We start from the raw sequence: 57,671 nt of genomic DNA, 5'->3' as shown, positions 1-57,671 counted from the left end.
CATCCTGGAAGAATCTGCAAAGAAAAATATTGAGTCTATTAAAGAAAAATTAAGAGTTAAGTAAGGGCTTACTTCATAAATAAAAAAACCGTTGAAATAATCAGCGGTTTTTTTATTTAAATAATCTTCGAAATATTTTTAAGTTTCAGAAAAATATTTAACTTTGTATTTCAAAGTTCTTTATATGGATTCAAAAAACTACCACGAAGATCTATCCCACATCCGTTCTATGATGGAACGATCTTCCAGATTTATTTCATTGAGTGGATTGTCTGGTGTTTTTGCCGGACTTGCTGCCATTGCAGGTGCAGTGTATGTGTATTTTGTTTTTCAGAGAGAAGGAATCGATTATTTTGATGGAGATCGAAATATCTACAATCCTTCTTTAGTGAGAGAATTAGTGATTATAGGAACTTTGATCTTATTTGTTGCGGTACTGAGCGGATACTTTTTTACAGCGAATAAAAGCAGAAAGCAAGGATTGAAAATATGGGATGCTACGACAAAACGTCTGCTATTAACATTTTCTGTTCCATTAATAACAGGAGGCGTAGTATGTCTTGGTCTTTTATATCATCACCTTTTTCCATTGATTGCCCCAGCGACATTAATTTTTTACGGTTTAGCACTGGTGAATGCTGAGAGATATACTTTAACTGATGTTAAATATCTGGGCTATTGCCAGATTATACTAGGGTTGCTTTCCCTTTTCTTTCTAGGATGGGGATTAGTAGCATGGACGCTGGGATTTGGTTTTTTACATATAGTGTATGGCCTCATCATGCATAAAAAATATAAATAATGATTTAAATTTGCAGCTCTAAAAAAGTAATACTGTATACTATACCTACCACCAAAGATTATGATTAAAATAAATCAGCTCAACAAAGAATTTGAAAGTCGGGTGAGATTAGGCATTATGTCTGTTCTTATGGTTAACGATTGGGTTGATTTCTCGGAAATGAAAGGATTATTGGAGATTACTGATGGTAACTTGGCAAGTCATAGTAACGCTTTGGAAAAGGCTGGATACATAGAAATAAAGAAGGAATTTGTTGGGAAAAAACCTAAAACCTCTTATAGGGTTACCCAGAGTGGAAGAAAGGCTTTTTCTGATCATTTAGATGCTCTTGAAAAATTAATAGGCAGATAAAACTATATTTTTTTATCAATTTACTTTGTAATTCAAAGTTCTTTGTTTTAATTCAATATGTAAAAATAGTACATGACAAGAAAAACATTTTTAAAAAAGCTCTTTCAGCTCGCTGTAGTAGGATCCTTTCCTGCTCTATACTCATGGCAGGTAGAGCCTTTTTGGGTGGAGTTTGTTGAACGTAAGCTTCCCATTAGAAATTTACCGGTGAACCTTGAAGGTAAAATTTTGATGCAGATTTCCGATTTGCATGTAGGTAACCGATTTGACTGGAATTTCCTTATTGAATCTTTCCATAAGGCTGAAAAATTTAATCCGGATTTTGTAGTGTACACCGGTGATTTTGTAAATCACGGAACACTGGAAGAACAAAACGATTTAAAAATAGTAATGGAAGAAGCCGTATATGGAAACCTTGGAACATTTGGAATTTTGGGAAATCACGATTATGGACCAGGGTGGAAAGACATTGAGCTTTCCAGGAGTATTTGTCGGATTTTAAATAGCTATGGAATTGAAATGCTAAATAATGAGCAAAATAACCGGTATGGAATAAACTTTATTGGATTTGAGGATCTGTGCTCACCCAATTTTGATCCCTTGAAGGTTATGAAAGATTTAGATCAGTCTAAAGCGAATCTGGTTCTTTGCCACAATCCTGATGTTTGTGATAAAGATGTATGGAACGGATATCAGGGATGGATCCTAAGCGGGCATACCCATGGCGGACAATGCCGGATTCCCGGTGTGATCACTCCCATACTCCCTGTTAAAAACAAGAAATATGTTTCCGGAGAAATTGATTTGCAGGATGGCAGAATGCTTTACATCAACCGGGCAATCGGACATTCTTATCAAGTTCGGTTTATGGTTCGTCCGGAAATTACTGTTTTTACCTTAACAAAAGCTTAAAATAATATGGATAATAAAGAAATTGTGAATATGGGAAAATATGTTTTCTGGCTTTCATTTTTGCTTGGGAATATATGCCTTTTCGGATACCTTGTCAGCAGAATTGATGCATTTGCGATAGGAGGCTTCTTACTGCTCATTTTTGGATCTATCTTGAATTTATTGGTCGTCGCCGGACTTTTAATTTATGGGTCGATATATCATGCCAAGCTTCATGCTTGTTTACAATCAATCGGAATATTATTAATCAATATCCCTATCGCCTGTCTTTATACTGTTATTGGAGTTAATCTTAATTAAATAATCAACTATGAAAAAATTACGTGTTCAGTTTTTACTTTTTGTATATGATAAAACTCAAAAGTTTTACAGAAGATATTTTAAGAAAAAGAAAAGACAATGGCAGTTCAACGAAAAACAACTGCTTAGTTTCAATGAAGATACCTTAGGCCGTAAACTGGGAGAATTTTATAAGCGTCATGGATTTACCATGATTCCTAAAATGGAAAATCACGATGTCCATCATTTGATTACAGGTTGCGGAACTAATTTCGAAGATGAAATTGCCATGCAATATCTGCTGTTGGGAAATGGAAAACTTAATGCCCATCTTCTGGCAGCAATCATATTAGGAACTTTGATTTTACCGGAATATTCAAAAATGTACCTGCAGGCATTTCGGAAAGGTCAAAATATGAGGTCCTTTCATCATTGGGATTTTGAAGCTTTGCTATGGCAAAATTTTGAAAATCTGAAAGATTTTATTCAGCAAAAAAATACAATAACTTATTATTAAATATCATGAAAACACATCACTATATACTCCTTACAACCGTCTTATTTATTATTCTTTTTTATAACGAAAATGTAGGTTTAAATCTTGGACTGTTAGGTATTGCTTATGCGTTACTAACATGGTACAAAACACCAAAGTCAAACAAAACAAAAGTATTTTTCATGCTTTTTTTCACAAGTATTTTTTCTTCAGTAGCTTTTGCCTGGTATGGAGATTTTGCTTCTTTTGTGGCGGTTGTAAGTTCACTTCTGCTTTTATCTTACAGATCAGGAAATAAAAGACTAAAAATTCTCTTCTTGATTCCTGTTTTTATAGTGAACTGCTTTACTTTTTTATGTCGATTTTTTAATTTTGATAGTTGGCTTCCCAAAAAAAATATTTCGGGGTTAGGACAGAAAATATTTGCCTTTATCTTGATTCCATTGGTATTAGTTGCTGTTTTTTTTGGAATTTACTCTGTAGGAAGTGATCATTTTGCCAGCTTGTTTACGAATATCAAAATAGATATTAATATTTGGGAACTTTTCTGCATAACAGTATTGGGGATGTTTATCGCTTTCAATTATTGGAATTATGCTGTAGAAAAAATCATTTATAAACAAAATCATTTTTTAGATGATACTTTTCACACGAAAGATCGAATCGTACAATCAACATATTCTTTTCTTGATATTGATGCAGAAAGGATGAGCGGCATAATCTCGTTTTTAGCATTAAATGTATTATTGATCTTTTTTATCATCACTTATAATTACGAACTATTCTACGAAGCTTCAAAAACTCCCGGCCAGCTTTCAGAAGAAACCCACCAAAGAGTAAATGCTGTGATCATGTCTATTATTATGTCTATTCTGGTGATTATGTTTTATTTTAAATCCGGATTTAATTTTGATCCGAAAGCCGGGCTTATGAAAAACCTGGCTAAGATCTGGATTTTTTTAAATGCGGCACTGATTATTTCCACGATGATAAAGAACTCCGAATACATTATCAATTATGGTTTTACATATAAAAGGCTTGGAGTATATGCTTTCCTGACTCTTTCATTGATTGGTTTGACAATGACGTATATTAAAATTCAATACAGAAAAAGAAATGCTTTTCTGTTTAATACAATGACATGGTATTTTTATGGAACAATTTTGGCTTGTAGTTATATCAATTGGGGAGGATTAATTACTTCTCACAATATGAAGCGCAGTGATTTTAATGCAGGTTATCACTTCACAGAAATCAACTTTAGTGAGAAAAGTTTACTGAAGTTTGCTGCCGAAAAAAAAGATATTATACTAAAAAAACAAATTATAAGTAAAGTAAAACAAAAGAAATCATTTTCTTTCTTGTCAGAAGTGCTTTACTATGAAACACTAAAAGAATAACTATTATGAAAAAGTCCTTATTGCTGATCCCATTGATTATTGTTTCTTGTAAAAAAGAACCAAATGTAAACGAAACAGCCAACAAAGATTCGATCATGATTTCAGAACAGCCGGGTCCAGAACATTCAGTAGATTCAGCTGCTATAAGAAAAAAAGATTCTATCATTAATAATTCTCCCGTCACCAAACATGTCTTAAAAAAAGGTGTGATGAGAAGTGAGAAAGATGGGCAAATAATAAGAACTGCCGATGCATCACAGCTTCCATTTACAGTAGGAGAGCAATTTACAAAAGAAGGACAGGAGCTGATTCTCAAAATCACAAATTATAATAAAAGTGATATCAAGGCATCCATTTCTACAAAAGAAAAAGATTTTAATATTCGTTTCAATCAGATAAAATTGCCAAATGGAGAATACGATGGTCCTTTTGGAAGAGATATTTTTTATCAGATGGCGGGCAAAGGTGAAGTATGGTTAATTATAGGCAAAAGTAACATGGCTTCCGGAAACACAAAAGGAAGTTTTTCAGTAAGCGTCGAATAATAATTCTTTGGTATAGTTTCTGCAAGATAATTTTTGTATTAAGATTTACAATTATGAAAAATATATTTTTAACTGCAGTGGTAGCTTCTGTTGCCCTTGTTAGTTGTGGAACAGTACAGTCATTGGTTCAGAATACGTTTCCTTACACGGCTAATGTATTAGTATCCACAGGGGTGCCTGCTGATAAGGAGGTGTCTTCTACGGCTACTGCTTCTAATGTACAGACTTGGTTTGGTGGGAATAATAATGCTAAAATAAAAGATGTGAGATTGGCAGATGCAAAAATCTCTGTGGTTTCTCCTTCTGGTGGCAACTTAAGTGCTTTTAAAAACATTAAAGTTTATATTTCTTCAAATGGTACGGGTGAAAGACTTGTTGCATCAAGATCCAACATCTCTTCAAATAGTTCCAGCTTAAACCTCGATCTTAATAATAATGGATTTTTGGATGAGGTCGTAAAGAGCAACGGACTTACAGTAAGAACAGTTTATGAACTGAAAAATCAGACAAGTTCAGATATGAACTTAAAAGTAGCATTGAATTTCAGCAGTATACCTGCGAATTAGTTTTTATAAAAGTTTATTAGGAAAAAGGTCTTTCAAATTTTGAAGGACCTTTTTTATTTGGGATTAAATATAATTTAATGTATTGATATAAAGTGTCTTACATTTTTGTTTGGCTATCCATTACAATAGTGACAGGACCATCATTAACTAAAGAAACCTTCATGTCTGCACCAAAAATTCCGGATTCTGTTTTTAGTCCTGATTTTGCAATTTCTTCTTTGAAATAATCAAAAAGGGGAATTGCTTTATCGGGTTTTGCTGCCTTAATAAAGGATGGACGATTTCCCTTTTTATAATCAGCTATCAACGTAAACTGGCTGATACAAAGGATTTCTCCTGAAATATCTTTTAATGAAAGATTGAGCTTATCATCTTCATCAGCAAAAACTCTAAGGTTCAATATTTTTTGTACGAGCCAATCTGCATCTGCTTTCTCATCATTTTCATCAATTCCAATGAGTAGCATAAAGCCACTATTGATCTCGCCGACGATTTTCTCTTCTACTTTTACATGAGCTTCTGAAACTCTCTGTATTACAACTTTCATAAATTAATAATAAACATTTAATACTCTGGTATTGGGATTATAATTGTAAGGATAAGTTTTCGGAGGTACATTTGTTCCTGACGAAGGTTGGCCGGTAAGTAAAATCCATTTAGCGTTATCCTTTGGACAAATGATACTAATATTGTCTTTTACTTCAAGTGTAGTATCATTATCAGGGCATATATGAGGTGCATTTCTATCAAATACCATAAACTGATTATCTGATCTACGGACAATAATTAAACCCCGTGTTCCTGATTGTTGCTCATCCACATAGATCCATCCACCTACATAGTTCAAATTATTATATGCAGCTAAATTAAGGTTCAAGGTTACGTTAATTGGAGTATTGGGAAAGCAGCTTACCGTGTCTTCTCGACTTCCGCAAGAATTAACAGATATATTGCTGATTATCAGTAAGGTGGAAAAGAATAAGATTGAAAAAGTTTTTTTCATTTCAATTTAAATTTTTATATATTTGTAAAAATTAAACGATTACAACACGAAAACATTGTCCGGCAAATGTCGGATTATTTTTTTATACTAAAACTAAATTTTGAAAATTATGGCAAGCTATGTTACAAAGGAGGGGTTAGATAAAATGAAAGCCGAGCTTGAGCAGTTGGAAACTGTAGAAAGACCTAAAATTACTCAACAGATTGCAGAAGCTAGAGACAAAGGTGATTTGTCTGAAAATGCAGAATATGATGCGGCAAAAGAAGCTCAGGGGATGCTTGAAATGAGAATTTCTAAACTGAAAGATGTTATTTCAGGGTCTAAAATAATAGATGAAAGTCAGCTAGATACTTCAAAAGTTTCCATTTTAACAACTGTGAAACTAAAAAATAATGCAACGCAACAACAACAGATATTTACTTTAGTTCCTGATAATGAGAGCGACCTTAAAAGCGGCAAGATCTCTGTAAATACACCTATTGCAAAAGGTTTGCTAGGTAAAGTTGTGGGAGAGACCGCAGAGATTGTTTTACCGAACGGAAATAAATTATCTTTTGAAGTACTTGAAATTACCCTATAAGGATAAATTAATACATGTATAATTCTCTGAAGTAAATTTTTTGATGCATATGAGTACTATATTCACAAAAATCATTAATGGCGAAATTCCTTCCTACAAAATCGCAGAGGATGAAAATTTCGTTGCGTTTTTAGATGCAATGCCCTTAGTTAAAGGACATACATTAATAGTCCCTAAAAAAGAAGTGGATCTGATCTTTGATCTGGAAAGCGAGGAGTATAAAAACCTTTGGGGATTTTCACAAAAAGTTGCCAAGCAGATTAAAAAAGCAATTCCTTGTATTAGAGTAGGGATTGCAGTGGTAGGCCTGGAAGTTCCTCATGCACATATTCATTTAATACCACTCAATACAGTGGAAGATATGAATTTTAAAAATGAGAGACTGAAATTAACGGATGAAGAGTATACCGAAATTCAAAAATCAATTATTAATTCTTAAAAAATCAAGAAATCGTAAAAAAGAAATTTTTTACGATTTTCTTTAACATATATATTATATAAATAGTATGAATTCAAACCAATGTTCTTTTTGTGGCAGAAAAAGAAATGAAGTGCAGATGCTTATTTCTGGTCAGAATGGCTTTATCTGTGAAAACTGTATAGAACAAGCTCATGCGATTGTAAAAGACAGTGCTACTAAAACTGAATTTTCACCTGCGGAAAATATAGATACGCTAAAAAAACCAAAGGAGATTAAAGAGTTCCTTAACCAATATGTGATCGGACAGGATCAGGCAAAAAAACAACTTTCGATTGCTGTATACAATCATTATAAAAGATTGCTTCATGCACAGGATGAAAATAGAGAAGTAGAGCTTGAAAAGTCCAATATTATCATGATCGGTGAAACAGGAACCGGAAAAACTTTGCTGGCCAAGACTATAGCAAGAGAACTTAATGTTCCTTTTTGTATAGTAGATGCTACGATTTTAACCGAGGCCGGATATGTAGGAGAAGACGTTGAAAGTATTCTTTCAAGACTTCTTATGGTTGCAGATTATGATGTGGAAAAAGCTGAAAAAGGAATTGTATTTATTGACGAAATAGACAAGATTGCCAGAAAATCTGATAATCCAAGTATTACCAGAGATGTTTCTGGGGAAGGTGTTCAGCAGGGGCTTTTAAAATTGCTTGAGGGAAGTATTGTAAATGTTCCACCACAAGGAGGAAGAAAACATCCGGATCAGAAATATATCCAGGTTAATACCCAAAACATACTATTTATTGCTGGTGGTGCTTTTGATGGTATAAAGGAAATTATCGAGAGAAGAATGAACAAACAGGCAATAGGTTTCAGTGCTGAAAAGATAAATAATGTAGATGAAGATGAATATGTATTAACAAATATTAATGCAATAGATCTCCGTTCTTTCGGATTAATTCCCGAACTTTTGGGAAGATTTCCAATCATTACATACCTCGAAAAACTAACAAAAGAAACGATGGTACGTATCATGAAAGAGCCCAAAAATTCAATCGTCAATCAGTTTATTGAGCTTTTTAAAATGGATGGCACAGAATTGGTATTTACGGATGGTGCTATTGAAAAGATCGTGGAGGAAACCCTTGATAAAGGATTGGGAGCCAGAGGACTTAGGGGAACTACCGAAAAAGTCTTGGAAGACTACATGTTTGCAATAGGTGAGGAAAAGAAAATAGTATTAACTGAAGATAATATTATTGTTAATAAATAAAAATAATTTTTTTATTATGAAAAAAATCATACCTTTGCGGGTGAGATTGTATTATAACACACACAAATAATTTATACAATGAGAAAAAGTTTATTTGCTATAGGTCTTTTAGCAATTAGTTATTCTGTTCAGGCGCAGATATTATGTCACGTAGACGCTAATGCTAATATGTATGTAAGTAAAGGTACCCTAGTTTATAGCGGGGGAGGTTTACAAATGAAAGCTAATGGTACTATAGAAAACCATGGAAACTTTATGGTTTCTGGTACAGCAACTGATCTTGTCAAGACGATTGATGCGTCAAATGCTGATAAGACAGAAGCAAACGGCGGAGGTAATTTTATTAACAAACTTAATGAGCCTACGGCTTATGCATCTGTTAATACCAATAGCTCTACTGCTACTCCCGTTTATACTTACGGACAATTATTCATCACAGGTATTCCACAAGCAAACATTACTGGAATTGTAGATCAGGAATTCAGACAAGTTCGTCAGGGTGATTATCAACAAATTGGGATGCCGTTCTATTTTAAAACTCCAGCTACTTTAAATGCTGAATTTGGTAAAACATTCACAACAGTAAGAAAATCAAAGAATGATATCCTGTATTGGAATAACAATACGGTACAGTTTGTTCATTTATCACCGATCAATGGTATTTACAAGTTTGGTGATGCAGCACCTACCTATTCTTATTGGGCATTAGGTGGAGCCGGCTTAGATGTTAGTTCTATTACACGTACCGTAAAAGGGCGACCTGTGAGTGATATTGCAACAGGAGTTATTGGAACTAGTGTTACATTACAAAATGCTGGAGCTGGAATCAACTTTGGGGCAGGTGGAAATAATCTAAATTCATTTAGAGAAAAATACAATACCTATGCATATGACCCATTCGAAATTCCTTCAGGTGGAGCATTGTGGACAGGTAATTATGCTAGAAACATGTATCAATTTGGTAATCCATTCCTAACCAACCTTGACTTATCAAAAATTGCATATAACGAACCGGCTGCTAATGGTGACGGAGTAAACCTTAGTAATATATATGGTGTAGTACTTGATGTTTCCGGGGTTGTAAATAATCAAGGTGGAACAACTACCGGAGGTTATAAATCGGTTACGTTTAATGCTGGTGTTCCAACAGGGGATGTTGATTATTTGATGATCAGACCATTTGGAACTTTTACGATTAAGCTTAATAACAATAATAATACGGATGTTCTAAACTTTGGCAATCTTAGGAGGTTTAATTATTATAGCAGAGCAGCGAATACTGATTATAATGTTAATGCAAGCAGAAGTGCTGCAGGTAGCATGAGTCAAGGCACTGTAAAGCAATTAGGAATTATTGCTCTTGATGCTAATGGTGTAGAAATTGGTAAAACTTATTATGTGGTTTATCCAAATGCAACTACTGGACATTCAGCAGCTGCTAAAACACAGTATGCTGCATCAACAGCAGATGTTGTGGGTACTTTTGAAGAAAATAAGGCTGGAGGTTATGATAATGATTATACTTCAAAGTATTGGTTACGTATCAATGAAGCCAATGAAAATGATTTTAAAGGAAAAAATGTGATGTTAGCAACTTACAGTTCTAATATAAAATCTTTTAAATTTGAAATTAGAGAGAATGCTGAATTGGTAAGTAAGGGGACACACCAATTATCTTCAGGTACAGGTTTCTATTACAAAGCTCCAAACGGAGAAGTAACTGAAGCAAAACAAGGAGATATAATTCCTGCCAAAGGAACTGAGTACAGTTTATATTATGGTGCACCTGAGGCCTCAACAGCAAGAAATCTTGCAATGGATGGAGCAGCAGTGAAGCCTTCATCAAGAACTAAAGTAGTTTATAACCCGGATATTACAAATTATATTGTAAGATTTGATCCGGATTGGAAGAAAGCAGATATTGAAGTTTATGATATGAGTGGTAAACTGGTAATCTCTAAAAAAGCAGTAAATACTTCTGCAGATTTTGTAATTGAATTAAACAATTCTATTAAAAACTCTTATGTAGTAAAAATTGTTTCAGATAAGGGAGAAACTGTTAACACTAAAATCTTAAAATAAAATATATGAAAGCTTTAAATAAACTATTATATAGTCTTTTTATTTTTGTTTTTTGTGTATTGAATGCACAAGGAACGGGCCCTGGAGGACAACCTCCTGAGCCAGGTGGACCTCCTACTGGCCCCGGTGGAGATTCAGTGCCAATTGATATGTATATTTATTTACTATCAATAGTCGCAGTAGCATTTATTGTATTTTTTACAAGAAAATATAAGGGTCAAAAAATATAAAAATTTAATTAAAATATTGAAAACTCTCTGATTAATCAGAGAGTTTTTTTATTTTTACATTATGAAAAAGATATTTGTATTATCAGCAGTTTTATCTGCTTTTTCTTTACAGGCACAATTCACAATTACCGTTCAGGCACCGGCTGATTTTAAAGATCAAGATGCAATTCTATATACATTAAATGGTTCCAAAGATGTTATTTTTACAAAAGAGCAGAGTAAGAATAATGTATGGACTTTTAAATATCCGCAGAACTATGTTGGTATGATGAAAATGTATTTTCCTACTACCAATAATACATTCAATTTCATATCAGAAAATAAGAATGTAAACATTAAATTAGATACTCAGGGTAATAAGATTAAAGATGTTATTTACCAGGATGAGTCGAATAGTTTAATGAGTAAACAACAAGAAGGTTCTCAGAAAAAAGAGCTTATATTACCGGCATTAGCACAGATTAAAGAATACTATAAAGATAATACAGATTTTGGAAAAGCTCTGAAAGTAGAAATATCAAGATTATCAGGAGGCCTTGGAGAAGTGAACTCCACGGACCATCCGTTTATTTATTACTATAATACAAACTATAGTAAATTTTTAATTAATGACCCTAATAAAAAGGTATCACAGGAAGAAATAATCAATTTTATTGATAAGTCTAATGATATGCTTGAGACATCATCATTGTTGAGACCTGTATTGGTATCTTATCTTAATTCTGGTGGAAACAGCAATGTTGGAGCTTCTGTAGATAAATTACTTGATCGGTTAAAGGTGGAAACACCACGGGGTCAAACGGTATTATCCGAATTGATTGACATTTTTGATGTGTATGAAATGGCTGATTTAAAGAAAAAATATCTTGATCAGGCTAAAGATCTCAAATGTACGATTACAGACAGGTTAGCATCAACGCTTAAGGCAAATGCCAATGTACAGATTGGTGCAACTTTTCCTAATTATAAATTCCAGGCTCCGGTTAATACAAATGCCAAGTCTATTTATGATGTAAAAGCAGATAAGAAAATCATTGTTTTCTGGTCTTCCACATGCTCTCATTGTGAAACTGAATTGCCAAAACTTTTGGAGAAATATAATGATTTAAAAGCGAAGAATGTTCAGGTAATTGGGCTTTCTTTGGATGTAGATAAAGACTCTTACAATAAAAGAATTACCGCGTTTCCTTGGATTAATGATTCCGAGCTAAGAGGATGGAATAGTAGTTATAGTGAAACTTATAATATTCATGCAACTCCGACTTATTTTATTTTAGATGCTAACAATAAGATAATCAATAAACCAGACCATGTTGCCGATGTTTTGGAGTTTTTTAAGCTAAAATAATTTTGGAGGTTTAGAAATATTTTATATATTTGCACCACCAAAAAGGCGAGGTAGCTCAGTTGGTTAGAGCGCAGGATTCATAACCCTGAGGTCACGGGTTCAATTCCCGTCTTCGCTACTATAGAAAGGAAAAGTAAATTATTACTTTTCCTTTTTTGTTTTAAAAGATGATACCCATTAATATTTATTCTCATTCTTGGTTCCGAATCTCCGTAGTTTTCTTAGAATAAATCTCAATTAAGCCGTATAAAAAGAATTTTGTAAGCGTTTATATATAAAATGTTTTTATGAACTAGTTATGGCTAAATAACACAATTGACGTGCATATGATTATGTGATAAACATTACTATTGATATGTGATTACTATTGTAAGATTATATAAAAACCCACAACTATTAGTTGTGGGTTTTATATATTGTGATTTGGCTCTATTAGCTTTGATATCCCAATAGTTTTCTGATTTGATAGAAAAATCTTTCAATGAGTCTTAGATCCTGAGTAACAATATCAGCATTACCTCTAAGCTCTTTATCAAATGTGAGATTTCTGTTATATGATGTTTTTAAGCCTTTAGGAAGTAGAACATCTACGTAGTAATTTCCCTTTTCATCGGCAGAGAGAGAGATATTCTGTACTTTACCTTCTACAATACCATACTCCTGAAACCTGTAATTATCCAGTTTGATCAAAACCTTTTCTCCGGGAGCAATTTTTCCAGAGTTAGTAGGAGGGACATACATTCTTCCAACTAAATTCTCTTTATTCCGAGGTAATATAGATAAGATCGCATCCCCTGTTTTTACAAATTGGTTTTCTCCAAAGAATTGCTGAAAGCTGGCAATACCATCTGTAGAAGAAATAACAAGGAAGTTCTGCTCCCACTGTTTCATCGATTTTCTTAATTGCTCAAACAATTGCAGGCATTGTGAAGAGTAATTAATTTTATCCTTTTCCGTATTGATAGCAGTCCCGCTTTTAGTTTTGTTAAGGTTGGATATTGCTTCTTCCATTTGAGATAAAGAAATGGTAATATTTTCCAGATTTTGTTGAGCCTGGATGTATTTTATTTTTTCCCCTTCAAGTTCTACGGAAGCGATGACTCCCTGGTTAAAAAGTTCCTGTGATCTTTGATAGCTTTTTTTTGTAAGCTCATATTTAGCTTGTTCAAGTTTCTTTTGTTGTTTTGTCGTGGCAATCCTTACCCTGTATTCAGAAATACTTTGGTTAGCAGCAAGATTTTCAGGAGCGTAGGGCTGAAGTCTTGTAAATAATTCCTGATCCTGAAATGCTTTTGCAAAATTGTTATAATCTCCCTGAAGCTCTCCTAATTTATAATGAGACGTTTCATTTATAGGAAAGGAAGCTAAGTGAGTAGGAGAAAGAGAGTCGATGATTTTTTTCAGAGCAAGAACATCTTTATAATTGGCAGCAGACTGCATAACCATAAGGACATCATTTTTCTTAACCTCCTGATGGTCCTTGATAAAAATTTTTTCAATTTTAGAATTTGTTCTGGCCTCTAATTTTTCAGGTGGGTTTTGGGAAGTAACCACAATAGGAGCTGACACAAACTCAGGATATTTTATTATATAACTCATAATTAAAATGAGGATAAGGATAATAAATATGATGGTGTTTCCCCAGCGTATCATCCAATGGGGCGGTCTTGTAAGAATATCCTGAACACTTTCCGAACGAAGCTCTATATTATCTAAAATTTCTTTTTCCATATTAAAATAAACAATTGAAAATAAAAATCCTCAAATAGAGGATTTTGCTTTAATCTCTATAATGCTAAAAATTATAGGGGTAAATTATAATCACATTTGGGATCATTTCCCATTTCAACACCTGGAATTACTCCTCCCGGGCAATATCTGTTGCATGCATTCCACACTTTATCATTTCCTATAATGCAAAAACAATTGCATGGGTATGCAGGAATTGGGCCTGCACCATTTACTTCTTTTAAAACTTGTCTTTTGATTTTTTTTAAATTGTTCATAATTAATATTTTATGGGATTAGTATAGTGAAGTTAATAAAAAACACAGATTAATTTCCTAATTCAAGCTGATTTTTTACGAGTCTGTAATATTCCCCCTTCAGAGAAACAAGCTCAGTATGGCTTCCTTCTTCCACTACCTTTCCTTTATCTAAAACAATAATCTTATCTGCATGCTTTACGGTGGAGAGTCTATGAGCAATGACAATGGCTGTTTTACCTTTGAAAAACTGTTCAAGATTTTCCATAATTACTTTTTCATTGTTTGCATCCAATGCGGAAGTTGCTTCATCAAAGAAAATGTATTCCGGGGATTTATAAACTGCCCTTGCGATGAAGAGCCTTTGCTTTTGTCCACCACTTACGCCCACACCTTCATTTCCTATTTTGGTATTATAGCTTAGTGGAAGTTCTTCAATAAACTCTTTTATATTCGCTATTTCTACTGCTTTCCGTAGCTTCTTTTTATCAATATGATCTTCACCTATCGCGATATTATTAGCAATGGTATCATTGAAGATATAGCCTTCTTGCATAACAACACCACAATGATCCCTCCAGAATCTGGGTGAAACATTTGTTAGTTTTGTGTTACCAATTTTAATATCTCCCTGATTGGGTTCATAAAATTTCATTAACAGTTTGAGCAAAGTTGTTTTACCGCTTCCACTGGCTCCCACAATTGCTGTTGTTTTTTGATATGGAATACTCAGATTAAGATTTTCAAACACATAAGAATCCGAGCCTATATATCTGAATGAAAGATTTTCTATGTCAATATCCTTTTGAGGAAGGTCTGAAACATATTGTTCATCTTTATTCTCTTCGTCCTCTTTATCATGTATTTCTCCTAGTCTTTCAAGGGAAATTTTAGCATCCTGGGTTTGTTTGATAAAATCAATGAGCTGTAAAAGAGGACTGTTAAGCTGGCCTATGATATACTGTACAGAAAGCATCATCCCTAACGTGAGGTTTCCATCTAAAACCAGTTTAGCGGAAAGAAAGCTTACCAGAATATCCTTCATCTGATTAATAAAGTTACCTCCTACAGATTGCCATTGTTCTAAAGAAAGAGATTTGATCCTGATTTTAAACAGCTTAACCTGAAGAAATTCCCAATCCCAACGTTTCTGTTTCTCTGCATTATGCATTTTTATCTCCTGCATTCCATTGATCAGTTCGATAACTTTACTTTGTTCCTGAGAAACCTGGGAAAATCTTTTATAATCCAGCTCTTTTCTTTTGCCTAAAAAGAATGTGATCCATCCGATATATAAGATAGCTCCCACGAGGTAAACAATAAACAGTCTGTAATCATAAAGAAGTAATACTATACTGAAGATAATTAGGTTAACAAGTGAAAATAACGTGTTAAGTGATGAATTGGTCAGAAGCTGCTCAATTCGATGATGGTCATTAATTCTCTGCATAATATCTCCTGTCATTCTTGTATCAAAGAAACTGATAGGGAGTTTCATAAGTTTGATAAAGAAATCCGAAATAATAGAGATGTTGATTCTTGCAGAAAGGTGAAGTAAAATCCAGCTTCGAATAACTTCAATTCCCATCCTTCCTATAAAAAGCATGATTTGTGCAAGTAAGACCAGGTAAATAAAATGCAGATCCTGGTTTTGTATTCCCACATCTACGATACTCTGAGTAAGAAAAGGGAATAAAAGGGATAATAAACTTCCTGCCAATAATCCTACAGCAAGCTGAATAACCAAAGACTTATATTTAAATAAATATTTAGAAAGAAAGGAAAAACTAGCCTTACTTTCCTGATCATCAAATTCTGTTTGAAAGAAAGCTGGAGTTGTTTCCAGGATAAGAACAATTCCTTCCTCTGTATTTTCAGTGGCATTTTCACCAATCCATAATTTGATAAACTCGTCTTTATTGTAGGTGATGAGTCCATAACTTGGATCAGAAATATATACTTTATTATTTTTATCAACTTTATAGACTACGACGAAGTGATTCTTATTCCAATGTACTATACATGGAAAAGGAACTTCTTCAACAAAAGTATTAAAGTCCACCTGAACTCCTAATGAACGGAATCCTAAATCCTCAGCAGCATCACTCAGCCCTAATAAACTACTTCCTTCACGTGTAGTTTCAGAAAGGCTGCGGATTTGTTGTAACGATATACTTTTACCATAATGTTTGCTGACTATTCTAAGACATGTAGGACCACAGTCTTTAGCGTCAGGTTGCCTGTAAAAAGGAAATTTCTTCAAAATTCAAAATCATTTAAAAATGCCGTCATATTTTGACGACATTTTTTATTAATATTTTTTATACTAATTGTCATTATTTCTAGTAATTGCCGTCCATCAGTAAACATCTTTTGGACATTATTACCCTGCAAATTTCTGAAGGACAATAATCAGAATATAACACAAGTCTTCCGTTGGATAATGGTCTGCTGATTAAAGATTCTATTTGAATGCTTTTAGGATTCTGATGTGAAAAAAGTGGTATGTTTTTCATGCTATTAGTTTTCGATCAGTGTAAGCACTGTGATGACTTGTATAATGATGGTTATTTTTTTCCTAAATTAGTGAAATTTGTTAAATTATTGTAATTATTTTAAATTTCATCATCCTCAATTAATTCATCAATGAAATAATGAATATCCTCACGATCATATTTGTCAGGAAACTGAAATCCGTTAATAATTAAAATAGGAGTAAAGCTTAATCCCGCATTTAGATTTTCTTTTGACATCTCGTTTAATGAATTAAGATCCTCTAATTGGCCATTAGTACCTGCCAGATCTCTGATTTGTTTTTCATCTTTATTTTCAAACCAGGTTTCTACTATTTTTAAAAACTCACTTTCATGCTTGTTCTTATAGATACTCATAAAATCTGATAGGAGGCCTGTTGCTTTTTCGTTGGATTTTTCTGCAAAATAATTGAATCTTATCTGGGCAGAAATTTCATTCGGATATTTTTTTAAAAGACTTTCTAAAATTTCATGTGCACCCTTGCAAAAACCACAATAAGGATTTGAAACCACTAAAATATGGATTTTTGCATCTTTATTTCCCAGTGAAAAAGTTTCGTTATCACTGAAAGTAATTTTTTCCTTATCTAAAAGCTCTCTTTTAAACAGATCATAATTTCTTTTAAATCTTAAATTTTTTGCATTCGACTTTTGAAGAGATTCCTTATCTGTAAGCAAAGTATTGAAATAAGAAACCGCAAAAAAAGTAATTCCCCATAATAATATGCTTAAAATGGCAATATTTGCATTGAAATAAGAGTTTTCAAAAAAGAATAATGTTAAAATAAGTTGTGCTACAAGAACTGAAATGATTAATAGGCAAACTCTACAAAAAGTTTTTTCTACAAAAGCCTGAACATATAGTGAATAACCAATGGCAATAAGGGAAACAATGGTAAAGCCCTTTATTACATAACTTGTTGCAGGCAAAAATAATCCCAATACTGTAATTCCAACAAAATAGATTAAAGAGAAATCAGAAAATTTCAATCCCAGAATACTTGTTTTATCTTCATTAATAATTTTATTACAAGAATTCTTAATCTGATTTGCTGATGTATCACCACAAATGCTACCAATTACTGCTGATGTATTCCCAAATTTTTGATTAAAAATTTCCAGTGAAATATAGACTCCCACTAATGATAAGAAATTAAAGAGGATTTCAAACCATGAAAAATTCAGAATGGAATATAAAAGGATTACGGCAAGAATTGCATATATAAAAGGTTTGTAATTTGATATTTTTTGTTCTGCATTTTCTGTTTTCTCAAATAACAAAACAAAATTGGTCGCATTTTTGTGAAGTTCATCTTTATTTAATGTCTTTGATTTATCAGAATAAACGGAATATTGAGTTCCCGTTTTCTTAACCAAAGAGAAAGAATTATCTACAATTGCAATAAATTCTTCAGGAAGTTCATCCCAATATTCTTTATCCAATTCATAAGCATCATTTCTTACACCCAAAAAGTTGAGCGTATCACTAAAAGCAAGTGCTGAAGGATAATTGGGATGCGAATTAAACTGGAAAATGAACTCCTGCTTATCAAGTTTTAAGTAGTTGATTAGTTTATCTAAGGTCATGTTAATTTTTTTATCTAAAATACAAAGATGTTTTAATAAAACAAATATTTCTTCCTTTATAGGTGACTTAAGACTGATTTTTAAATTTCGTTGCTTGTTATGTGTTAATAGAGATTTAGTAAATTATTGTTAATCATTTATATATGCTAAAATTGAGATTTGCTGAATTTTTGCAAGGTGACATATTTTAAAGGGTATGTACAGCTGCGGATGTGTTTTTGATAAAAATAATGCCATCAAAGAAGTCACTAATATTAACGTCTTTAGTATAGGAGTCTTCCCTTTCAGGACCATAACCAATAAACTTCATTTTCAGCAGCTTCTTCAGATTAGAGTTTTGATGTAAATCGATGAAGAACATAGTGTCTTTGTTTTGGGAGAAATAATATTCCCATGATTTCTCTACCATAGGGTTAAGGGTATAGGATTTAAAACTATTGTTTTTTGTGTCAATTCTATCAAGTGTTGCACTATACGTTCCCTTAGCGGTTAAAGTTCCCAATGCATAATATTTATCACTGTAATGTTGCTTTAGGTATCCTCCCATAGCTAGATCTGTAACATTATAAGGAAATTGAAAAGAAATGTGCGCAGAATGTGCCCATATGATGACTTTCTTTTTTTCTTCCTGAATTTTTGAAATCATATTTGCCATTAATTCATCTCTTGATTTTTCCTCTGTCTTCTTCTTTGCTGCATAAAAAGTTGAAAAAGCGTAGGTACAATTGGCAAGGGCTAATTCTAATGAAGACTTAGAGGATTTCATTGTATTTTGCTTTGTAAATGCATCAATTTTTTGTGTAAGTTCATATCCTTCATTCCCATTTTCTATGAGAGTATTCATATCAATCTTAAAATTTTTGTCATTTTGTTTATTCCAGATAGAATCCTGGATATTTCCAATTTCTTTTAGCCTTAAAAGATCCTTATTTATATCTTCATTATTTGATCCAAGTTGTTGCTGCAGAATTTTAATTGCATTAGATACATAATTAAAATCAGCTCCATACAAAGTAATTTTATCTGAATGTTTTTGATTGTAAAGTCTAATCCATGTAAGGAAATTTTTAACTTCGTCTGTTTGCCATATGGATAAAAGATTATTCTGCATCACAGTAGACAAAGGAACTTCAGAATTTAATTCCTGATTAAGGAAATAAGTATCGCCGAATGCATTTTCAAAAATTATTGTTTTATAACCTTTATTGACAAGTTCCTTTATTAATGCTATTCTAACATCATTAAATTCTTTAGTGCCATGTGTTCCTTCCCCTAAGCCAATAATACTTTTTGTATCAAAGGCATTTATTACTTGTTTCAGGTTTTTCCCTGTTTCCATATTTATAGAAGTATGTTTGTATTCCTGTGATTTTATAGTGGAATTATTAATCCATATAAATAGGAGGATATAAACCACTTTAAGTCTACTTAGCATAATATTTTTGTTTATTTCCATTTCAAAAGTATTTGTATAAATAAAGATAATTTCATCATTCATTCTTCTAAGCTGTATTACCAGAAGAGACGTAATTCCCTTTAAAAACCTTATTTTGCTAAAATCTCAACCGGCTTTTTTACTTTATTCTGATTGATCTTTTGATTATAATATCTTTTAAGGATATGGTATAATGAAAACTCGTATAGTCTTTGTTTATTAGTAAAAAGCCTATTGACACTCATATGTATAATACTTTCTACTAATTTATCATGAGAAAGCTGATGCAGGATTATTTCTTCTCTTATTAAGCTAAAGTAATGATCTATAATTTGAAACAATATTTCTCCTTCTTCTATATCTTCTACTTTCTTTTCATCTATAAGATTCTTATAATAGATTCTCTTTTGATTATAATCCTTATCTAGCTGGACGATTGTTTCCCTGCTGAACGAAAATTCGTTAGTAAAGTAATCACAAACATTGCTTGTATATTGACAAGCGTCTTCCAAAGAAATATTAAATGCTTCTATATATTTGTGTACAATATAAATTCCCGCTTTCCATTTAATCTCTTCAGGATTTTGATAATTATGAGTGATTACTGTTAACAATTCTGTCAACATCATGCTGTCGTGAAAGAATATACTTTCAACAGGCTCGATAGTTTTCGCCCCATACCTTTCTAATTCTCTTTTATAAGTATTTTGAGAAATATCTATGATTCGTTTATCTTCATATAAGGTATTGAATACTTTATTTAAAGCTAAATGAGCTATTGTTGATTGTTTATTGCTGAAAACCCTTAATCTTATATGATAGTCTGGATCGTTATATCTAATAAAAAACCACTTGTCAATACTTTTGTTCTCTACTAATACATCAAGTTCTTCCTTTAGATCAGTTAAAACTTTATCAGATTGATTAGATCCCATATAGATATTATAATATGTCCAATCACTTCCAATTATATAATTTCTTTGAGTACTGAATTCTTTTTCAGAACAATAAATATCATTAGAACTTATCTTAGCCGGAATTTGTTTTTTGAAAAAGTAAAGCATTTCGTTATGATACTCATTTCCGTCAGTATCTTTGATCGCTTTATATTCTTCCAATATAGACTCCTGGATATTAATTACGGAATGTTTTTTAGCTTCTTCAATAAATATTTTCAAAGATGTAGCATGATGTGAATTAATCATCATTTCATTATCAAACATACTGATACTAAAGAAGGCTGGAATTCCTTTTTCTTTTGTATACTTTTCCCATGTTTCCAACAATTCGTGATCTGAAGAAGTATTTTCCAGGGCCTCAATAACTGACTTTGGTATTTTCCAGGATGCTTTTCTTAAAATGATGTTTTTATAATTTATTCTTGGGATTCTTTCGAAGAAGTCGGGTAAAAAACCTAAATCCAATGCATAGCTTCCAGTCCCCTGAAGTTCCTGAAGTTCGGCTAAAAAGGTGAAAATTGGTAATCCTTTTGCTTTGTAATTTAAAGCACAACTTAAATAAGGTAAGACTTCTTTTTTCTTTTGTTTTGACCTTAATATAAATTCATCATTAACAAGTTTTATTTCCAAATCTGAAATTGGGATCTGATATTCTTGATCTACACTTGAATTTACTAAATAAGGTATTTCATATTTTCTTGAATTTGCCCTGTGCATAACATTTCCTAATCGATCCTGAGGAAGGTGGTTGAGCTCAGCAACAATTTTATCATGATGAATTTTTTCCTCGGCGTCCACAATGTCATGATAAAGATCTTTGATTTGATCATCTATTGTTGAAAATCTTCCAATAAGGAAGTTGGCTGTAGGTCCCCCAGCGTATTTTAAGAATATTTTTTTATTGTTTTCCTCATTGCTAACAAGAGATGTTGATACACAAAACGTTGCATTAAGTGATTTTTCATCTTTAGGAAATTTTTTAAGTTCAGATTCTGTGATCTCTATATCGCTGGAATGATTAGATAAGCCAGCTAGTATTTTGTCTTTCCAAAAATCGTGTAAACTATTGTCCCATGTAATTTTTGTTAGAGGTGATCTATTTCTAGCTGTGTATTGGAAATCATCAACCAAATAATTTTTATGGGTACCACTTTTGTCTCCATATCCAATACCATATTCCATATCAACAGCATCTGCTACAGGGACCCATTGGTTTTCATATCTCTTAGCAAAACTCTTTTTAAAGGCTTTTAGTTCAGAATTTTCTCTGCCTTTTAAACTGAGTCTGGTTAAAGCGTCCATTGCCTCGTATATAATCTTAATGTTTTCAGAATCAAAAGATGAGTTATTAGGCTCTTTTATTAAATCAGCTTGTAATAATTTACTTTTTGTAAAATATAAATTCCCAATACTTCTTATAGATTGGTATAGCTCTTCCAGTTCTTGGGTGTGATTTTCAAAATTTTGATTATCTAAGGTAGCTACCTTATTCAAAATATCTTCTATTTTTTTCTTTAGCTTCTGAATTTCAGTATTTTTTCCTTGACATTCACTATCAATTCTCATTAACGTGGAAATAATAATATTTTCATGGCTTTCCCCAGTCGTAGAAGGTTTTAATTCAGACATGAAGATTTGAGCGTTAATTAATTCTTTTATAAAGGATGATCTTTCTTCATAGGAATAGTCTTTAATTAAATCAAAATCGATCATCTCATGAATGTAGCGTCCTTCTCTGGAAAACTTTAAAAGCTCCTCGATAATTTCAGAATACTCTACAGATGATAAATCATAACTTTTCCCTCCCTGTTCTAAGCTAACCTCTACATATCTGTATTTATTACCAAGTTTGTATAATGAGTTATTGGGCTTATATTTTAAATATGGAAAAACATATTCCTGCTTTTCAACATAGTCAGATAATTGATATAAGAATTCCATATCAAATTTAACTTTGACATGATTATAATCTGAGTTTGCATTGGGAATGCATAGCTGGGTATTTTGTTGATGAGATTCTTCAACTACAGAAATTCCCGAAAAGGTACCGAAAGGGGTAGATCTGGTAGACATTCTTGATAAATATTTCAATACTGACTTTTCCAGTTTTTCTTTCTTTTTAGAATCTGCAATTTTATTGTTCAGGTAAAGATTTATTTGTTCTGATAACTCTGGCGAAGCATAATGAATTGCTATTCTAATTTGATCATTTTGTCTTATGACTTCCCAGATATCCGTAGTAGGCTCAAAAATTTTTTTAAAAAATGATAATGGCAATGCCGGAGTCCTGATGATGGCTTTATTAAAATGTGTATAAATCATATCCTTAGTTTAATAATAAAATATTATCCCAATCTGAATCTAGATTACTGTTTTCTCGCATTAATAGCATAATTGCTATTCCAATTTTTCCATTGAGTAATGATATAGTACTTGTATATTCATTTTCTCCAACATAAGTTCTGTAACTATGAGACTTTTCGTCTACTGAGTAAAAATCGAGAGTAGTTTCAAACCATTTTTGAGATGATTCCTTTAATTTTTCATTCGAGGTAATTTTATACAATTTTTCGTAGATGTACGAAACACCTGCAGTACCGTGGCAGATCATGGCATCTTTAACAACGAATCGTTCATGGTCTCTCTTCAATGCATTAATTGCAACTTGCTCTGCTATAGAATAGAGATAGGAGTCTTCCAGAAAGACAGCACTTTTTAATAATCCCAATGCAATAATATTGTCTCCATAACACCATCCTAATGGAGCGTTATATGTACTTTCCCTGTTTGTATAGATAATACTTGGAAATTGACAAGAGTTTTCTTTTTTATAAAATTCCAATATCTTATCTGAAATGGCCTTAATTATGGATCTTACATCATGAGATATCTGGTTTGAATATTTTATAAGGAGACATAAGTTTGAAATGAGTCCATGAGCCATTCCCAAATTATATTTAGCTGTATAATCTCCTGATTCATCAAAGAATTCCAAACTATTATCTTTTTTTATTTGCTCTTCTACAATGAAAATATATTTTGAAAAAAAACTATCAATTTTTTCTTGTAATAAGACATTTTCACTTGCCCTCTCTAACAGGCAAAGTGATATTCCCAATCCGCCATGTAAGAAATCAAACTTTTTATTGTGAAGGCAGACATCAATTTCCTGCAATAAAATGGTGTCAAAATCTTTTAAAACGACTTCAAATTCTTCTGAAATTATTTTTTTCTTTTTTAAAAGATTCAGGGCATATCCTATTCCTGCCAAACCATTGCAAAATGAATTGCCACCAGAATAATTATCTTCATTGATATCTTGAAAAATTTGGGTAATTACATCTCCAATTTTATCAATGTATTGAGAATCTTGGGTGTTCTCATATAATAAATAATATAAAATCAATACACCGGCTCTACCATTGAATAGAGAGTTATCATTAGTATTAAATACATTCTCTGTTATATCTTGTTCCAGCTCGTGTATAATATTGCTGATATTTATATGTTTTGTTTTCATAGTTAATTATGATAAAGTGGTGAGTAATAGTTTTATTAATAAGAGAGCAACAAACAGCATATTTGAACTTAATTAGAGTAATTCGGTGTTGTGACGTATTGAGTTGTTAAAAATCAGTATAACAGATATAATCTATGAGCGATTAATATTATTATATTAAGGAATTAACCCCGTATACACGGGGCTAGTTCCAAAATATAATCTTTTATAATTTTATTAATCTTAACCTTGAGGCTCTAATCCTTCTTCTTGATCTTTTGGTCCTAGAGGTTTTGTTGTAGAAGAATCCATTGTAGAAGTACACCATCCACAAGTGAACCCAGCACATGTGCTACCTCCAAAATTTCCTCCTTTTACATTTGACATTCCCTCTGCACTTAGTTGAGCGATTTTTTCCTTGTTTAAGCTTAATTTGCCTAATGATACTTGTTTTTTCATTGTTTTAATTTTGATTTTTAATAATAATTTATTCTGTCATATAATCCCTGACATCCGGGAGTGTTTGCTATTAGCGTAATATTCTTGTCTTTGTGCGCACAATTAAAAAATATTATTTGTTAATCAATTTTTGTTTTTGATTACAGAGCAAACTTACAGAACATTACATCTCAAAAAAAAGGAATAGGATGTGTATTTATAAATGTATAGGCATTGATTTATAAATATATTTTATTTAAGTGTCTGTTAATTAGGCTTTTGTTAAGGATTTTGAAGTTTAATTCTGATTATGGGATTTTTCTACCTCTTTAATGTAAATGGAAAGTGTAGTTCCTGTTTTTTTCTTAAAAGCAATGGAAAATGCTTGTTCATTATTGTATCCCAACTCCTCTGAAATGACAGAAAGCTTGTAAGATCTAAACTTTTTATCATGAACTAATCTTGTTAACGCATAATTAATACGAAGATCATTAAGGTATGATGCGAAATTTTTTTCCTTATATGTATTAATAACATCCGATAAATAGGCAGAATTTGTTTTTAAAGTTTTTGCCAGACTACTAAGTGTAATTCCCTTTTTCAAAAATTGTTGCTTGGTCTCGAAATTTTCTAATCCCTTTAAAATAAACTGTACAACATCTTCAGGAATTGATTTAGATTTAGATTCAATTTGATTAAATGGTATCTTTTTATCAGAGATCTCAGTAATTACGACATTAGGCTCTGGTTCTGTAAACGCATTATTCTTTTCTTCTATGGAATGAATTAATTTCTGAGCAATTTCTCTATGCCGTTTTTCCGAGTTTTTAGATTTTTTATAAAGATATAAGAGGACTAAAAGACCAATAAATAATATACTTATTGAGATGTAGAGAATTTTTTTTCTGTTTTGTAGGTCATTAATTATATTCTCTTTTTCTTTTAATAATTGAGGAGTATCATATCTTCTAGGTAATTCTCGCGAAATATATTTAAATTGCGAATCTAATAATTTATCAACCTTTAAGAATCGCTCGATATAGTAAAGTTGTTTTTCTTTATTATTTTTTTCTTTATAATAATCAATCAAGTAAGTATATATATCACGAAGTTCAGGAAAAGTATTGTTGCTTTTTTGTTCTATAGAGTCAATTGCAATAAAGTTTTCTGCTGCTTTATCCTTATTTTTCAATCCATCATAGGCTTTTCCCAGATTTAATAATGTATAGCTTATATTTAGATCATTTTCATTTTTGGCAAAAAATTCTTTACATTTTAATAACTTTTCAATGGCAATATCATATTTGTTTAATTTCAAATTATAAAAACCATCTAAAAATAAATATTGGTTATATTTGTAACTATTCTTATTTTTTAGTGCTGCTTGAACACCTTCTTGTATTAATGTTTTAGCAGAATCCATTTTATTAATCTCAATATAGGTGTCAGCTAAATTATAATGGATTCTACCCTGCTCAGCTTCATTGAAGTAATTTCCATGATACAGGTAGAATCTTAAAATTTTTGCAGCTTCTGCATGTTTTCCAATATAATTATTTAGGTAAGCAACGCTAATATTTGCAATAGCTATCTGCCTTTCATTATTTTTTTCTTTCGCATATTTTAGACCTAGCATATAATTTTCAAATGCTAGTTTTAAGTTATCGTGTCTTAAGTAAAGATTACCACGTAATAAGTAAATTCGTGCAGGATATATTTTTTGATCAAGATTTTTTTTATAGATCGATATGCTATCTATATATTTTAGAGCATTTTGAAGGTCTAAATTAAAATGCCTCAGAACATAGCCTTCAGTTATTTCAGTAGTATTTTTCTCGTTTTTTGCTTTTTGCAAATAATATTTTGAAATTACATTAGCATTACTAATTTTATCGTTACCCACATAATCATAGAATTTTTCTTTTAATTGGGAATATGAATATATTTTTAATGTATCATTTATCTTACCTTTTGAAGGTGAAAGGTTAAATACTAATATGAATAATAATAAATATGCTGATCTCATTGTTCCACAAATAACTGGATGCAAAATTATAATTTTTTTAATAAATTATATCGACAAATAATGAGTTATTCTGTTTGTGTTTAAATGTTTGTTTATCAGTTGTTTATTTGTGTTTTTATTAAGTTAGATTTATAAATTTATATGTATTTATAGATGTGCAATTAAAAAAAATTACTTTATTTGCAACTCTTAATTATAGAACTTAAATTTTAAAAAAAATGGAAAAAAAGAAAAAATTATCTTTGGAAAAAATTCAGATGGTGAAAATTAACAATTTGAGCAAAATTGTTGGTGGAGGATCTAAGAACACTGTAATAGGATTTGAAAATACGGAAGAAGGAGGATGCCATGATCCGAATAATACAAGCAAGCCAGTTGAGACAATACATGCAACTGCCTAATAATTTAATAAAGAATGAAGTTTAGAATATTTTTGGTTATTTCTATTTTAAGTAATTTTTTATATTCACAAACACCATTAGCCCCATCAATCCCTGTTACAGACAGTTATTTTGGGGCTAAAATCGTAGATGAATATAGAAATTTAGAAAATTTAACTGATCCTGACACAAAAAGATGGATTAATATCCAAAATGACTATACAGATCTTATCCTAGATAAAATCCCAAGGAATAATTATTATCTGAATAAAAGACTTGAGCTTGAAAAAAGACAAGGCTATTTTATTTCAGAACTGAAAATTATAGAAAATAATAAATATTTCTACTTAAAAAGAAATGGTGATGAAAAAATAGCTAAACTTTATTGTAGAAATGGGTATGATGGCAAAGAGGAGCTATTATATGATCCAATTAATTTTATATCCTCATCAAAAAGCAGTGGGAAGGATAACGAATTTAAAATCAATCTAATAAGTCCGAGCTGGGATGGTAGCAGAGTAGCAATTTCATTATCAGAAAAGGGTAAGGAGATATCCGAAATAATAATACTGGAAGTAAAAGATAGAACGATCCACCCGGAAATTATTACTCATGCAAATCCATCATCCATTGCAGGTGTTAAATGGCTGGATGATAATTCAGGCTTTTTTTATGTATACTATCCTGTAATTGATCCTAAATCTCAATTATTCGCAAAAAATACTCAGGTAGTCTTACACAAACTAGGAGAAGATCCTAATCATAGAAGAGATGTGTTTTCTAAAAAAAATAATTCTGAATTAAATATAGCAGCAGAAAAGTATCCCGGAATTTTAGCATTTAATCCGGATGATCAATATTATATTGGAATGGTAGTAGATGCGGAAGACTATAGGGATACATTTATTATTAATAAAGACGATTTTTTCAAAAATAAAAAGAACTGGAAAAGCCTGTATAAAAAAGATGATAAAGTTTTTTATGTAAGATTGGCGGGGAATGATATTTATTTTCTTTCAGGTTATAATTCTTCCAATTTTAAACTGTGTAAAACAAGTGTACGAAATCCAAATTTTAAAAATCCTGAAGTTTTAGTTCCGGAATATAAAGATGAGGTATTTAAAAGTTATGTAATTACAAAAGATGGAATTTATTATACCACAACAAAAAATGGAGTAGAAGCTAAATTATACCTTTATAGAAAAGGTCAACAAAAACTTATAAAGCTTCCCTATGTAAGTGGAAATATAAATCTACAGGCGAAAGGCCAAAAATTTTCAGATATATGGATTAACTGTTCAGGATGGGCAAATGATGAACAACGGTATAAGTATGAGTTGAAAGATGATAAATTTATACTGGAAAATTTAGTTCCGATCATAGATTATCCTGAATTTAAGGATATTGTAGTAGAGGAAATTACAGTGAAATCTTATGATGGTGAAGATATTCCTTTATCTATTATTTATAATAAAACTTTAAAGAGAGATGGTAAGTCTCCAATGCTTATTTATGGTTATGGAGCTTATGGTGAATCTTATCGCCCTTTTTTTGCAAGAAGTTATTTAATTTGGGCTAATCAAGGAGGTATAATGGCTATAGCACATGTCAGAGGAGGAGGAGAAAAAGGTGAAAAGTGGCACCTCGATGGACGGAAAATTAAAAAACCAAATTCCTGGAAAGATTTGATATCATGTACAGAATATATGATCAATCAAAAATATACTTCTCCTGATAAAATAGCTGTTTGGGGACAAAGTGGAGGTGGTATTTTAATGGGAAGGGCAATTACAGAAAGACCGGATTTATTTAAAGCTGCTATTATTGAGGTTGGATCTCTGAATACTTTAAGGGGTAAACTGAATGGTATAGGAGGTACGGATGCTGATGAATTTGGAAATATAGATGATCCGGAAGGTTTTAAAAGTCTTTTAGAGATGGATTCATATCATCATATTAAAAAGAATGTTGAGTACCCTGCCACTTTATTAATTACCGGAATGAATGATACAAGGGTTGCGCCTTGGCAATCAGTTAAGTTTGCTGCAAAACTAAGTGCATATAAAAAGCCTAATAATCCTACATTACTGAAGGTTAGTATGGATTCTGGACACGGTGTAGAAGATCCGGCATATAAAATTCATGAAAGAAATTCGTTAATTTATGCTTTCGCTTTTTGGCAGCTAGGTCATCCAGACTATCAACCTGTAGAAGATACAAAAAAATAAATGCCACAATTTCCCTATTCATTTTTTGACCAATATGTGGTCCGCATACCTCACTATTCAAATAAAGAATTTCTAGAAAAGTCAGATAAGAAGTTCTTTAATAATGAAGATTTGATGGAAATTTGTAAACGACCTTCTTTTCAGGAATCTATTTATCTGGCATCTCCAAATCTTTACGAAGAAATTATTCAATGGCTGGATTCAGGAAAAAAGCTTGCGCCTAAAAAACAAGATAAACTGAAAAGCACTATAATAAAATATTATGGTCGTATGAGTACACGATGTACGCCATTCGGGTTGTTTTCAGGTATAGGATTGGGCGAATTTAAACATACTGTTAAAAAACATGATGGAGGAAGGAAAATTCGTCAAACTAATTTGGATATGCTTTTTTTGGTTGCATTAGCTGATTATTTAGTTAACGTGCCAGAAATTAAAAGTAAGCTTTTATTCTTTCCTAACAACAGTATTCATATAATTGGAAATAAAATTCGCTTTATTGAATACGAGTTTCGTAATGGAAAAAGAGATTATATAATATCATCGGCCCCACTTTCTGACGAACTTAAGAAAGTATTATATTACGTAAAGGAAGGACGAACAATTATTGAAATTGCAGAAATACTAATTGAAGAGGATATAACCATAACAGAGGCTATCGGTTTTGTTGAAGAACTTATTGAAAACCAGGTTTTAATAAGTGAAATAGATCCTAATGTTTCCGGGAATGATTTTTTAGATGAACTAATTTCTGTACTTGATAAAATTGGGGCAAAAGTTGAAATTGGGGTTTTGACATCTATTAAAGATAAGTTGAGTGGCTTAGATGATTGTTTTGGAAATCACATTGGCGTTTATAGTGAGATTGAAAACCTGATCAAAAGTTTTGGAATAGAATACGAAAACAAATATCTTTTTCAGACTGATATGTATTTTTCAGATCAATTTGCATTGCCGGTCTTTTGGAAAAAAGAACTTAAAGAAACAATCAGTTTTCTAAATAAGATCTCTTTGAAAAATAATGATACTAATTTTGATAGGTTTAAAAAAGCATTTTATAATAGATTTGAAAGTGAGGAGATTCCATTATTATATGCTCTGGATACAGAAATTGGTATAGGGTATTTGCAAAATGCCAGTGCCAAAGGAGTGCATCCTTATTTAGATGATCTGGTAATTCCTGAAGAAAAAAGGAAGTCAGAGTTGAATGCCAAGTTCAACCCTGTTCAGGTTATTTTAAACAAAAAAGTTCAGGAAAGCATCCTAACAAATAGTTATGCGATTAAGCTTTCCGACCAAGATTTCGAGGGCTTTGATGAAAATTGGGGAGATTTACCAGACACTATCTCCTTCATGGCTGAAATAATAGTTGCTGAAGATCAGGAAAAATTATACATATCCAGTAGTGGAGGTGCGAGTGCAGCTAACTTGCTGGGCAGGTTTTGTTCAGAAAAATCGGATATAAAAAATTTAACGAAAGCAATTGCTGAAAAAGAATCAGAATTAAATAAGAATGTTATTCATGCAGAGATTATTCATTTGCCAGAAGCAAGGATAGGAAATGTGATTAGAAGACCATCTTTACGAGAATATGAAATTCCTTATCTGGCACAATCCACTTTACCTATAGAGAATCAGATTTTTATTGATGATTTATATATTTCTTTTAAGAATAATAGGATTGTCTTGCGTTCTAAAAAATTAAATAAAGAAGTTATGCCTTATCTGAGCAATGCACATAATTATTCTGCTCATTCTTTACCTGTTTATCATTTTTTATCCGATCTTAATGCCCAGGATCGTAGAGTTGGTATATATTTCAATTGGGGGGATTTAAAAAAAATCTATTATTTCCTTCCAAGAGTAGAGTACAAGAATAGCATTCTCTCTAAGGCCCAATGGCGTATTACGGATGAGCATATAATTGACGTGAGCCAGTTAATTAGTGATGAAGAATTGTTTTTACAGAGCTTAAAAGAGTGGAGAGAAATTCGAAAAATTCCTAACTGGATACGGTGGGTTAAGTCAGACAATACTTTGACTTTAAACCTGGATAATTACGAAATGGCCAAGCTTTTTGTACAAACAATAAAAAGCAAAAAATCAATATTCATTGAGGAGTTTTTATATGATGCTGATGATTTTAGTCATCAGTTTATATTTCCTCTTTATAGGAATCAATAGATGGAAACTGAAACTATAAGAAAATTTACTCCTGGTAATGAATGGATATACTTTAAAATCTATACCGGAATAAAAACAGCAGATTATATTTTAGATGAAGCAATCAAGCCTTTAGCTGATTATCTTCTACAAAGCAATATCATTTCAAAATGGTTTTTTATCAGATATCATGATCCTCAATCACATATACGGGTTAGATTTAAATTAAATAGTGCTGGAGGCTATGATGAAATTTTAAAAAAAATAAACAAAAGTCTAGAGGATTATACGGTGAGTGGAGAAATCTCTAATATTCTCATTGATACTTATAGTAGGGAGATTGAAAGGTACGGTGAACATACTATTGAAGACGCAGAAACCTTATTCTCTTTCAATAGTAGTTTAGTTTTGGATTGTTTATATATGGATGATGAAGAGAAAATTTTATTAAGTCTTTTTCATATTGATAAAACATTGGATATGCTTCATCTTTCTGTTGAGGAAAAACTTAGTTGGCTTAAAGACTATAATTATGCATTTAAGAAAGAATTTAATTCTGATAAAAGCCTCAATAGCCAGCTGGATAAAAAATACAGAGAAATTAAGCCTAGATTAATTGACTACTTTCTTTCAGATAATTATAGAACAATAAGAAATAGGATTGTTTATAGTATTACTAACAGTAGCCAAGTATTTGACAATATTAATCAATCCGTAGAGTTTAAGGGGCAAAGTTTTTTTCAAAGTATATTCCATATGAACATTAATAGACTTTTTGCTTCCGATCAAAGAATATTTGAAATGATTATATATGATTATTTACACAGATATTATAAAAGTATTCTTTTTACAAATAGACCAAATTAGTAATCTTTGTTGATTACGGTCGAATGTTAGCTAAAGCGTTTTGAAAGCCAGGTGTTTAGATTGATCTTTTGAAAGATTAATCTTCGGGTTATGAATTATTCTTATTTTTGTGATAAGAGGCTTTACTAATTTATTTCTATCAAAGATCACAAATATTATAAATATTATTAAAATGAAAATAAAACTGGTAATTATCGTATTGTTCTTTATCAATACCATGTCAGCACAAAAAATATACTTTTCAGCAAAGGCTGCAAATGATTCCTTAATTCTCGAAAAAAATATTTCAGATTTTGCTGCCAAGTCAGTTGGGAAATATGAAAAATCTAAAGGATTAGATTCTTTGGAAAAGCAACTGAAATTGGAAATTTTAGCAGGTCGTTTTAAAAACGCCGTTACAACTATTGGGAAATACAGAAATGTTTTTGCAAACAGTAAATATGCCTGTACCAGATTTGTTAACTATGAAATATATGCTTTAGCTAAAGATATTGAAAAAAATGAAAGAACGGTTTTTCCAAAAGCACTGGAAAAAGCTTTTAATATTAAATATGCTGAGCTTCCTGAAAAATATTCATTCCGGGTGGCTGAAATCTTTAGTGAAGATATTCCATTACAGAGAACAAAATTGAAAAAAGGCTTGATGGCACTGAAGAATGATAGTATTGCGAATGCGGCAGCATTGGGGCTTGCTATGAGTTACCTGGATCTAAAGGTTTCTTCTCAAATTCAATCTAAAGTGACAGACCTTTTAATTTTAAAAGATAAAGAAAGATATACGATTGAGTCATTTAATTTAAAAACAAGCGGTGGGGGCAATGTTGAAATAACAATTATGCGTAGGAAAGGGAATGAAAAACCTTTGCCGGTTATTCTTACCAATAATATCTATGCCGGAAAATATGATTATGCTGTTGGAAAAAGAGCTGTAGCATACGATTATGTCGGAGTGGTTGTAAATACGCGTGGGAAGAGAAATAGTCCGGATGAAATAGAGCCTTTCGAGCATGAATCGCATGATCTTTATGATGTAGTCGACTGGATCAGTAAACAGCCGTGGTGTAACGGAAAAGTTGGGATGATTGGTGGTAGTTACTTAGGCTTCAGTCAGTGGGGAGCCGTGAAAAAACTACATCCAGCGCTAAAAACAATTGTACCTCAGGTTTCCGTAGGAATTGGAATTGATTATCCGATGACTAATAATGTATTTATGAGCTATATGCTGCAATGGATAGCATATGTCACTAACAACAAATTAACAGATGAATCTGATTTCCGGAATTTTGCAAAATGGGATTCTATTAATACAGCTTGGTATAAAAGCGGAAAGTCCTTTAGAGCTCTTAATTCTGTAAAAGGTATAAGAGATAAAATTTTTCAAAGATGGCTGGACCATCCAAGCTACGATAAATTTTGGAAAGATATGGTCCCTTACAAAGAAGATTTTTCAAAAATTAATATTCCTGTTCTTACCACAACGGGGTTTTATGATGACGATCAGCTTGGAGCGATGTACTATTTCCGGGAACATCTTAAATATAATAAAAATGCCAATCACTATGTTGTAATGGGGCCTTACGATCATGGAGGAGCTCAAAGTTATGGTGTAAATATATTAAGAGGATATAAAGTAGATCCTGTGGCCAGAATCAATATAAGCGATCTCGCTTTCTCTTGGTTTGATTATATTCTGAAAGACGGGATGAAACCTGAACTTTTAAAAGACAAGATAAATATTCAAATAATGGACACTAATGAGTGGCTCCATGTACCTGCCTTAGAAAAATCGCATAATAGTAAACTAAAGCTTTATTTCACAAAAAAAGAAAATGAACAATTGGTTTTGACTAAAGATAAACCTGGTGTATTGAATTCAACAAAACAAACAGTTGATTTTAAAAATAGAGACGATAAAGATGTATATTTTAAAGTAGGAAAAAGTGATAGTATAAAGATAAATAATTCTCTTGTTTATCAGACAGAGGTATTGGATAAAGATCTTATTATTAGTGGTGCATTTAATGCACAGATAAAAGCGGCTCTGAATAAAAAAGATATGGATATTACAATATCCTTAATCCAGATAAAGCCAGATAATAAAATATTCTTTTTATCCGACTTTCTTGGAAGGGCCAGCTACGCTGAAAACAGAGAAAAAAGACGTCTTCTTGAGCCTGGAAAAATTGAAACCATTCCGGTCGTAAATTCGATGTTTGTTAGTAAAAAAATACCTAAAGGAAGTAAATTGGTTGTAATTTTAGGAGTAAACAAGAATTCAGCATATCAGGTCAATTATGGTACTGGAAAGGATGTAAGTGAAGAAACAATTGATGATGCTACAGAACCATTGAATATTGAATGGTATAATGATAGTTATATAGAAATTCCAACTATCGAAAAGTAGAGTTATTTATATAAAAGTGATAAATTTTAAATTTTGTTTTATTGCTTTATTTAGTGAATTTTTTAATTATAATTCAATAATCTACATTTTTTTTTATTTAAAAGTAAAATTTACTACAGGAAAAATATATTTGGTGTAAACTCAAATAAACTTAAAAAATCATAAAGTTTTCATAAAGTTTTACAAATAAATAAAAATGTTTTTGTTTTTATAAATATTGTTGTACTTTTACATCGCCTTGAATGAGGGAACAAGTCAAGGTAATAAATTTTTTTTCATCATTTGTGTTTTTAGAATCGTATCGCCTGATACGATTCTTTTTTATTGTTCATAATTCAACAGTAAATCAATGAAATAGGAATAGGTTACGGAGCCTTCCTGTTGATTGCTTTGTAAAAATAAATTATTCGTAAAACCAAAGAAGTCATCAAGCCATCCCTGATGTTTTAAAATAAAGCTCTTTTCATATAAGCGATCCCTTTTCATCCCAGAAGAATAATTTTTTATTACTGCTTTTGCAAACGCAGGGTCTTCCTCTGCAATAAACCTTAAAAGACTTTTTAATGTAAAATATTCAGTGCTGTATCGCAAATCTGAATTTTTAGAGTTGATGCCCACCAGATATCCAACAAAGTTGGCTTCTTGCTCTCTTGCGAATCCTAATTGATGGGATGTTTCATGGGCTAGAGTAAATGGAATAAACGAAGAGGGAAGCTTGGAATTGTATTGTGCTTCTGCAGTAAATGGATTATAGTACCCTAGGATGCCTGTGAAATTCATTATATCCTTGAATAAACTCGGTTTGATTGAATTTACTGCCGTTACTTTTTTATCTGAAATGTACTGGGGAAGCATTAATTGCTGCGAAAGAATTTCTTTTTGAATGATTTTTAAATTACGGATCACAAAGATTCCGTTTTTATCCTCGGACACAAGTTGTCGGGTAGATTTACATTTTTCAAGATATATCAAAGCCAGCCTTCTGGCTTTTTCTATATTGGGTCTTTCCTGATTTCTTAATTTTTTAATTATCGGGGTCTGAAAATACAGCATTCCCCATGAAACTTGATAAGAAAAATAAAATAGATTAATCAGTACTAAAAATTTTAGTAAGGAACTATTTCTCTTTTTCCTATTGAAAAGCTGGAAAATAAGGTATACACAGACAATGCCCAGTAGGACGTATAAAACATCTCCAAATGAGAAAGGGATCCATGAGAATATAATCTGATGAAATACCTTTTGTAGTTCAAAAAACTTTTCAAAAACAGAAATGAATAATTGTGATTTTGAAAACGCAAAAAACAAAAAGAATTGGGCAAGTAATATACCTGCCCAAAATCTTTTTTTCTTATATGTATGTATATTTTTAGTGTCCACTACCTTTTGAAATTTTGTCAAGATCAATTCCCTGAGATCTTAAGATTCCACTTACACGGATTGCATAGAATGCCAGATAAGCAAAGCAAATTACACCCACAATATAACTGAAATGAATAGAGGTGAGGTCGGCTACATAACCTTGAATAATACTTACTATTCCCCCTCCCATAATCATCATGATCAGGTATCCGGAACCTTGGTTTGTATGCTTACCAAGACCATTGATAGCCAAAGCGAAAATACAAGGCCAGAGTGTTGAACAGAATAATCCTACGCTTGTGAAGGCATATACTGAAACCATTCCTGTAGTAAACATTCCTATTAATAAAGCGGTAATTCCTGCGCAGGAAAATATAAGAAGCATCCTGGCTGGATTTCCCTTACTCAGAATGTCACAGATGATCATTGCTATGATGATAAACGCATAAACATAAAAATGATTGAGATCGTGTTTTGCGATTGCATTTACTAGTAAAAATACACCAAAAGCTAAATAAGGAGCTAGAAATCGTAAAATCTTTTTAAATCCGGCACTCAGATCAAAAGCTTCAACAGCACCGGTCCAACGACCAATCATGAGAGAAGCCCAATATAAAGATATGTAAGGAGCAACATCTTTTGTTGCAAAACCTAAATGTTTCTCCATATAAGCAGGTAAGTTACTCGCTGTAGAAACTTCTACACCCACGTAAACAAAAATAGCGATCATTCCAAGTACCAGCTGTGGATATTGAAAAGCTGATTTTCTATGTTCTCCCGGAACAGCGTCATCTGTGTCTTCTAAATTGGTTGGAGTAACTGCTGGAAGAGAGGAGAATTTAAGCATGATTGCAACTAAAACAAAGGCCACTCCTAGTATTAAATAAGGCGTTTTTACACTTTCGATGCTCGCTTCTGTATTGGCAGCAGCAGCAGATCCGAAAATAGCAAAAGAAACAATCAGTGGTCCAATTGTAGTTCCCAGGTTATTGATTCCTCCTGCCATTGTTAACCTTTGTGATCCGGTTTCAGTAGGTCCTACCTCAATTGCCAATGGGTTGGCTACGATTTGTTGTAAAGAAAAACCTAATCCAACAATAAACAAACCTGATATCATCAGTGGGAACGATCCCAAATTGGCTGCTGGATAAAATAATAGGGTTCCAGCGGCAGAAATAAGAAGCCCGGCAATTAATCCGTTTTTGTATCCGATCCTGTTAACCAGATCTTGCTTAATACCTTTAGAAATAACCATATAAATTAAAGAACCAACAGTATAGGCGACATAAAAACAGATCTGCACCAGCATACTTTCGGTTTGACTTAAATTAAAAGCTTTTTGGAAAACTGGGATCAAAATATCATTACTTGCTGCAACAAATCCCCAGAAAAAAAATACAGTGACTAATGGGATAAACTGTCCCCAATTAGTTTGTTTAGAATAATTCGACATGTTTGTTAAAGATTTCTTAATAACAAATATAATTATTTCTTTTAAATAGAGCGTTCTAGCAAGGTTTTTTTTATTTCGTTAAAAGCTTGCGTTTTCATATCCTTTTGAGATGCCGAAGGCTCCATAATATCATTGAAATAAACCTTTACTTTACCGGGGTGGCCTTTAGAATTATCGAAGGGAAACATTTCTTTCAAGCCAATAAAAGTAAAGACTGCTATCGGAGACTGATGTTTTGTAGATAAGGTAAAAGGTCCGTCTTTGAATTCGTCCAGAAGAATAGACGTGTCGTCAGGCACACCGCCTTCCGGAAAAATAACAATACTATTTCCCTCTTCCATTTTTTCAGCACATCTTCTATAAACATCTGCACGGCTTCTGGCACTACTTCGGTCTACCATAACGCAGATCCTTTTATAGATGGTGCCGAAAATAGGAATTTTCACTAACTCCTTTTTTCCTACATAACAAAGAGGGTGATGTGGAAATAGAATGCATGGAAGCATAATATCCATTATAGAGGTATGGTTGGAAATAACTACATATTGTTTTTTTCTGTCAATCTTTTTATCCGTAAGATTAATCAGCTCATAGCGAAGCCCCATACCATAAAACATTCCGTAACACCAAAAGCGGATAAACTGATAGGCATATCTGTAGTGTTTTTTGCTAAAGGATAAAATATAAACAGGTATTCCAAAAATGATCGTTAAAAAAAAGGCTAATATCAGAAGCCAGAATCTCCACAAATAATTTAAAATCTTTACCACAAACTAACCATTAAAAATTACTTTCTTCTTGACAGAATAATTAAGAATTGAAACCAATAAAATCGCAGCGATCTTACTCAGAATTTCTGGACTCAAGGTATAAAAAATTAAATTGATATTATCTTTAAATACAAAGCTGTAAAATATTTGAAAGAAACTAAGGCTGAGTAGTGTTGAAATAAAAGAGATAATCATAAAATAGGCAAATTCTTTTCTTTTTGAATGTTTTCCTCTTTCAAAAACAAACCAGATGCTTAAAAAATAATTGCTGATAATTCCGCAGCAGGTAGAAAAAATATTACTCAATGGATAATGGATTCCATGAAAATTTGTTTCCGAATGCAAAAATTGAGGAAGATATGTGCTGAAGATCTTAAAACTTCCTATCTCCATAACAGCACTGAGTCCTCCTGCTATTATGAAGAACAATATTTGTTTCTGACGTAGTATTAATTCTCTCATCGAATTTATCTGATGTGCAAATTTATAACTATATGTTAAACAGTAAAAAAAGATGTTAAATATTTTTTTTAAATCAAAAATAGTTCTAAATTTAATTTCAGAAGTAAATAAAAAGTACCTGATAATAAATTCATTTTCAGCCAGTTGTGTTGATGGTTTTTTCTATCTTGTAATGCCCGATTGAAAGCATTCTCCACAAATTTATAACCCAATTTATAACAATATTTGTATGAAAAGTCAAAACAAATACAGAAAATTCCAGCTCCAACAGAAAAATATTGAAGCTCTTGAGAAGGAAAATTCCCGTTTCAGGAGAGTATATTCTGAATATGAAAATATGTCTGATGAGCTTTGGAATCTTGAAAACTCCAAGGGTGAACAGGTGCCAGATGATTTTATCAATGCGATGATGTTACAGGCTTCTTATCTGGAAGATGAAATTCAGGACTGGCTGATACAGTTCAATGAAAAAAAAGATGATATAAAACATTAGTTATACCAGTCACGTTGTGGCTTCTTTGTGAAGCTATTTAGAGATAAAATTCATAATTTAGCATCCTTAAACTAAAATGTAATATATGGTTGCTATTGTTGATGGCGGTTCTACCAAATGTGATTGGGTAATTTTAGATGACTTTAAAAAGGTCTTTATGAAGACGGAGACTATTGGTTTTAATCCCAATAATATTGCCGCAGAACTTATTGTACCCGAAATTGAAAAAAACATCAACCTTAGTGCTGTTAAAAACTCAATAACAAAGGTTTTTTTCTATGGTTCAGGATGTGGTATCCCTGAAAACTGTGCGACTATCGAAAGAGAATTGGGTAAATTTTTTACTAAAGCTGATGTTTTAGCAAAAGAAGATCTGATGGCTGCTGCGTATGCCGCTTATACTGGGAAGCCTGCTATTGTTTGCATTCTGGGAACGGGATCCAATTCTTGTTATTTTGACGGGGAAAATCTAAAAATAAAGTTACCTTCTCTGGGATTTCTTATTGGTGATGAAGGTAGTGGAAGTGCAATTGGTAAACAATTGGTACGTCGCTTTTTCATGCAGAAACTTCCTCAGGACCTACATGTAGAATTTGAGGAAATCTATCAGTTAACAATTGAGGAGGCATTAAAGAATATGTACCATACCTCAAGGCCAAATGCTTATTTGGCTAATTTCAATAAATTCGTTGTAGAACGGAAGGATCACCCATACTTTCAAAAAATGGTTTTCGAGGAGATGAGAAATTTCTTTGAATACCAGGTTCTTCCTTATGAAGAATCAAAGGATGCCGAAATTAACTTTATCGGATCTATTGCTTATTATTATGAAGATATTCTTCGCTCTGCAGCTGCAGAACTTAATTTAAACATTGGTAATATTGTACAAAAACCGATTGAAAGTTTAGTAAATTACCATATTAAATATATACTATAAAAAAATACACTCTATGTCAAATAAAATCCATCGCGACGAAAAGAACTTTAATCAAGCCGCATTAGATTACCACAAAGCTGAACCCAAAGGGAAGATCGAGGTGATCCCTTCCAAACCCCACTCTTCTCAAAGAGATTTGTCTTTGGCATATTCTCCCGGAGTGGCTGTTCCTTGTATGGAGATTCACGAAAAGCCGGAGACTGTTTATGATTATACCGGAAAAGGTAATCTTGTAGCTGTAATTTCTAATGGTACAGCTGTTTTAGGATTAGGTGACATTGGACCGGAAGCATCGAAGCCTGTAATGGAAGGAAAAGGGCTGTTATTTAAAATTTTTGCTGATATCAATGTTTTTGATATTGAGATCAATGAGAAAGATCCTGATAAATTTATTCAGATTGTAAAAGGGATTGCTCCAACTTTTGGAGGAATTAACCTTGAAGATATAAAAGCTCCTGAAGCATTCTATATTGAACAGAGATTAAAGGAGGAATTGGATATTCCGTTGATGCATGATGACCAACATGGGACGGCTATTATCTCTGCTGCTGCACTGATTAATTCTTTACAGATTGCCAATAAAAATATTGAGGACGTAAAAATGGTGGTAAATGGTGCCGGTGCTGCGGCTATTGCTTGCACTAAACTGTATATTTCATTAGGCCTCAGGAAAGAAAATGTTTTAATGTGCGACAGTAAGGGAGTTATCAATCATAAGAGAGAAAACCTGACTCCTGAAAAACTAGATTTTATCGCTCAGACTGATATTGAGAGTCTGGAAGATGCTGTAAAAGGATCTGATGTCTTTGTCGGGTTATCTAAAGGAAATGTAATGACCCCGGAAATGCTCAACAGTATGAATGAAAATCCTATTGTTTTTGCATTGGCAAATCCTGATCCTGAGATTGCTTATGACATTGCTATTGAAACACGTAAGGATGTAATTATGGCAACCGGTAGAAGTGATTTTCCTAATCAGGTTAATAACGTACTTGGTTTTCCTTACATCTTCCGTGGTGCACTTGATGTACAGGCGAAAGGAATTAATGAAGAAATGAAGCTTGCAGCTGTTCATGCAATTGCAGATTTGGCAAAAGAACCAGTTCCTGAAGCTGTTATTTTGGCTTATAATCTTCAAAACCTTCAGTTCGGTAGAGAGTATTTTATTCCAAAACCATTTGATAACAGGTTAATTACCAGGGTTTCCAGTGCTGTGGCAAAAGCAGCTATTGAAAGTGGAGTTGCTGGTAGAGTTATTTCTGATTTTGAAGAGTATGAACATCAGCTTCTTGATAGAATGGGAAGAGATGAAAAATTGGTAAGGATGATGCAAAGCCGTGCGAAATCCAATCCAAAAAGGGTGACCTTAGGAAATGCAGAAGAATACAACGTATTGAAGGCGGCTCAGATTCTTTATGAAGAAGGAATTGCTTATCCAAGTTTGTTGGGCGAAAAGAAATACATCAAGGAGCAAATGGAACGTTACGGAATTAATCTGGATGTACCGATTATTGATCCGAATGATGATGATCAGGAAGAAAACAGGAAAAAATATAGAGAAACGCTTTGGAAACTTCGTCAAAGAAAAGGAATGAATGAATACAAGGCTAAAAGGTTTGTGCGTCAAAGGGATTACTTTGGTCCTTTAATGTTGAAGCATGGCGATACAGATGCGCTGATTGTAGGTTTTTCTAAAAATTATGCATCCGTTTTACGTCCTGTTTTAGAGATTATTGAAAAAGAAAAAGGAGTAGATAAAGTGGCAGCAATGATGATGATCCTTTCTGAAAAGAAACCGATTTTCTTTGCTGATACATCTATTAATAATAATCCTACTTCGGAAGATCTTGTAAATATTGCAAGAATGGCGGAGATTACTATTAAATCTTTTGCTATTGAACCAAGAATTGCAATGCTTGGATTCGAGAATTTTGCTGCGATCTCTGAAACTTCTAAAAAAGTTGCAAAAGCAGTAAGTATTTTACATGAAAAGTATCCTAAAATGATTGTAGATGGTGAAATTCAACCTGATTTTGCTATGAATGCGGATCACCTTAGTGATTATCCATTTTCAAAATTAGGAGAAACTCCGGCAAATACATTTATATTCCCTAATCTTGAAAGTGCTAATTTATCTTATAAAATTATCAGAGGGATGAAAGTTGCCCAAGTGATTGGACCTATTCTTATGGGATTAAAACAACCTGTGCATGTTTTACAAATGCGTTCAAGTGTAGATGAAATTGTAAATCTTGCAACAGTGGCGGTTCTTGATGCCCAGAGAAGAGAAGCTAAAAAATAGTTTCTTTAAAAAATTCTTCGATTAAATATTTAAAAACTCCAAATTTTGGAGTTTTTTGTTTTTCAACCAAATGGTTGAGTATCACCTCAAAAATTAAGTTAAAAATCATTCGTGCGTGAAATGAAAACATTAATTAGTTTAAATTACTATATTTGGGAGTTTTAAAAATTAATAATGATATTTTCTTTACAAGGCATTGTTCAAGAACTTACGCCAACTTATGCTGTAATCAACGTTAATGGAGTTGGTTATTATACAGGTATTAGTTTAATGACCTCGCAAACTCTTACTCTTAATAAAGAGACTTTTTTATTCATCCAGCAAATCATTCGTGAAGATGCTCATTTGTTGTTTGGCTTTAACAGTCGTTTAGAAAAAGAGATGTTTAATTTGTTAATAAGTGTTAATGGTGTAGGAGCGGTTTCAGCACTTATTTTACTATCTACTTTAAGCCTTGATGAGATTGCCACAGCTATACTTTCGAGAAACAGTGCCCTCATTCAAAAAGCCAAGGGTATTGGCGCTAAAACAGCAGAAAGAATCATTGTGGATTTGAAAGATAAAGTCCAAAAATTCAATGGTCTCGAGGAAAATATTTCTACACAGGTGAATAATAAAATCAAGGAAGAATCGTTATCTGCATTAGAAGTTTTAGGAATTCCTAAACGCATGAGCGAAAAAATCGCCGACCGCATGATGAAACAAAATCCAAGCATTTCGGTAGAAGAATTGGTAAAACAAATTTTAAAAAACCTTTAACATTTGGTGGCAAATAATAAGTATCTCAATATATTTTTGTTCCTGTCGTTCTTATGTATGTCAGTAACTACCTTTGCACAGGTAAGACGTGACACTGCAATTATAAAGAAGGACTATGAACTGGCTGATCCTACTCAATTTGAAGCCTTTTACGATATAAAAACCGGAATGTATTATGTATATCCGAAAATAGGAAATACAGTAACCGGACCGCCGACTGCAATGTCGCCTCAGGAATATAAGGAATTCATGATGGCAAGCCAGACCAAGGCTTATTACAAAGATAAATCGGATAAGTATAATCTACTCTTCAGAAAAGATAAAAGCGATGCACAGAGAAGAGGATTAATTCCGGCATTAACTATCCGAAATAAACTTTTTGAAACAATTTTCGGAAGCAATAAAATAGAAATTATCCCTACAGGATTTGCTTCCTTTGACTTTGCAGGATTGTATCAAAAGATTGATAACCCTTTAATCTTACCGCAAAACAGAACCAGTTTTACCTTTGATATCAATCAGAGAATTCAGCTCGGTTTACTGGGTAAAGTAGGAGAAAATTTGCAGCTCAAGGCCAACTATGATACTCAAAGTGGTTTTGCATTTGAAAACAGGATGAATTTAGTCTGGCAGTCTAAAGGAAGCTGGAAAGACCTGCAGACTAAAGGGCTTGGAGATGTGAATTCACCCGGAGCAGGTTCAGAAGACAGGATCATTAAAAGGGTGGAATTTGGTAATGTAAATATGCCGCTTTCTACGAGTTTAATCAGGGGTTCCCAATCGTTATTCGGGGTGAAGACTGAGTTTCAATTAGGGAAAACTTTTGGAACAGTAGTCTTATCTCAACAGCAGGGAGAAGCAAGAAATATAGTTGTACAGGGTGGAGGTGCTGTAAACACCTTTAAAATAGACGCAATTGATTATGAAGATAATCAGCACTTCTTTTTAAGTCATTACTTCCTGGATAATTATGATAATGCCTTGGCTAATTATCCGCAGATCAACTCCAGAGTTAATATTACAAGGCTTGAAGTATATGTTTTAGATCAGGGCAACAGTAATCTGGCGGCTCAAAAGAGCATTGTTGGTATCAGGGACCTGGGAGATATGGGTGGATCACTACCAGACAACCCTAATAATAATCTTTACCAGACAGTTTCCACCACAATGGGACCTATACCACGTGATGCAGGTGTAAACTATGCAGACCTGATACAGGGACAATCACTGCCTGTTGCAACCGGAGGTACAGAGACTTATAATAATAATGTTCATTATATTTTTAATAAAAAAGCGAGAAGGCTAAATGCCAGTGAATATACATTACAGCCACAGCTAGGATATATCTCGCTAAATCAAAAATTGAATGATAATCAGATTTTAGCGGTATCTTATTCATATACGGATGGAACAAATAAAGTATATAAAGTTGGGGAATTTTCTGAAGAAAGTCCTGTACTGATTACAAAAGTCCTGAGATCAACGAAAATTGATGTTTCGTCTCCGATGTGGCCTCTGATGATGAAGAATATTTATGCTTTAGACGCAGGACAGATAAGCCAGGATGGATTTATATTGAATGTTCTTTATAGAGATGCCCAGACAGGAGGTAAGGTTAATTATCTTCCTAACACAAGTGTTAAAGACACTAATTTATTGAAACTCTTAAACTGGGACCGTTTGAATATGAACGGCGATATACAAAATAATAGTGGTGGAGGAACAGGTGACGGCCTTTTTGATTTTGTCAATGGAATAACCATAAGGCCGGAAACAGGAAAGATCATCTTTACGAAAACACAGCCGTTCGGAAGCTATATGAGCAATGTACTTGGAAGTAGTGATCCTACCTATGTGCAAACAGATATTTATAACCAGCAAAAACAATTTGCAACCTATGTTCCTAAACGGTACACTTTAGAGGGACGTTACAAAGGAACTACAGGACAGGGGATTTCTTTGGGAGCGGTCAATGTGCCACAAGGTTCCGTAAAAGTTTCTGCGAATGGAGTACAGTTAACCGAAGGGATTGATTATACCGTAGATTATATGCTGGGAACGGTTACAATTATCAATGAGAATGTAAAACAATCTGGTCAGGCAATTAACATCTCACTGGAAAACCAGTTAACTTTTAATACACAGAGAAAAAGATTTTTAGGATTAAATTTAGAAAGAAGATTTAATGAGAATTTTATCTTAGGAGCAACTGTTGTCAATTATTCTGAGTCTCCGCTCACTCAAAAGGTAAATTATGGACAGGAGGCAGTAAATAACACTATGGCCGGCATCAATTTGATGTACAACAATCAGGTTCCATTCCTGACAAGATTGACCAATAAAATTCCGATGGTGAAGACTGAAGCTCCATCTAATCTAAACTTTAAAATGGAAGGTGCTTATTTGCTTCCTGGATTGAATAAAGGAACAAATGATCAGTCTTATATTGATGATTTTGAGCAAACAACATCCAAAATATCATTAAAAGAACCAGCTGCCTGGAGTTTAGCCTCAAAACCGGAAAAATCAGGAGGAGTATTTCAGGGAGCAGGGGCAGGTAATGACATTACTAATGGATATGGAAGAGGACTCTTATCCTGGTATACAATTGATCCGAGATTTTGGGGAATTGGAGGAAGGGCTCCCGCAGGAATTACACCTCAGTCCGTATCTAATCATGCTTCTAGACGAGTACAATACTCAGAGATCTACAATAACAGGGATTTTGTTGCTGGTGAACAGACCTTTTTAAATACTATGGATATCTCTTATTATCCAGCAGAAAAAGGGCCTTATAATGTAAATCCTAATAATGAAACTACTCAGCAAAGATGGTCGGGGATGATGAGACCTATCAGTGTATCCAATTTTGTAAACTCCAATATCGAATATGTAGAATTCTGGATGATGGATCCGTATGCTGACGGAAACACCCTGGGTGTGGATCCGAAGTTACTACTTCATTTAGGTAATGTGTCTGAAGATATTTTAAAGGATGGGTATATGCAATATGAAAATGGATTACCAACACCATCCACACCTTCTGTAACAACAAGCTCAAACTGGGGAATTCAGCCAAAGCAACCTCCTATCCTTTATGCCTTTTCAAGTGAAGGACAAGAGAGAACAGCGCAGGATGCCGGATATGATGGTTTGACTTCGGATCAGGAAGCCATGAGGTTCGGAAACACATTCACCAATCCAGTGACGAACCTTGCTGACCCTGCAGTAGATGATTTTGTGTTTTATCTATCAGCAAAATTTACAGGAACGCAGGCTTCATCTTTGGTTCAGAGATACAAATATTTCAGAGGACCAGAAGGAAACTCACAAAGCAATTCACTCGAGGTAGCATCTCAGACTCCTGATGCTGAAGATATTAATAAAGATTACAATCTTGATCAAAGTGAAAACTATAACGAATACCAGATTAAACTGGACCAGCAAAGTTTAGTTTTAGGACAAAATAATATTGTTGATATGAAAACTGTTCAGGCACAGTTTCAAAATGGACAGACCGCTCCGGTGAAATGGTACTTATTCAGGATTCCTGTTTCTTCATATGTAATGGATGCTGGGGATCATGATCCGGGAGTTTTAAATAATGTACGATTTGCAAGAATGTTATTGACCGGATTTGATAAGACTTCCACACTGAGATTTGGAACCTTTGATTTAGTAAGATCAGACTGGAGAAAATATCCTAAAAACACAGCTATTACAGGGGCAAATGGGACGGCAGATCCTGCAACAAATGAAGGTACTATAAATGTTTCTGAGACTGAGTTGGCAAAATTTGAAATAGGAAGTGTAAATATTGAAGAAAATGCACTTAATCAACCTCCGTATGTTTTACCTCCGGGAATTGATCGGCAAATATTAAGTGGAAATGCCGGTGTGCAGAGACAGAATGAAAGTTCTTTGTATCTAAAAGTAAAAGAACTTCCACAAAGTGAGTCAAGAGGGGTATTTAAGAATACGACCTTAGACATGAGGAGGTATAAGAAATTGAAACTCTTTGTACATGCTGAAGATCCTGGTAAAAGGGATCCTAATATTGGATTTATGGATCCGAAAACTAAATTTTTTATTCGTTTTGGAAGTGACGCTGCGGACAACTATTACGAATACGAGGCATCTATGAAGCTAACACCAAGTACTGCTACTACTCCAATGGAGATATGGCCTATGGAAAATGATGTTGATTTGGAAATTCAGAATTTTGTGGATGCCAAGATCAGAAGAGATAAAAGTTCACCGAACGATATTTCCAAAAGAATTCTAGATCCTGTATTTGGTCAGGCTGATAAATTGAAGAATATCTACATTAAGGGACGACCAAGTTTAGGAAATATTACAACTATTGTTATTGGGATAAGGAATGCAGATGCTGTGCGGGGTACAACTTTTGACAGAGTACTGTGGGTAAATGAAATCCGACTTTCTGAAATAGACAATCAGGGAGGATATGCAGGAAATGCAAGTTTAAATTTTAACCTTGGAGATTTTGCGGTTGTTAATACAAGTGCATCTTATACATCTGTCGGATTTGGGAATATAGATTCTAAACCGGCAGAAAGAAATCAGTCTACACAATCAGCATTCAGTATTAATACGGCGGTAAACTTAGATAAATTTCTACCAGAAAAGACCGGGGTTAAAATTCCAGTTAATTACTCTTATTCTCAAACAATTGAAGATCCAAAGTATAACCCTTTAGATACAGACGTTGAGTTTAAAAAGGCGCCAAATAGAGAGCAATTGAAAAAAGTGGCAAGAACGTATACCCAACAGAGAAGTTTAGGAGTTGTCAATATGCATAAAGAACGTGTAAATCCTAATAAGAAGCCTAAATTCTATGATGTGGAAAACATATCAGTTACGGCTGTTTATAATGATGATTTCTTCAGGGATATTTATACAAAGAAAAACTACAGGCAGTACCTCAGAGGTTATATAGATTATAATTATACTTTTAAACCTTGGGTTATTAAGCCGTTCAATAAAATGATAAGTGATACGGCTAAGTCTACTAAATATCTGAGATGGATCAAAGAATTTAATTTAAATCCTATACCTACAAGATTCTCTTTCAGAACCGAAATTGACAGGAATTATAATGAACTTGAATTCAGAAGTGTAGATGCTATAATCAATGGTAACTTCAATGATGAGTCTCAGGCGATAAGAAACAGGAACTTTTATTTTGGATGGCAATATGGTTTAGGGTTTAATTTTACCAAGTCCTTAAAACTGGAAATCAACTCTGCAACAAGAACATTGAACGATAATGTAGATGTAAACACAATGGATAATTCTTCCATTTTTGGAAATGTATTCAGATCGGGAAGACCCGTCTTGTATAACCACAGGGTACAATTGAATTACAAACTTCCGTTCCAATATTTACCATATCTTGATTTTATTGATGCAGAGTTGGGCTATGGATTTACTTATAACTGGAATGCCAGATCTACAGCTTTATTGTACAATCCACAAGGAAGTTTAGGATCTATTGGTCAAAATACAAATGTTATTCAGGCTACTGCGACAGCTGATTTTCCAAAATTCTTCGGACAGTTCAAATATTTCAAAAATATAGCGACCAAGCTTTCAAAACGTAAACAGGAAATTGACTCACTAAATAATGTATACACACAGCAGTGGGAAAAGAAAAGATATAAGTTTAAAAACTATAAATTTAAAAACAAGCTGACTGTTTTACAGAGTGCAGCCTTTATGCTTACATCGTTCAAACAGCTAGATGTGAATTATTCAGAAAATAACGGAACGGTGTTGCCAGGTTTACTTTCCGCGCCAAATTGGTATGGATATGGACAGACATTGGGTGGACCTACTATTGGCTTTTTATTGGGCTCACAGGCTGATATCCGAAGAACAGTTTTGGAAAATGGCTGGATTAGTGATTCTGAATATATGACAGACCCTTATGTAAGAATGTCAACCAGAGAACTAAGGGCTAACTTGCAGGTTGTACCAATGAATGACCTGAGGGTAGATGTAAGTGTATTACATAATTATAATAGGAATTTTTCTCAATCAGGGTTCAATAATAGACTGAATCTGGGTAGGACTAATCATGATTATACTTTTGCAAATGATCTGATTACCTATTCTAATTCAGTAATACTTTTAAAAACTTCTTTCAAAGATGGTGCAGCGGTATATCAATCGATCAGACAGAATGCCAGAGCCATTTCTCAGCAAATAGGGGATATCTCTACGATAGGAAACGATGGATTTACTAAAGGATATGGTATTGCAAACGCGTATGTTTTAATTCCCGCATTCAGAGCAGCTGTTGAAGGAAAATCACCTAAAGGAATTGGCGACGCCAAAAAAGCGGGCTTGCCTATACCCAATTGGAAAGTTACTTATTCTGGTTTAAGAAATGTACCAATCATCAATGGGCAATTCTCTAAGTTTGATATTTTACATAGTTATAATGCTACCTATACTGCGACAGGAATACAGTCAAGTATTGATTATTTCAATGCAATTTCAACAGGTGGTAGTCTATTAGATGTCAATAATAACTATATCAATCCATTTACTTTCTCTCAGGTAGGATATGTTGAGTCGTTCTCTCCACTGATCGGGGTTGACGTAACGATGAGAAACAACATGCAGTTCGGTATCCAATATAATAGGAATAGAATGCTATTATTAGGATTGGTAAACCAAACCCTTACGGAAGATGCCAATACAGAATATGTCGTTCGATTGGGGTATATTATTCGTAATTTCCGATTGGGAGTAAATGATACCAGAAAGAGAGGTAAAGGAAAGGGAAGTGATCTTAATATTAGGGGAGACTTCTCATTAAGAGATAGTAGAACCAGTATTACAAATATCCTATTGGATGATTCACAGGTTACTGGAGGACAGAGATTGATGAACATAAAGCTATCTGCGGATTACAACGTTTCTGAGAACTTAAATCTAAGAGTTTTCTACGAGCAGATGACTTCTAAATATAAAATCTCTACAGCGTTTCCGCTATCTACAGTTAGAGCAGGATTGTCTGCGACATTTACATTTGGGGACTCCGGAGGCTTTTAGATAATACCAACAGATATAATTAGCTAATCCCTTTCTGAATAAGAAAGGGATTTTGTTTTATTTGAAACAATAGGTATGTGATCGTAAATTGTTATTTTTGTCAAAAAATTAAAAAAATGATGAGAAATTTTTTAGTAGTAGGTATTGTTGCTATGTTGACAAATATACTACATGCACAAACGGATAATGTGTTTTTTACGAACCTTTATGCCAAAAGTACACAGGCAACCCCAGCAGAACAGACAAATTATAGAATTTCAAATACTCTAACTTCATCAGGCTGGGTTTTAGATACAAATTGGTGGGGAGGGATTAGCTTTAAGACACAGGGGGTTATAAAACTAAAATCATTATGGGGAACTTTATATTTGTCAGAAGGAGGTAATTTTGGGATCAATAATGAAAGCCCAACTGAGGTTTTAGATGTTTCAGGAAATTTTAAGGCTACAGGTGATATCATTAGTGCAGGTTCCAATTCATGGGTGTTTCATAGCCCTGATGATGGTAGGAAAACACTTCATATAGCACCGAAAGTGAATTCTAATTACGACTGGGGAAAAGCGTTTGTAATTAACGGCGAAAATGGAAACGCTTTTATTCAAGGAAAATTGGAAGCAAAGGAAGTAAAAGTAACCCTAACTCCAACTGCTGATTTCGTTTTTGATGAAAAATATAATTTACCTAGATTAGAAGATGTTGAAAAACACATCAAAGAAAGAAAGCATCTTCCTGACATTGCTTCTGCGGAAAAAATGACAAAAGAAGGAGTAAATATTGGTGAGTTTCAAATTAAACTTCTTCAAAAAATTGAAGAACTTACTTTATATTCTATCGAACAGAACAAGCAGCTTAAAAAACAGGCTGAAGAAATCGAAGAGCTCAAAAAACAATTTAAAAAGAAGAAATAATATACTCAGAAAATATTGTTTGCTTTTCTGAAAATATAGATATTAATTTTCATTGTTTATAAAGTTAATATCTTCCGTAATAAATTTATTATAAGGGAAATAAAATCTCTTTCTGTTAACAGAAAGAGATTTTTATTTTTAATTCACAAGTGTTAGATTTTTTAGTGTTGAATTATTATTTTTGCACAAATTATTACAAGGATGAAAAAGAATTTAATTTTTATGAGTGTTTTAGCCATGAGCTATATCTCAGCACAGATTTACACACCAACAGGAAGTGTGAATACTACAACGAATTCATCAACAGGAAATATTGGTGTAGGGACTAGTACACCAAAAAGAAAACTCCATATCGTGAATGGAGATGTATATGTTGATGGTGCCGGTGTTTTTAATTTTGGTGATGATGCCAGATTTATAGTTAATAAAACAGATTTACCCTTTATGAGGAAGGCCACCTTTTCTATGGCACAATATGGGATCGCTTCTCCTGAAACTGTTGAATCTGCTGAGCTTTGGCTTTCAGGTAATGATGGGATTAGAATGTTTACAAAAGGTTATAACAAACCGAGAATGAGTATATTAAATAATGGGAGAGTAGGGATTGGATCTATAAATCCGGATTCAGAATTAACAGTTAAGGGAAAAATTCATGCAGAAGAATTGAAAGTGGATTTGAATATCCCGGCCGATTATGTTTTTGAAAAATATTACACTGGTAAATCTTACTTAAAATCTGAATATACAGTTCCTACCCTTGATGAGGTTGAAAGGTTCACAAAAGAAAATAATCATTTGCCTAGTATACCTTCCGCTAGACAAATACAGGAAAATGGATTAAATGTAGGAGAAATGACTAATTTACTGTTACAAAAAATAGAAGAGCTAACTCTTTATTTAATTGAGCAGAATAAACATTTGAAAAAGCTTGAAGAGGATAATGTGAGAATGACATCAGAAATACAATCTCTGAAGAATAAAAATAAGTAAACCATGAGAAGTAAATGCTTATTTTTTGCAGTTTTATTCTGGTCAATTTTTTTCAAAAGCCAGATTGCAGATGAGGGCTATCCTCTTTTATATCAGAAAATATTTTTTGATAGTAATTATACAACTAGTATTCAATATAGAAATAACCAGGGAGGATATATGCCGATAGGAGGATTGAAAGATGCAATACCCTATTTCGAAACTGAAGGAGCAAATAACCAAAGAATTTCAAGCGAAATTGAGGAAGCATTGCTAAAAGATGCCAATTATGCTAATCAAAATATTTATGGAAAGTCTTTTTATAAAGAGATAAACATTGTAGATGATAATAATCGAATCGAATATGACGGAAGATATTATTATTTATATAAAATAAAATCGTCTGACGCTAAAGCGATTCAGATATATTTTAAAAAATATCGTTTATCTAAAGACAGTAAATTGTTTTTTTATAATGAAGATGGCTTTATATTAGGAGAGTTCAATGATAAGAATAATCCTAACGCAACAAATAAAGGATTAGAATTTGGGATCCAGCCTATACCTGGCAATACACTTTATATAGAGCTTTCCTATCCTGTTTATAGCACAAATAAACCGACTCTTATAACAGAAAAACTAATTCACTCAATTAATGATTTTTATGGCGGGGTCTATGGCACAGCAGGCAATTGTCATAAAAATGTAGTATGCGAATTTACTGGAAATAATGACCAATCTAGGAATATTAAATCTGTAGGGATGATATTGTATCCTATATATATAAATGGCATTAAACAGAGTACTTTTTCTGCAATGTGTTCGGGAAATCTAATAAATAATACGAAGCAAGATGGAGCCCCGTATTTTTTAACTGCGGCCCATTGTATAGGAGTTTCAAATACCAATAATATTTATTGGAAAGACGAGGTTATTACTTTGTTTAACTATGAAGCTAAAACATGTACTAGTAATGGCTCTGATGCTCCATCAAATAATTCTGTTAAAGGATGTGATGTGCTAACTGAAAGCCCACAAAGTGCAAATGACTTTGCCTTGTTAAAATTAACAGCTACACCCATTGAATTAGCTAAGTATAAAATATGCTATGCGGGCTGGGATAATAATCCTAATTCATATTCAGTAAATTATACAAATGCTTATGGTATCCATCATCCTAACGGTGATACAAAAAAAATATCTTATATAGATACAGTATATCCTGTAATAAGTAATGAGCCAATACTGCAATCAGGATTATTCGGATATTACAGTGTTCCGTATCAACTAGACTTACAAGGAACATTCTTACAAAACTCATGGAGGAGTGGTATCGTGGAAAAAGGGTCTTCAGGGTCTCCCTTATTCAATAGTTATGATAGGTTAATCGGATCTTTATCAACCGGACCGAAACCAGATTATTTTAATTGTAGCAATCCAGATATTTATAGTAATAAATGGTTTACTTATTATTCAAGATTTTCAAGTAATTTTTTAAATATGTCCCCATGGCTAAATCCTAATGGTACGAATGTACAAACGATAGGCCCGTACTGTCCAAGTACTCCTCTAGTGATTGGAGCCCCCATTATTATTGACCCGGGGATACCTGTAAATCCAGGGGGGGCTTTAGAAGAGCTCTCTATTGATATCAATGGAAAGATTCTTCATCCTTCGAATACATGGGGTAAGAAGATTTATTTAAATGATAATAGACCTCCTACTATAGTCGAAAATATAAATGAACCCAATACCAATTATAGTTATGTCGACCAATCACTAATGATATCAAATCAGTTGTTTGCTGCAAGTGCAAATATTTATAATACAAGTAACCAACAGGTTATAAATAAGTTTGAATTGTGGGGTATTTACAAGATTATTGGATGTAACAAATTGAAATATATTAAGCCTGCCCCAATAGTTATGAAAAATCCTGGCACAGTAGGCCAATTAGTTGCTGTGATAGTAGATGTTGTGGCAATTACTGATAATTATGTTCATATTTTAATAAGAGAAGTGAAAAGAAGTGGAAATGGTACTAATTATATAAGTAATGAGCTCCAGACATTTAAAGTTATTAATGATGAATTGTTGTATGTAAGCTATCAACCAGTAGTAGTAGGTAATGGGAATCCGTTTGATGGATTTAACCGCTACAATGGGTTTAATAATAATCGTTTAATGCTTGAGAGAAAGCAAGGAAACCAGAGAATATTAGATTCATATTTTTTTAATGAGTCAAATAATACTTGGATGGTTTCTAATAATGTAATGACTCTTTCTTCACAGTCTTATTATGATGTGAAAATATTGGAAGATAAAGCTTTTGTAAAAGCCAGTAATGAGAACAAAATAAGTGTGTATAACTTCGCAGCCAATTCACCTAATCTTACGCTTCAGACGGCACTATCTAATATCTTTTTAGGAAATTATTCTGGCTCGTGGATTTATACCATTTCTAAAAAATCAAATAATGAATATTGGCTTATATATAATAAAAGTGGAGCATTAGCTGATTTCACATTAATGACTATAAATTTATTGAATAATTCTGTTTCTCACCCTCCTGTCTCTGACGATTTTAAGTATGTAAGTGGAGAGGTGCAATTTATTATTAGAGGAAATGAAATCATAAGGATTGCAAGGATATCAGGATTAAGTAGTCCTCCAGTGGCTGATTTTTCAACCCATCAGTATATGAGTTTTATAAATTCAAATGGATCGTGGGTAAAGAGCAAAACCAATTATTTACAATGGAAAAATGTAGCAGGATACAATAGTGATTATCTTGTAACTTTAGATGTAAAAATACAAAAGGGGGTGAGCCCTATAATTATAGACAGGACACTTAGTATAAGAGAATTTAATTACATTACTCATCCTTATACAATGTACAACGATATGACGCTTTACTCTTCTGCTTATCATAGACCAAAAAAACTAGATCATTATCTTTTTGATTTGGGGACAGCAAATGGTAAAACACTTTACAAGAATATTATAGGTGCAGATATAAACTATTTTCCTTTCAGAGGCTTTTATGATGATTATAACTATAATACACGAACATTAGATGTAAAAACGGTGATCTTGGATAATAAAACAGATCCTATTGTGGGAAATGAAAAGGTGTATGTATATGGGAAATATTCAGTTGTGATAAAACCAGGGTTTTCGGTTTCATCAGTTTCAGGAGCAGAATTTCATGCAATTCCTCAAGAACCTTTACCTGGTGATATTCCAACCTGCTCATTCACATTTGATGATATGCTTAATCCAAAAATAACAGAAACACCTAATGAATCATTATATTTGAGGCAAACTGTATTAAGAGATCAGCCGTACTATGGCGAAATTATTCTAAATGGCGGAAGTGGAAATTCCAATCATGAAAGCATTGTTTATAGAAATATTAAAGTATATCCCAATCCAACAAAAGATATTCTATACGTAGATTTCAATAGTGATGGAAAAGACTTTAATAATCTGGAAGTTTATTCCGGGGATGCTAAAAAAATTATAACAAAGAATTTATCCTCTACGGATAAGGCTGAAATTAATTTGTCACAATATCCAACTGGAATATACATTTTGAAAGTAACAGATAAAGACGGTAAGTCTTATCCTTATAAGATTATAAAAAAATAACTCAATATTTATGAGAAATCGCTCCTTTGGGAGCGATTTCTCATTTAGACTTTTAAAATTTACTTAAGATGTCTATTAAACCTTTGAACCTTATATAATTTTGAATAAATTTGTAGAATAATAAAAATCAAAAAATGAACACACCATCGGAATTAAAGTACACTAAAGATCACGAGTGGATCAAGATTGAAGGAAACGTAGCTACTATTGGTATTACAGATTTTGCTCAGGGAGAGTTGGGTGACATCGTATATGTTGATATCGATACAGTTGATGATGATCTTGATAATGGAGCTGTTTTTGGAAGTGTTGAAGCTGTAAAAACTGTTTCTGATCTATTCTTGCCTATCGCAGGAAAAGTTACGGAATTCAATTCAGAGCTGGAAGCTCAGCCGGAGTTGTTGAATACGGATCCTTATGGTGACGGATGGATCATTAAATTAGAGATCGCTGATAGTGCTGATCAGTCTGGATTACTTACTGCAGAAGAATATCAGGCTATCATTGGATAGGATTTCAAAAATATTTAGTAAGATATTGCCCATTTATTGGGCATTTCTTACTTATATGCTTCTCAAGCCCGGAGAAGAGAACCATGAATATTGGTTTATGTTCAATGGGATCGATAAAGTTTTACACGTCAGCATTTTTGCAATGCTTGGATTTTGCTTTATTGCTGCGGTTCCTAAAATTAAGTTTTCGTATTTTTTTCAGATCATCCTTATATATGCCTTCCTTACAGAGATCCTTCAGGAGGAAATGGGATTGGGAAGATCCATGGAAACTTTAGATATAGTAGCCGATGTTGTCGGATGCTTACTAGGATACTATATATATAAGATGCTTGTCAAGCGTTTTTTTTGATCATACAATTGAAATGACAGATTAAGCTGTTTTTTAATTTCTTTGGAGCAAATCCCGCTATTCACTCATACTCCTCGTTCCTTGCTTTCTTTCAGATCCCTTCCTTACTGCGGGGTAACCGTTACTATCGGGGCTAGAATGTCAGACCTTTTATAAGATATAGCATATTTGTTCAACTGTTTTTCTTGTGATAGTTGATTATAACAAGGATCATTGTTCATTAATTATAGCAACTGAAATGCATACCCTTCTTTTCATAGTATATTTATTCACTTGTTATTTTCATTGAGTTTTTGACCTTTACAGCCGGAAAATTCCATCCCAGGATTACAGTTGAAATCTTATTTCATATTGTGGATAACTATGTTTTTGTTTTAAACCATTTGATACCAACTGTTTAAGTATTTGTTTTTCCACAATGCTTAATTTAAGTATAAAATGATTTGGATTGTTTGATGAATAAGGTGTACTTTTGCCCCACTGAAAACGAGAGATAGTAGGTAGCGCAGAAGAGGGTAATTATAAACGAAGATTTAAAAAAAATAAATAATAATTTATTTTGAAAATTGAGAAAAGTTTGTATCTTTGCAGTCCCAATTAAGGGAGCGCGGAGTAAAATTGAGATAAGTGTTTGAGAGGAGTTAAGGTTACAGAAAAAAACTTTAAAATTTTCCTCAAAAACATTTGGTCAGTTCAAAAACATTAATTACTTTTGCACTCGCAAATCTAAAGCAAAAACGACAGAAAAAAAGCTTTAGAGAAAAGCGGAAGAAAAGAGATCATTGAAATACAATATAACAACCAAGTAAGGAAAAACTAAAGCGTCAAAACTTTGAGTGAGTCAGACAAACATACAATGGAGAGT

45 protein-coding genes and 1 tRNA gene (1 of these 46 running past the window's edge) are annotated in these 57,671 nt (G+C 32.8%); 31 read left to right on the top strand and 15 right to left on the bottom strand.

Features of this window, described 5'->3' with window-relative positions; genetic code table 11:
- The 9 genes from G9C87_RS19455 to G9C87_RS19415 form a co-directional block, all read left to right on the top strand.
- Window positions 1-64, top strand: partial view of an enoyl-CoA hydratase/isomerase family protein gene (locus G9C87_RS19455; RefSeq protein ID WP_172284276.1) — the 3' portion only. The gene continues 701 nt to the left of window position 1, outside the view; 64 of the gene's 765 nt are visible here — the last part of the coding sequence; its start codon lies beyond the left edge, outside the window; the stop codon is at window positions 62-64.
- A 120-nt stretch (window positions 65-184) separates the two neighbouring features.
- Entirely contained in the window at window positions 185-802 is a 618-nt protein-coding gene (locus G9C87_RS19450) for a hypothetical protein (protein ID WP_172284274.1), read from the top strand.
- A gap of 60 nt (window positions 803-862) precedes the next feature.
- Complete coding sequence (locus tag G9C87_RS19445; protein WP_172284273.1) at window positions 863-1,153, top strand: winged helix-turn-helix domain-containing protein; 291 nt, start codon at window positions 863-865, stop codon at window positions 1,151-1,153.
- A gap of 72 nt (window positions 1,154-1,225) precedes the next feature.
- Window positions 1,226-2,065, top strand: a complete 840-nt coding sequence (locus G9C87_RS19440) for a metallophosphoesterase (RefSeq protein WP_172284271.1) — start codon at window positions 1,226-1,228, stop codon at window positions 2,063-2,065.
- 6 nt (window positions 2,066-2,071) lie between these two features.
- A complete protein-coding gene (locus G9C87_RS19435) occupies window positions 2,072-2,365 on the top strand; it encodes a hypothetical protein (protein WP_172284269.1) in 294 nt (97 codons plus the stop codon).
- A 10-nt stretch (window positions 2,366-2,375) separates the two neighbouring features.
- Complete coding sequence (locus G9C87_RS19430; protein WP_172284268.1) at window positions 2,376-2,861, top strand: Coq4 family protein; 486 nt, start codon at window positions 2,376-2,378, stop codon at window positions 2,859-2,861.
- Window positions 2,862-2,866: 5 nt separating this feature from the next.
- On the top strand, window positions 2,867-4,240 hold the full coding sequence (locus G9C87_RS19425; RefSeq protein ID WP_172284266.1) for a DUF4153 domain-containing protein: 1,374 nt from the start codon (window positions 2,867-2,869) through the stop codon (window positions 4,238-4,240).
- Between the two features lie 5 nt (window positions 4,241-4,245).
- Entirely contained in the window at window positions 4,246-4,785 is a 540-nt protein-coding gene (locus G9C87_RS19420; protein ID WP_172284264.1) for a hypothetical protein, read from the top strand.
- Window positions 4,786-4,838: 53 nt separating this feature from the next.
- Window positions 4,839-5,351 carry a hypothetical protein gene (locus G9C87_RS19415; RefSeq protein ID WP_172284262.1) on the top strand — a complete coding sequence of 171 codons (513 nt, stop codon included), beginning with the start codon at window positions 4,839-4,841 and terminating at the stop codon, window positions 5,349-5,351.
- A gap of 97 nt (window positions 5,352-5,448) precedes the next feature.
- Here the strand turns inward: G9C87_RS19415 and dtd are convergent, their stop codons facing one another.
- Both dtd and G9C87_RS19405 read right to left on the bottom strand, forming a co-directional pair.
- A complete protein-coding gene (dtd, locus tag G9C87_RS19410) occupies window positions 5,449-5,898 on the bottom strand; it encodes a D-aminoacyl-tRNA deacylase (protein WP_172284261.1) in 450 nt (149 codons plus the stop codon).
- Window positions 5,899-5,901: 3 nt separating this feature from the next.
- Window positions 5,902-6,354, bottom strand: coding sequence for a hypothetical protein (locus G9C87_RS19405; protein WP_172284259.1), 453 nt, complete (start codon window positions 6,352-6,354; stop codon window positions 5,902-5,904).
- 109 nt (window positions 6,355-6,463) lie between these two features.
- Between G9C87_RS19405 and greA the strand changes: the two genes are divergently transcribed.
- The 7 genes from greA (at window position 6,464) to G9C87_RS19370 (ending at window position 12,406) form a co-directional block, all read left to right on the top strand.
- Window positions 6,464-6,934: a transcription elongation factor GreA gene (greA, locus tag G9C87_RS19400; protein ID WP_172284257.1), complete on the top strand. Its 471-nt coding sequence runs from the start codon at window positions 6,464-6,466 to the stop codon at window positions 6,932-6,934.
- 49 nt (window positions 6,935-6,983) lie between these two features.
- Window positions 6,984-7,373, top strand: coding sequence for an HIT family protein (locus G9C87_RS19395; RefSeq protein ID WP_172284255.1), 390 nt, complete (start codon window positions 6,984-6,986; stop codon window positions 7,371-7,373).
- A gap of 67 nt (window positions 7,374-7,440) precedes the next feature.
- A complete protein-coding gene (clpX, locus tag G9C87_RS19390; protein WP_172284253.1) occupies window positions 7,441-8,628 on the top strand; it encodes an ATP-dependent Clp protease ATP-binding subunit ClpX in 1,188 nt (395 codons plus the stop codon).
- 78 nt (window positions 8,629-8,706) lie between these two features.
- Window positions 8,707-10,710, top strand: a complete 2,004-nt coding sequence (locus tag G9C87_RS19385; RefSeq protein WP_172284252.1) for a T9SS type A sorting domain-containing protein — start codon at window positions 8,707-8,709, stop codon at window positions 10,708-10,710.
- A 5-nt stretch (window positions 10,711-10,715) separates the two neighbouring features.
- On the top strand, window positions 10,716-10,940 hold the full coding sequence (locus tag G9C87_RS19380) for a signal peptidase (protein WP_172284250.1): 225 nt from the start codon (window positions 10,716-10,718) through the stop codon (window positions 10,938-10,940).
- 61 nt (window positions 10,941-11,001) lie between these two features.
- Window positions 11,002-12,288 (top strand): TlpA family protein disulfide reductase, encoded by a 1,287-nt coding sequence (locus G9C87_RS19375; RefSeq protein ID WP_172284248.1) that lies wholly within the window; start codon window positions 11,002-11,004, stop codon window positions 12,286-12,288.
- A gap of 44 nt (window positions 12,289-12,332) precedes the next feature.
- Window positions 12,333-12,406: transfer RNA gene (locus tag G9C87_RS19370), tRNA-Met, on the top strand.
- Window positions 12,407-12,720: 314 nt separating this feature from the next.
- Here the strand turns inward: G9C87_RS19370 and G9C87_RS19365 are convergent.
- The 9 genes from G9C87_RS19365 to G9C87_RS19325 form a co-directional block, all read right to left on the bottom strand.
- On the bottom strand, window positions 12,721-14,019 hold the full coding sequence (locus G9C87_RS19365) for an HlyD family secretion protein (protein WP_172284246.1): 1,299 nt from the start codon (window positions 14,017-14,019) through the stop codon (window positions 12,721-12,723).
- Between the two features lie 71 nt (window positions 14,020-14,090).
- On the bottom strand, window positions 14,091-14,294 hold the full coding sequence (locus G9C87_RS19360) for a hypothetical protein (protein WP_172284243.1): 204 nt from the start codon (window positions 14,292-14,294) through the stop codon (window positions 14,091-14,093).
- Window positions 14,295-14,343: 49 nt separating this feature from the next.
- The gene (locus G9C87_RS19355) at window positions 14,344-16,536 is read right to left on the bottom strand and encodes a peptidase domain-containing ABC transporter (RefSeq protein ID WP_172284242.1); all 2,193 of its coding nucleotides are present in this window, start codon (window positions 16,534-16,536) and stop codon (window positions 14,344-14,346) included.
- A gap of 352 nt (window positions 16,537-16,888) precedes the next feature.
- Entirely contained in the window at window positions 16,889-18,394 is a 1,506-nt protein-coding gene (locus G9C87_RS19350) for a vitamin K epoxide reductase family protein (RefSeq protein WP_172284239.1), read from the bottom strand.
- A gap of 187 nt (window positions 18,395-18,581) precedes the next feature.
- The gene (locus tag G9C87_RS19345; RefSeq protein WP_172284237.1) at window positions 18,582-19,829 is read right to left on the bottom strand and encodes an erythromycin esterase family protein; all 1,248 of its coding nucleotides are present in this window, start codon (window positions 19,827-19,829) and stop codon (window positions 18,582-18,584) included.
- A 110-nt stretch (window positions 19,830-19,939) separates the two neighbouring features.
- Window positions 19,940-23,110: a lantibiotic dehydratase gene (locus tag G9C87_RS19340; RefSeq protein ID WP_172284235.1), complete on the bottom strand. Its 3,171-nt coding sequence runs from the start codon at window positions 23,108-23,110 to the stop codon at window positions 19,940-19,942.
- Between the two features lie 4 nt (window positions 23,111-23,114).
- Window positions 23,115-24,308, bottom strand: a complete 1,194-nt coding sequence (locus G9C87_RS19335; protein ID WP_172284233.1) for a lanthionine synthetase C family protein — start codon at window positions 24,306-24,308, stop codon at window positions 23,115-23,117.
- 222 nt (window positions 24,309-24,530) lie between these two features.
- On the bottom strand, window positions 24,531-24,746 hold the full coding sequence (locus tag G9C87_RS19330; protein ID WP_172284231.1) for a class I lanthipeptide: 216 nt from the start codon (window positions 24,744-24,746) through the stop codon (window positions 24,531-24,533).
- Window positions 24,747-25,023: 277 nt separating this feature from the next.
- Entirely contained in the window at window positions 25,024-26,775 is a 1,752-nt protein-coding gene (locus G9C87_RS19325) for a helix-turn-helix domain-containing protein (RefSeq protein WP_172284229.1), read from the bottom strand.
- Between the two features lie 194 nt (window positions 26,776-26,969).
- On the opposite strand from G9C87_RS19325, the gene G9C87_RS19320 reads away from it, so the two are divergent.
- The 5 genes from G9C87_RS19320 to G9C87_RS19300 all read left to right on the top strand — a co-directional run bounded on the left by G9C87_RS19320 (window position 26,970) and on the right by G9C87_RS19300 (window position 34,793).
- Window positions 26,970-27,152 carry a hypothetical protein gene (locus tag G9C87_RS19320; RefSeq protein WP_172284227.1) on the top strand — a complete coding sequence of 61 codons (183 nt, stop codon included), beginning with the start codon at window positions 26,970-26,972 and terminating at the stop codon, window positions 27,150-27,152.
- Between the two features lie 14 nt (window positions 27,153-27,166).
- Window positions 27,167-29,359: a prolyl oligopeptidase family serine peptidase gene (locus G9C87_RS19315; RefSeq protein ID WP_172284225.1), complete on the top strand. Its 2,193-nt coding sequence runs from the start codon at window positions 27,167-27,169 to the stop codon at window positions 29,357-29,359.
- Window positions 29,360-31,543, top strand: a complete 2,184-nt coding sequence (locus G9C87_RS19310; protein ID WP_172284223.1) for a lantibiotic dehydratase family protein — start codon at window positions 29,360-29,362, stop codon at window positions 31,541-31,543.
- Entirely contained in the window at window positions 31,544-32,389 is an 846-nt protein-coding gene (locus G9C87_RS19305) for a thiopeptide-type bacteriocin biosynthesis protein (protein WP_172284221.1), read from the top strand.
- A gap of 172 nt (window positions 32,390-32,561) precedes the next feature.
- A complete protein-coding gene (locus G9C87_RS19300; protein ID WP_172284219.1) occupies window positions 32,562-34,793 on the top strand; it encodes a CocE/NonD family hydrolase in 2,232 nt (743 codons plus the stop codon).
- Between the two features lie 321 nt (window positions 34,794-35,114).
- On the opposite strand, the gene G9C87_RS19295 is transcribed toward G9C87_RS19300, so the two are convergent.
- From G9C87_RS19295 to G9C87_RS19280, 4 genes are read right to left on the bottom strand one after another with little or no spacing between them, the layout of a single operon-like run.
- Entirely contained in the window at window positions 35,115-36,173 is a 1,059-nt protein-coding gene (locus G9C87_RS19295; protein ID WP_172284216.1) for a DUF3810 domain-containing protein, read from the bottom strand.
- Window positions 36,163-37,608, bottom strand: coding sequence for an MFS transporter (locus G9C87_RS19290; RefSeq protein ID WP_172284214.1), 1,446 nt, complete (start codon window positions 37,606-37,608; stop codon window positions 36,163-36,165). Before G9C87_RS19290 ends, G9C87_RS19295 begins: the two co-directional genes overlap by 11 nt.
- Window positions 37,609-37,649: 41 nt before the next feature.
- Window positions 37,650-38,378 (bottom strand): lysophospholipid acyltransferase family protein, encoded by a 729-nt coding sequence (locus G9C87_RS19285; protein ID WP_172284212.1) that lies wholly within the window; start codon window positions 38,376-38,378, stop codon window positions 37,650-37,652.
- A gap of 3 nt (window positions 38,379-38,381) precedes the next feature.
- Window positions 38,382-38,840: a GtrA family protein gene (locus G9C87_RS19280; protein ID WP_172284210.1), complete on the bottom strand. Its 459-nt coding sequence runs from the start codon at window positions 38,838-38,840 to the stop codon at window positions 38,382-38,384.
- Between the two features lie 229 nt (window positions 38,841-39,069).
- On the opposite strand from G9C87_RS19280, the gene G9C87_RS19275 reads away from it, so the two are divergent.
- The 10 genes from G9C87_RS19275 (at window position 39,070) to G9C87_RS19230 (ending at window position 56,806) form a co-directional block, all read left to right on the top strand.
- On the top strand, window positions 39,070-39,333 hold the full coding sequence (locus G9C87_RS19275; RefSeq protein ID WP_172284208.1) for a hypothetical protein: 264 nt from the start codon (window positions 39,070-39,072) through the stop codon (window positions 39,331-39,333).
- Window positions 39,334-39,418: 85 nt separating this feature from the next.
- Complete coding sequence (locus G9C87_RS19270; protein WP_172284206.1) at window positions 39,419-40,270, top strand: BadF/BadG/BcrA/BcrD ATPase family protein; 852 nt, start codon at window positions 39,419-39,421, stop codon at window positions 40,268-40,270.
- A gap of 13 nt (window positions 40,271-40,283) precedes the next feature.
- On the top strand, window positions 40,284-42,572 hold the full coding sequence (locus tag G9C87_RS19265; protein ID WP_172284204.1) for an NADP-dependent malic enzyme: 2,289 nt from the start codon (window positions 40,284-40,286) through the stop codon (window positions 42,570-42,572).
- A gap of 174 nt (window positions 42,573-42,746) precedes the next feature.
- Window positions 42,747-43,331 carry a Holliday junction branch migration protein RuvA gene (ruvA, locus tag G9C87_RS19260; protein WP_172284202.1) on the top strand — a complete coding sequence of 195 codons (585 nt, stop codon included), beginning with the start codon at window positions 42,747-42,749 and terminating at the stop codon, window positions 43,329-43,331.
- Window positions 43,332-43,388: 57 nt separating this feature from the next.
- On the top strand, window positions 43,389-50,414 hold the full coding sequence (gene sprA, locus G9C87_RS19255) for a cell surface protein SprA (protein ID WP_172284200.1): 7,026 nt from the start codon (window positions 43,389-43,391) through the stop codon (window positions 50,412-50,414).
- 116 nt (window positions 50,415-50,530) lie between these two features.
- Window positions 50,531-51,322: a hypothetical protein gene (locus tag G9C87_RS20820; protein ID WP_228457056.1), complete on the top strand. Its 792-nt coding sequence runs from the start codon at window positions 50,531-50,533 to the stop codon at window positions 51,320-51,322.
- Between the two features lie 201 nt (window positions 51,323-51,523).
- Window positions 51,524-52,312 carry a hypothetical protein gene (locus G9C87_RS19245; protein ID WP_172284198.1) on the top strand — a complete coding sequence of 263 codons (789 nt, stop codon included), beginning with the start codon at window positions 51,524-51,526 and terminating at the stop codon, window positions 52,310-52,312.
- A gap of 3 nt (window positions 52,313-52,315) precedes the next feature.
- Entirely contained in the window at window positions 52,316-55,942 is a 3,627-nt protein-coding gene (locus G9C87_RS19240) for a T9SS type A sorting domain-containing protein (RefSeq protein ID WP_172284196.1), read from the top strand.
- A gap of 134 nt (window positions 55,943-56,076) precedes the next feature.
- Entirely contained in the window at window positions 56,077-56,454 is a 378-nt protein-coding gene (gcvH, locus tag G9C87_RS19235) for a glycine cleavage system protein GcvH (protein WP_172284194.1), read from the top strand.
- A gap of 25 nt (window positions 56,455-56,479) precedes the next feature.
- A complete protein-coding gene (locus G9C87_RS19230; RefSeq protein ID WP_172284192.1) occupies window positions 56,480-56,806 on the top strand; it encodes a VanZ family protein in 327 nt (108 codons plus the stop codon).
- Window positions 56,807-57,671: the final 865 nt, after the last annotated feature.

The organism is Chryseobacterium sp. LAM-KRS1 (assembly GCF_013184525.1).
GTDB classification, from domain to species: domain Bacteria; phylum Bacteroidota; class Bacteroidia; order Flavobacteriales; family Weeksellaceae; genus Chryseobacterium; species Chryseobacterium proteolyticum.
This window is presented reverse-complemented; position numbering and strand designations above follow the sequence as displayed.

Coding starts and splice junctions, on each gene's coding strand:
- G9C87_RS19450 (WP_172284274.1), top strand. CDS start 185: ATGGATTCAAAAAACTACCACGAAGATCTATCCCACATCCGTTCTATG.
- G9C87_RS19445 (WP_172284273.1), top strand. CDS start 863: ATGATTAAAATAAATCAGCTCAACAAAGAATTTGAAAGTCGGGTGAGA.
- G9C87_RS19440 (WP_172284271.1), top strand. CDS start 1,226: ATGACAAGAAAAACATTTTTAAAAAAGCTCTTTCAGCTCGCTGTAGTA.
- G9C87_RS19435 (WP_172284269.1), top strand. CDS start 2,072: ATGGATAATAAAGAAATTGTGAATATGGGAAAATATGTTTTCTGGCTT.
- G9C87_RS19430 (WP_172284268.1), top strand. CDS start 2,376: ATGAAAAAATTACGTGTTCAGTTTTTACTTTTTGTATATGATAAAACT.
- G9C87_RS19425 (WP_172284266.1), top strand. CDS start 2,867: ATGAAAACACATCACTATATACTCCTTACAACCGTCTTATTTATTATT.
- G9C87_RS19420 (WP_172284264.1), top strand. CDS start 4,246: ATGAAAAAGTCCTTATTGCTGATCCCATTGATTATTGTTTCTTGTAAA.
- G9C87_RS19415 (WP_172284262.1), top strand. CDS start 4,839: ATGAAAAATATATTTTTAACTGCAGTGGTAGCTTCTGTTGCCCTTGTT.
- dtd (WP_172284261.1), bottom strand. CDS start 5,898: ATGAAAGTTGTAATACAGAGAGTTTCAGAAGCTCATGTAAAAGTAGAA.
- G9C87_RS19405 (WP_172284259.1), bottom strand. CDS start 6,354: ATGAAAAAAACTTTTTCAATCTTATTCTTTTCCACCTTACTGATAATC.
- greA (WP_172284257.1), top strand. CDS start 6,464: ATGGCAAGCTATGTTACAAAGGAGGGGTTAGATAAAATGAAAGCCGAG.
- G9C87_RS19395 (WP_172284255.1), top strand. CDS start 6,984: ATGAGTACTATATTCACAAAAATCATTAATGGCGAAATTCCTTCCTAC.
- clpX (WP_172284253.1), top strand. CDS start 7,441: ATGAATTCAAACCAATGTTCTTTTTGTGGCAGAAAAAGAAATGAAGTG.
- G9C87_RS19385 (WP_172284252.1), top strand. CDS start 8,707: ATGAGAAAAAGTTTATTTGCTATAGGTCTTTTAGCAATTAGTTATTCT.
- G9C87_RS19380 (WP_172284250.1), top strand. CDS start 10,716: ATGAAAGCTTTAAATAAACTATTATATAGTCTTTTTATTTTTGTTTTT.
- G9C87_RS19375 (WP_172284248.1), top strand. CDS start 11,002: ATGAAAAAGATATTTGTATTATCAGCAGTTTTATCTGCTTTTTCTTTA.
- G9C87_RS19365 (WP_172284246.1), bottom strand. CDS start 14,019: ATGGAAAAAGAAATTTTAGATAATATAGAGCTTCGTTCGGAAAGTGTT.
- G9C87_RS19360 (WP_172284243.1), bottom strand. CDS start 14,294: ATGAACAATTTAAAAAAAATCAAAAGACAAGTTTTAAAAGAAGTAAAT.
- G9C87_RS19350 (WP_172284239.1), bottom strand. CDS start 18,394: ATGACCTTAGATAAACTAATCAACTACTTAAAACTTGATAAGCAGGAG.
- G9C87_RS19345 (WP_172284237.1), bottom strand. CDS start 19,829: ATGCTAAGTAGACTTAAAGTGGTTTATATCCTCCTATTTATATGGATT.
- G9C87_RS19340 (WP_172284235.1), bottom strand. CDS start 23,110: ATGATTTATACACATTTTAATAAAGCCATCATCAGGACTCCGGCATTG.
- G9C87_RS19335 (WP_172284233.1), bottom strand. CDS start 24,308: ATGAAAACAAAACATATAAATATCAGCAATATTATACACGAGCTGGAA.
- G9C87_RS19330 (WP_172284231.1), bottom strand. CDS start 24,746: ATGAAAAAACAAGTATCATTAGGCAAATTAAGCTTAAACAAGGAAAAA.
- G9C87_RS19320 (WP_172284227.1), top strand. CDS start 26,970: ATGGAAAAAAAGAAAAAATTATCTTTGGAAAAAATTCAGATGGTGAAA.
- G9C87_RS19315 (WP_172284225.1), top strand. CDS start 27,167: ATGAAGTTTAGAATATTTTTGGTTATTTCTATTTTAAGTAATTTTTTA.
- G9C87_RS19310 (WP_172284223.1), top strand. CDS start 29,360: ATGCCACAATTTCCCTATTCATTTTTTGACCAATATGTGGTCCGCATA.
- G9C87_RS19305 (WP_172284221.1), top strand. CDS start 31,544: ATGGAAACTGAAACTATAAGAAAATTTACTCCTGGTAATGAATGGATA.
- G9C87_RS19300 (WP_172284219.1), top strand. CDS start 32,562: ATGAAAATAAAACTGGTAATTATCGTATTGTTCTTTATCAATACCATG.
- G9C87_RS19290 (WP_172284214.1), bottom strand. CDS start 37,608: ATGTCGAATTATTCTAAACAAACTAATTGGGGACAGTTTATCCCATTA.
- G9C87_RS19280 (WP_172284210.1), bottom strand. CDS start 38,840: ATGAGAGAATTAATACTACGTCAGAAACAAATATTGTTCTTCATAATA.
- G9C87_RS19275 (WP_172284208.1), top strand. CDS start 39,070: ATGAAAAGTCAAAACAAATACAGAAAATTCCAGCTCCAACAGAAAAAT.
- G9C87_RS19270 (WP_172284206.1), top strand. CDS start 39,419: ATGGTTGCTATTGTTGATGGCGGTTCTACCAAATGTGATTGGGTAATT.
- G9C87_RS19265 (WP_172284204.1), top strand. CDS start 40,284: ATGTCAAATAAAATCCATCGCGACGAAAAGAACTTTAATCAAGCCGCA.
- ruvA (WP_172284202.1), top strand. CDS start 42,747: ATGATATTTTCTTTACAAGGCATTGTTCAAGAACTTACGCCAACTTAT.
- sprA (WP_172284200.1), top strand. CDS start 43,389: ATGTCAGTAACTACCTTTGCACAGGTAAGACGTGACACTGCAATTATA.
- G9C87_RS20820 (WP_228457056.1), top strand. CDS start 50,531: ATGATGAGAAATTTTTTAGTAGTAGGTATTGTTGCTATGTTGACAAAT.
- G9C87_RS19245 (WP_172284198.1), top strand. CDS start 51,524: ATGAAAAAGAATTTAATTTTTATGAGTGTTTTAGCCATGAGCTATATC.
- G9C87_RS19240 (WP_172284196.1), top strand. CDS start 52,316: ATGAGAAGTAAATGCTTATTTTTTGCAGTTTTATTCTGGTCAATTTTT.
- gcvH (WP_172284194.1), top strand. CDS start 56,077: ATGAACACACCATCGGAATTAAAGTACACTAAAGATCACGAGTGGATC.